Origin of the sequence: Sorangium sp. So ce381 (assembly GCF_051473845.1) — a bacterium.
GTDB lineage: Bacteria > Myxococcota_A > Polyangia > Polyangiales > Polyangiaceae > Sorangium > Sorangium atrum.
In genome coordinates, this window is record NZ_CP150336.1 from 12,567,287 (window position 1) to 12,624,575 (window position 57,289).

The 57,289-nt window shown below is 72.5% G+C and carries 44 protein-coding genes, 1 tRNA gene and 1 other RNA gene (2 of these 46 cut by a window edge); 22 read left to right on the forward strand and 24 right to left on the reverse strand.

Annotated elements, in window-relative coordinates; translation table 11 throughout:
* Positions 1-850 carry the 3' portion of a phosphatase PAP2 family protein gene (locus WMF29_RS47275; protein ID WP_437326598.1) on the forward strand. It extends 80 nt beyond the left edge of the window, so only the last 850 of its 930 coding nucleotides appear in the window; its start codon lies off the left edge, out of view; its stop codon occupies positions 848-850.
* A 428-nt stretch (positions 851-1,278) separates the two neighbouring features.
* Positions 1,279-5,169 (forward strand): DUF4215 domain-containing protein, encoded by a 3,891-nt coding sequence (locus tag WMF29_RS47280; RefSeq protein WP_437331251.1) that lies wholly within the window; start codon positions 1,279-1,281, stop codon positions 5,167-5,169.
* A gap of 226 nt (positions 5,170-5,395) precedes the next feature.
* Here the strand turns inward: WMF29_RS47280 and WMF29_RS47285 are convergent, their stop codons facing one another.
* Positions 5,396-7,171: a sensor histidine kinase gene (locus WMF29_RS47285; RefSeq protein WP_437326599.1), complete on the reverse strand. Its 1,776-nt coding sequence runs from the start codon at positions 7,169-7,171 to the stop codon at positions 5,396-5,398.
* 417 nt (positions 7,172-7,588) lie between these two features.
* Here WMF29_RS47285 and WMF29_RS47290 point away from each other — a divergent pair, with 417 nt between their 5' ends.
* The 5 genes from WMF29_RS47290 to WMF29_RS47310 all read left to right on the forward strand — a co-directional run bounded on the left by WMF29_RS47290 (position 7,589) and on the right by WMF29_RS47310 (position 12,817).
* Complete coding sequence (locus WMF29_RS47290) at positions 7,589-9,577, forward strand: methyl-accepting chemotaxis protein (RefSeq protein WP_437326600.1); 1,989 nt, start codon at positions 7,589-7,591, stop codon at positions 9,575-9,577.
* A gap of 34 nt (positions 9,578-9,611) precedes the next feature.
* The gene (locus WMF29_RS47295; RefSeq protein ID WP_437326601.1) at positions 9,612-10,610 is read left to right on the forward strand and encodes an FHA domain-containing protein; all 999 of its coding nucleotides are present in this window, start codon (positions 9,612-9,614) and stop codon (positions 10,608-10,610) included.
* Between the two features lie 56 nt (positions 10,611-10,666).
* Positions 10,667-11,131 (forward strand): 1,2-dihydroxy-3-keto-5-methylthiopentene dioxygenase, encoded by a 465-nt coding sequence (locus WMF29_RS47300; RefSeq protein ID WP_272096727.1) that lies wholly within the window; start codon positions 10,667-10,669, stop codon positions 11,129-11,131.
* 14 nt (positions 11,132-11,145) lie between these two features.
* The gene (locus WMF29_RS47305; RefSeq protein WP_437326602.1) at positions 11,146-11,514 is read left to right on the forward strand and encodes a cupin domain-containing protein; all 369 of its coding nucleotides are present in this window, start codon (positions 11,146-11,148) and stop codon (positions 11,512-11,514) included.
* A 139-nt stretch (positions 11,515-11,653) separates the two neighbouring features.
* Positions 11,654-12,817, forward strand: a complete 1,164-nt coding sequence (locus tag WMF29_RS47310) for a flavin reductase (protein WP_437326603.1) — start codon at positions 11,654-11,656, stop codon at positions 12,815-12,817.
* 77 nt (positions 12,818-12,894) lie between these two features.
* Here WMF29_RS47310 and WMF29_RS47315 read toward each other — a convergent pair whose 3' ends face one another.
* From WMF29_RS47315 to rnr, 9 genes are all read right to left on the reverse strand, one after another.
* A complete protein-coding gene (locus tag WMF29_RS47315) occupies positions 12,895-13,806 on the reverse strand; it encodes a methylenetetrahydrofolate reductase (RefSeq protein ID WP_437326604.1) in 912 nt (303 codons plus the stop codon).
* Between the two features lie 40 nt (positions 13,807-13,846).
* Positions 13,847-14,134, reverse strand: a complete 288-nt coding sequence (locus WMF29_RS47320) for an MSMEG_0570 family nitrogen starvation response protein (RefSeq protein WP_012241608.1) — start codon at positions 14,132-14,134, stop codon at positions 13,847-13,849.
* Between the two features lie 20 nt (positions 14,135-14,154).
* Entirely contained in the window at positions 14,155-15,351 is a 1,197-nt protein-coding gene (locus WMF29_RS47325; RefSeq protein WP_437326605.1) for an MSMEG_0565 family glycosyltransferase, read from the reverse strand.
* Complete coding sequence (locus WMF29_RS47330; RefSeq protein ID WP_437326606.1) at positions 15,348-16,373, reverse strand: sll0787 family AIR synthase-like protein; 1,026 nt, start codon at positions 16,371-16,373, stop codon at positions 15,348-15,350. The genes WMF29_RS47325 and WMF29_RS47330 overlap by 4 nt, the downstream gene beginning before the upstream one ends.
* The gene (locus WMF29_RS47335; protein WP_373372214.1) at positions 16,373-16,879 is read right to left on the reverse strand and encodes an MSMEG_0567/Sll0786 family nitrogen starvation N-acetyltransferase; all 507 of its coding nucleotides are present in this window, start codon (positions 16,877-16,879) and stop codon (positions 16,373-16,375) included. The genes WMF29_RS47330 and WMF29_RS47335 overlap by 1 nt, the downstream gene beginning before the upstream one ends.
* Positions 16,776-18,107 carry an MSMEG_0568 family radical SAM protein gene (locus tag WMF29_RS47340; protein ID WP_437326607.1) on the reverse strand — a complete coding sequence of 444 codons (1,332 nt, stop codon included), beginning with the start codon at positions 18,105-18,107 and terminating at the stop codon, positions 16,776-16,778. The genes WMF29_RS47335 and WMF29_RS47340 overlap by 104 nt, the downstream gene beginning before the upstream one ends.
* Positions 18,052-19,080 carry a Nit6803 family nitrilase gene (locus tag WMF29_RS47345; protein ID WP_012241613.1) on the reverse strand — a complete coding sequence of 343 codons (1,029 nt, stop codon included), beginning with the start codon at positions 19,078-19,080 and terminating at the stop codon, positions 18,052-18,054. Before WMF29_RS47345 ends, WMF29_RS47340 begins: the two co-directional genes overlap by 56 nt.
* Positions 19,081-19,094: 14 nt before the next feature.
* Complete coding sequence (locus WMF29_RS47350) at positions 19,095-19,577, reverse strand: MSMEG_0572/Sll0783 family nitrogen starvation response protein (protein ID WP_012241614.1); 483 nt, start codon at positions 19,575-19,577, stop codon at positions 19,095-19,097.
* Positions 19,578-19,977: 400 nt separating this feature from the next.
* Positions 19,978-22,350: a ribonuclease R gene (gene rnr, locus WMF29_RS47355; protein WP_437326608.1), complete on the reverse strand. Its 2,373-nt coding sequence runs from the start codon at positions 22,348-22,350 to the stop codon at positions 19,978-19,980.
* A gap of 103 nt (positions 22,351-22,453) precedes the next feature.
* Here rnr and WMF29_RS47360 point away from each other — a divergent pair, with 103 nt between their 5' ends.
* On the forward strand, positions 22,454-23,842 hold the full coding sequence (locus WMF29_RS47360) for a vitamin K epoxide reductase family protein (protein ID WP_437326609.1): 1,389 nt from the start codon (positions 22,454-22,456) through the stop codon (positions 23,840-23,842).
* A gap of 57 nt (positions 23,843-23,899) precedes the next feature.
* Positions 23,900-25,093, forward strand: a complete 1,194-nt coding sequence (add, locus tag WMF29_RS47365) for an adenosine deaminase (RefSeq protein WP_437326610.1) — start codon at positions 23,900-23,902, stop codon at positions 25,091-25,093.
* 99 nt (positions 25,094-25,192) lie between these two features.
* On the opposite strand, the gene nadE is transcribed toward add, so the two are convergent.
* The gene (nadE, locus tag WMF29_RS47370; RefSeq protein ID WP_437326611.1) at positions 25,193-27,112 is read right to left on the reverse strand and encodes an NAD(+) synthase; all 1,920 of its coding nucleotides are present in this window, start codon (positions 27,110-27,112) and stop codon (positions 25,193-25,195) included.
* 11 nt (positions 27,113-27,123) lie between these two features.
* Positions 27,124-28,110, reverse strand: a complete 987-nt coding sequence (locus WMF29_RS47375; RefSeq protein ID WP_437326612.1) for a hypothetical protein — start codon at positions 28,108-28,110, stop codon at positions 27,124-27,126.
* A gap of 378 nt (positions 28,111-28,488) precedes the next feature.
* Between WMF29_RS47375 and WMF29_RS47380 the strand changes: the two genes are divergently transcribed.
* The 3 genes from WMF29_RS47380 (at position 28,489) to WMF29_RS47390 (ending at position 30,616) form a co-directional block, all read left to right on the forward strand.
* On the forward strand, positions 28,489-29,352 hold the full coding sequence (locus WMF29_RS47380) for a Crp/Fnr family transcriptional regulator (protein WP_272096745.1): 864 nt from the start codon (positions 28,489-28,491) through the stop codon (positions 29,350-29,352).
* 186 nt (positions 29,353-29,538) lie between these two features.
* Positions 29,539-29,621, forward strand: a tRNA-Leu gene (locus tag WMF29_RS47385).
* 275 nt (positions 29,622-29,896) lie between these two features.
* Positions 29,897-30,616, forward strand: a complete 720-nt coding sequence (locus WMF29_RS47390) for a DUF721 domain-containing protein (RefSeq protein WP_437331252.1) — start codon at positions 29,897-29,899, stop codon at positions 30,614-30,616.
* Here WMF29_RS47390 and WMF29_RS47395 read toward each other — a convergent pair.
* The 4 genes from WMF29_RS47395 to purD form a co-directional block, all read right to left on the reverse strand.
* Positions 30,507-31,355 carry an FHA domain-containing protein gene (locus tag WMF29_RS47395; RefSeq protein WP_437326613.1) on the reverse strand — a complete coding sequence of 283 codons (849 nt, stop codon included), beginning with the start codon at positions 31,353-31,355 and terminating at the stop codon, positions 30,507-30,509. The genes WMF29_RS47390 and WMF29_RS47395 overlap by 110 nt on opposite strands.
* Positions 31,356-31,358: 3 nt before the next feature.
* A complete protein-coding gene (locus WMF29_RS47400) occupies positions 31,359-32,237 on the reverse strand; it encodes an FHA domain-containing protein (protein WP_437326614.1) in 879 nt (292 codons plus the stop codon).
* A gap of 202 nt (positions 32,238-32,439) precedes the next feature.
* Positions 32,440-32,889: a hypothetical protein gene (locus WMF29_RS47405; protein WP_437326615.1), complete on the reverse strand. Its 450-nt coding sequence runs from the start codon at positions 32,887-32,889 to the stop codon at positions 32,440-32,442.
* A 9-nt stretch (positions 32,890-32,898) separates the two neighbouring features.
* On the reverse strand, positions 32,899-34,233 hold the full coding sequence (purD, locus tag WMF29_RS47410; protein ID WP_437326616.1) for a phosphoribosylamine--glycine ligase: 1,335 nt from the start codon (positions 34,231-34,233) through the stop codon (positions 32,899-32,901).
* A 281-nt stretch (positions 34,234-34,514) separates the two neighbouring features.
* Here purD and WMF29_RS47415 point away from each other — a divergent pair, with 281 nt between their 5' ends.
* Positions 34,515-34,955 carry a deoxycytidylate deaminase gene (locus tag WMF29_RS47415; RefSeq protein WP_272096750.1) on the forward strand — a complete coding sequence of 147 codons (441 nt, stop codon included), beginning with the start codon at positions 34,515-34,517 and terminating at the stop codon, positions 34,953-34,955.
* 78 nt (positions 34,956-35,033) lie between these two features.
* On the opposite strand, the gene WMF29_RS47420 is transcribed toward WMF29_RS47415, so the two are convergent.
* A complete protein-coding gene (locus WMF29_RS47420) occupies positions 35,034-36,545 on the reverse strand; it encodes a sigma 54-interacting transcriptional regulator (RefSeq protein ID WP_437326617.1) in 1,512 nt (503 codons plus the stop codon).
* Positions 36,546-36,845: 300 nt separating this feature from the next.
* Here WMF29_RS47420 and WMF29_RS47425 point away from each other — a divergent pair, with 300 nt between their 5' ends.
* Together WMF29_RS47425 and WMF29_RS47430 are read left to right on the forward strand one after the other, a co-directional pair.
* Positions 36,846-41,201, forward strand: coding sequence for a serine/threonine-protein kinase (locus tag WMF29_RS47425; RefSeq protein WP_437326618.1), 4,356 nt, complete (start codon positions 36,846-36,848; stop codon positions 41,199-41,201).
* 55 nt (positions 41,202-41,256) lie between these two features.
* Positions 41,257-42,726 (forward strand): hypothetical protein, encoded by a 1,470-nt coding sequence (locus tag WMF29_RS47430; protein ID WP_437326619.1) that lies wholly within the window; start codon positions 41,257-41,259, stop codon positions 42,724-42,726.
* Between the two features lie 91 nt (positions 42,727-42,817).
* Here WMF29_RS47430 and ffs read toward each other — a convergent pair.
* Positions 42,818-42,907: signal recognition particle sRNA small type (ffs, locus tag WMF29_RS47435), an RNA gene on the reverse strand.
* Positions 42,908-43,240: 333 nt separating this feature from the next.
* On the opposite strand from ffs, the gene WMF29_RS47440 reads away from it, so the two are divergent.
* Positions 43,241-44,029 carry a hypothetical protein gene (locus WMF29_RS47440; RefSeq protein ID WP_272096757.1) on the forward strand — a complete coding sequence of 263 codons (789 nt, stop codon included), beginning with the start codon at positions 43,241-43,243 and terminating at the stop codon, positions 44,027-44,029.
* Positions 44,030-44,120: 91 nt separating this feature from the next.
* On the opposite strand, the gene WMF29_RS47445 is transcribed toward WMF29_RS47440, so the two are convergent.
* Complete coding sequence (locus WMF29_RS47445; protein ID WP_437326620.1) at positions 44,121-45,044, reverse strand: hypothetical protein; 924 nt, start codon at positions 45,042-45,044, stop codon at positions 44,121-44,123.
* A gap of 104 nt (positions 45,045-45,148) precedes the next feature.
* On the opposite strand from WMF29_RS47445, the gene def reads away from it, so the two are divergent.
* Entirely contained in the window at positions 45,149-45,724 is a 576-nt protein-coding gene (gene def, locus WMF29_RS47450) for a peptide deformylase (protein ID WP_437326621.1), read from the forward strand.
* A gap of 174 nt (positions 45,725-45,898) precedes the next feature.
* Here def and WMF29_RS47455 read toward each other — a convergent pair whose 3' ends face one another.
* From WMF29_RS47455 to dnaK, 3 genes are all read right to left on the reverse strand, one after another.
* On the reverse strand, positions 45,899-46,324 hold the full coding sequence (locus tag WMF29_RS47455; protein WP_437326622.1) for a TraR/DksA family transcriptional regulator: 426 nt from the start codon (positions 46,322-46,324) through the stop codon (positions 45,899-45,901).
* Positions 46,325-46,551: 227 nt separating this feature from the next.
* On the reverse strand, positions 46,552-48,579 hold the full coding sequence (locus tag WMF29_RS47460) for a hypothetical protein (RefSeq protein ID WP_437326623.1): 2,028 nt from the start codon (positions 48,577-48,579) through the stop codon (positions 46,552-46,554).
* Between the two features lie 215 nt (positions 48,580-48,794).
* Positions 48,795-50,714, reverse strand: a complete 1,920-nt coding sequence (gene dnaK / locus WMF29_RS47465; RefSeq protein ID WP_437326624.1) for a molecular chaperone DnaK — start codon at positions 50,712-50,714, stop codon at positions 48,795-48,797.
* 567 nt (positions 50,715-51,281) lie between these two features.
* Between dnaK and rpmE the strand changes: the two genes are divergently transcribed.
* The 5 genes from rpmE (at position 51,282) to WMF29_RS47490 (ending at position 55,042) form a co-directional block, all read left to right on the forward strand.
* Positions 51,282-51,488: a 50S ribosomal protein L31 gene (rpmE, locus tag WMF29_RS47470; protein ID WP_012241637.1), complete on the forward strand. Its 207-nt coding sequence runs from the start codon at positions 51,282-51,284 to the stop codon at positions 51,486-51,488.
* Positions 51,489-51,762: 274 nt separating this feature from the next.
* A complete protein-coding gene (locus WMF29_RS47475) occupies positions 51,763-52,938 on the forward strand; it encodes a DUF1385 domain-containing protein (RefSeq protein ID WP_437326625.1) in 1,176 nt (391 codons plus the stop codon).
* Positions 52,939-53,000: 62 nt separating this feature from the next.
* Positions 53,001-54,098, forward strand: a complete 1,098-nt coding sequence (prfA, locus tag WMF29_RS47480; protein ID WP_437326626.1) for a peptide chain release factor 1 — start codon at positions 53,001-53,003, stop codon at positions 54,096-54,098.
* The gene (locus tag WMF29_RS47485; RefSeq protein WP_437326627.1) at positions 54,098-54,688 is read left to right on the forward strand and encodes a hypothetical protein; all 591 of its coding nucleotides are present in this window, start codon (positions 54,098-54,100) and stop codon (positions 54,686-54,688) included. Before prfA ends, WMF29_RS47485 begins: the two co-directional genes overlap by 1 nt.
* A gap of 15 nt (positions 54,689-54,703) precedes the next feature.
* Positions 54,704-55,042: a histidine triad nucleotide-binding protein gene (locus WMF29_RS47490; protein ID WP_437326628.1), complete on the forward strand. Its 339-nt coding sequence runs from the start codon at positions 54,704-54,706 to the stop codon at positions 55,040-55,042.
* Between the two features lie 49 nt (positions 55,043-55,091).
* Here the strand turns inward: WMF29_RS47490 and WMF29_RS47495 are convergent, their stop codons facing one another.
* Entirely contained in the window at positions 55,092-57,155 is a 2,064-nt protein-coding gene (locus tag WMF29_RS47495; RefSeq protein ID WP_437326629.1) for an FAD-binding protein, read from the reverse strand.
* Positions 57,156-57,175: 20 nt separating this feature from the next.
* On the reverse strand, positions 57,176-57,289 hold the 3' portion of the coding sequence (locus tag WMF29_RS47500) for a methyltransferase domain-containing protein (protein ID WP_437326630.1). 2,274 nt of this gene lie beyond the right edge of the window; the window shows 114 of its 2,388 coding nt (coding positions 2,275-2,388); its start codon lies beyond the right edge, outside the window; its stop codon occupies positions 57,176-57,178.

Consider the following 57,289-nt stretch of genomic DNA (forward strand, 5'->3'; position numbering starts at 1 on the left):
GACCGGAACGGTGGGGGTGCTCCTTGGGCTCGTCGCGGTCGCGCGCCTCTCCGGCCGCCACGCGCGGGCGCTGTGGGCGCTGGCCGTCCGGGCCTACGCCGCGGCGGCCGCGCACCCGGTCACGCGGCGCCTCTCGGCCCGGTTCCCCGCGATCGCGAGGGTGCTGCGCGAGCTCTCCGCGGCCGAGTACCTCGTGATCCACCTCGGCCTCGGGCTGGCGCTCAGCATGGCCGCGCTCGTGTTCGTCTGGCTCGCGGAGGGGGTGCGCGACGGCGAGCCGATCGTGGGCGTCGATCTCGCGCTCGCGCGCGCGCTCCACGCGTCGTCGAGCAGCGCCGGCGTGGCGGCGCTCCGCGCCTTCACGCTCCTCGGCACCTTCTGGGCGCTCGCCCTGCTCGCGGTCGTCGTGGCCGCGGCGCTGCTGAGGCGGGGCCGGCGCGTCCTCGCGGTCGGGTGGCTCTTCGCGCTCGCCGGCGGCGGGCTCCTCAACACCGCGCTCAAGGCGCTGTTCACCCGGCCGCGGCCGACGTTCGCCGATCCGCTCGCGGTGGCCGCGGGGTGGAGCTTCCCGAGCGGACACTCGATGGGCACGTTCGTCGCCTTTGGCATGCTCTCGTACCTGGGCCTCCTGTTCCTCCGGACGCTGCGCGCTCGCCTCGCGCTCGTCGCGCTCGCGCTCGGCTGGACCGTGGCGATGGGCTTCAGCCGCATGTACCTCGGCGTGCACTACCTGAGCGACGTGCTCGCGGGGTTCGCCGCAGGCACCGTGTGGCTGGCCGTCTGCATCTCCGGGATCGAGGTCGCGCGGCGCAGGCCGGCTCGGATCGACGGCCAGTCGCTGCCCGCCTGAGACGGCCAGTCGCGTCCGGCCCGAGGTGCGTGCACCTCGCCGCCGCTGCGCTGATCCGCAGCGAGCCCGGCGATGTCAAGATCGAACTCCGGCCGTGCTCGATTCGACATCACGCCGCGAGCTCCTCGGCAGAAGCCGAGTTGAGTCACGGTGGAAATAGACATTATTATCGAAATTTGCGCCGAGACCCAAGGTGCAGAGCCGAGGTGGAAGCCGAGGCGCAGAACCGAGGCGGCTACCGGCGGCGAGCGCGATGGCGAGCGCGATGAAGACTGCGCCGAGCACAGCAGCGCCGCCGATTTCGCCTGGAGCCGGGGTGCACTTTTACGATAAAGTGTGTCTAGCGCCGTTTGCTCGGGCGGAGCGCAACGTGCGTTATCGAGGTGGCCGTGGGTTTAAGGACTTCTTATCTGGCTTTGGCGGTGGGATTGCTTCAGATCACGGTCGCTTGCGGCGGGGGCGGCGCGACCACGAGCGAGGCGACCGGCTCCGGGAGCGGCGCGAACTCCGGCGGAGGCGGGCCTGGCGTCGGCGGCGCCGGCGGCACCGGCGGTGAGCCCGATTTCACGGTGGGCAGCGGCATCGGGCTCGGCGGCAACGGCGGCGGTGCGCCGGACCCGTGCGCGGTCGATGATCCGCCCCCCGAGTGCTTCCTGCCTCCCGGGCCCGCCTGCGGAGACGCGGCGCTGAACCAGGCGTCCGAGGCCTGCGACGACGGCAATACGCTGCCGGGCGACGGCTGTTCCGGGCAGTGCCAGATCGAGCCTTACTGGGCGTGTCCGACGCCGGGCCAGCCTTGCGAGCTGACCATCGCGTGCGGCGACGGCGTCGTCGACCCCGGCGAGTTCTGCGACGACGGCAACAACGTCGACGGCGACGGCTGCAGCGCCGACTGTTACTACGTCGACCCCTCGTACGTGTGCCCGAAGCCGGGCGAGCCGTGCATCCTGCTCTACGACTGCGGAGACGGCCGCGTGAACGGCTCGGAGGAGTGCGAGGACGGCGACGACCCGCCCGCGTCCGGCGACGGTTGCAGCGCGGACTGCAAGCGCGAGGCGGGGTTCCAGTGCAGCCGGCCCGGTCAGCCGTGTACGCGGCTGCCCGTCTGCGGCAACGGCGCCAAGGAGACCGGCGAGGGGTGCGACGACGGCAACACCGCGAGCGGCGACGGCTGCTCGAGCCTGTGCCGGCAGGAGCCCTATTACAACTGCCCGACCCCCGGATCGCCCTGCGTGCGGCTGATCGCGTGCGGCGACGGCAAGGTGCAGCCGGGTGAGCTCTGCGACGACGGCAACGCCGCGGACGGCGACGGCTGCAGCGCCGACTGCCAGGTGAAGGACCCGGCGTACGTGTGCCCCGAGCCGGGCAAGCCCTGCCTCCCCCTCTACGAGTGCGGCGACGGCCGCGTGAGCGGCAACGAGCAGTGCGACGACGGCGATGACCCGCCGGAGAGCGGCGACGGCTGCAGCGCGGACTGCCGGCTCGAGGAGGGCTGGGTCTGCAGGCCGGGCCAGCCCTGCACCGTGAGGACCTATTGCGGCGACGGCGTCGTGCAGCTCGGCGAGCAGTGCGACGACGGCGGGGGGGCGTCCCCCGCGGGCGGCGACGGCTGCACCGCGCAGTGCAAGATCGAGGTCGGCTGGACGTGCCCGCCGGCCGGCGGGCGCTGCACCCCGCCGCCGCCGCCCGTGTGCGGCGACGGCAAGATCGGCGGCACCGAGGTGTGCGACGACGGGCAGAAGCCGCCGGCCAGCGGCGACGGCTGCAGCGCCGATTGCCAGACGATCGAGACGGGCTGGGACTGCTCGCGCGTCGGGTTCCCCTGCAAGACCATCTGCGGCGACGGGCTCAAGCGCGGCGCCGAGCAGTGCGACGACGGCGATCTCCTCTCCGGCGACGGCTGCGACGATACGTGCCGCATCGAGCCCGGGCGGGTGTGCAATAGCGCCGCGCCCCAGGACTGCACGGGCTACTCCGTCTGCGGCAACGGCGTCCGCGAGGGCACCGAGGCCTGCGACGACGGCAACGGCAACTGGCGCGACGGCTGCACGCCGGACTGCAAGGGCGAGCCGAACTGCAGCGGCGGCGCGTGCATCTCGAGGTGCGGCGACGGCATCCTCCTGCCCGGCGACCCCACCGAGGCGTGCGACGACGGCAACACCGCGAGCGGCGACGGCTGCTCCGCCACGTGCACGATCGAGCCGGGCTACGCCTGCACCGTTCAGCCCACCGAGATGCGGCTGCCGATGGTCATCCGCGACTTCATCGGCTGGTGCCCGACCTCGTACGATCGCACCGTCAGCAACAGCGCGTGCGACAACAACCTGAACGACACCCTCGTCGGGCACTTCGATTTCGAGATCGATCCCAGCGGCAATCAGATCGACCAAATGGTCCAGCCGACGCTCGACGCCGCCGGCAAGCCCGTCAGCAGGTTCGGCCCCGGCTTCGTCACGCCGAGCGACGCGAACGGCTGGACCACGGGGCAGAACAACTTCCAGTGGTGGTACCGGGACAACCCGACGTACAACAGGACGCTCGTCACCTCCATCGAGCTGACCCCGCAGGCCGGAAGGTACGTGTACCAGCGGAGCCCGTTCTGGCCCGTGGACCCCACCCCGCCGAACGGCGATCCCGTGCTCAGCAACAACCTGGTCTCCGCCGGGCTGGAGAAGGCGCAGCAGAGCAACCCCTCGCACAACTACTACTTCACGAGCGAGGTCCGGTACTGGTTCCAGTTCACGCCGAACGGCGCCGCGGCCGATCCGGTGCTCACCTTCTTCGGCGATGACGACGTCTGGGTGTTCATCAAGAACACGCTGACCGCGGACATCGGCGGCATCCACGGGCAGCTCCAGGAGAGCGTGACCATCCTGGACAACGGCGACGCCCGCGTGACCCCCTGCACCCAGAACACCTGCCCTGCGGGCGCCCGCACGCCCTACGACGTCGACCTGAACCTCGAGCCGGGCAAGGTCTACGAGATCGCGGTGTTCCAGGCCGAGCGCCACGTCACCGGGTCGAACTACCAGCTCACGCTGTCGGGCTTCAGCGCCGGCACGTCGGTGTGCACGCCGCAGTGCGGGGTCGACCCGCCGGTCGTGACGCCGGGCGAGGAGTGCGACGACGGCACCAAGAACGGGACGGGCTACGGCCAGTGCAACAACTGCCAGCTCGGTCCGTACTGCGGCGACGGCGTCAGGAACGGCATGGAGACCTGCGACAACGGGGTCAACAACAGCACGTACGCCAACGCCTCGAACGCCTGCGCGCCGGGGTGCGTGGCTCCGCCCCGGTGCGGCGACGGCGCGGTCAACACGCCGTACGAGGCGTGCGACCTCGGCTCCGGCAACACGGCGAACGGCTACGGCGGCTGCACGCGCCAGTGCGAGATCGGGCCGTACTGCGGCGACGGCGCGACGAACGGCCCCGAGCAGTGCGACGACGGCCGGAACGACGGCTTCTACGGCACGTGCAACCCGAACTGCACGCCCGCCCCGCGCTGCGGCGACGGCAACGTCGACGACGAGTGGGGTGAGGAGTGCGACGACCCGGCCGACCCGAACTGCGTGGGCTGCCAGCTCGGGGCGCTCTGCGGCGACGCCGTGGTGCAAGCGAGCTACGGCGAGGAGTGCGACGACGGCGTTAACGACGGCGGCTACGGCGAGTGCGCGCCGATGTGCCTCTACGGCCCGCGCTGCGGCGACGGCGTCGTCCAGCCCGACGAGGAGGACTGCGACCTCGGCGAGGCCGACAACAACGGCGCTTACAACGGGTGCACTCAGCACTGCGCGTACGGGCCGTACTGCGGCGACGCGGCCGTCAACGGCACGGAGACCTGCGACGACGGCGTCAACGACGGCTTCTACGGCAGCTGCTTCCCCGACTGCACGCCGGCGGCCAAGTGCGGCGACAGCCGCGTCGACGAGGACTGGGGTGAGCAGTGCGATCCCCCGAACGCGGCGACCGGCTGCAGCGAGAACTGCCGCCTCGGCGCCCAGTGCGGCGACTCGGTGGTGCAGACCAACCTCGGCGAGCAGTGCGACGACGGCGTGAACGACGGCGGCTACGGCGAGTGCGGCCCCAGCTGCCTGTACGGCCCGCGCTGCGGCGACGGCGTGGTCAACGGCCCCGAGCAGTGCGACGACGGGGACGGCAAGAACACCGGCGGCTACGGCAAGTGCGCGCCGGGGTGCGTCTACGGCCCGTACTGCGGCGACGGCGTGCGGCAGAGCCTGTACGAGGAGTGCGACGACGGGAACAACAAGAGCGGCGACGGCTGCAGCTCGGCCTGCAAGCACGACGGCCAACCTCAGTAGAAGAGACGGCCACCCGCGTCGGATCCGGGCCCACCTCGGCGTTTTCGGTGCTCAGCGTACAGGAGTACGCTTCCGCGCCGAAAACGCCGATCTGGGCCCGTCTCCTTTGCGGGTGGCCGTCGCCGTCGCTTGGGAGAGGGCGCACGAGCGTCGCCGTCGCTTGGGAGAGGGGGCGCGAGGGGCGGGAGAGCAGCCTGGGGGGCTGCTCAGGTGAGAGCGCGAGCGCTCACGAGCGCGGCGCGTCGGGCGGGCGCGGGCGCACGGTGGTGTCGCCCAGGGGCTTCTCGAGGAGGGGAGGGCCCGCGACGGGTAGCCAGATCTCGAAGACAGCGCCCCCCTTCTTGGCCTTGCGGTAGGTGATCTCCCCTCCGTGCTCGAACACGATCCGCTGCGCGATCGCGAGGCCTAGCCCCGTCCCCTTGTCCTTGCTGGTCGCGTAGGGCTCGAACAGGCGCGGCACCATCTCCTCCGCTACGCCCGGGCCGTTGTCGCGCACCACGATGCGCACGCGGTCGTTCGGTAACGGGCCGATCGTCACCGAGACGCGCGGGTCGCGGCGGACGGCGCTCGCCGCGTCCAGGCCGTTCTGGACCAGGTTCGTGAGCACCTGGATCAGCTGATCGCGATCGGCCGAGACCTCCGGGATCGGATCCGCAACGAGCTCCACGCGCGGCGACGGCGCGCCGGCGCCGGAGGTCGACCCCGCGCCGGAGGTCGCCTCGCCCGACGCCGGCGCGGCGTGCAGCGTGACCACCCCGCGCGCGACCGCGACGAGATCGATGGGCGTGAGGTTCGGCGGCGGCAGGCGCGCGAACTGGGTGAACTCGGTCACGATGTTCGCGATCCGGTGCACCTCGTTCAGGACCGTCGACGTCGCCTCCGCGAAGTAGTCGTCGAACGCCGGGTCGTCGCGCTGCCGGAGCCGGCGCAGCGTCTCCACCGCCGCCCGGATGGGCGCCAGCGGGTTCTTGATCTCGTGGGCGATCTGGCGCGCGACCTCGCGCCGCGCCGCGATGCGCTCGGTCGCGGCCAGGCGCTTGCGCATCGCCGCGAGCTCGTCGATGGTCGCGTTGAACGCCGCCGCGAGATCCGCGATCTCCCGCCCGCCGCGCCCCTCCACACGCCGCGGCGCCCCGCTCATCACCTCGCGCGTCTCGCGGGCCAGCGCCACGAGCGGCCGCGACAGGCTGCGCGCCAGCACGACCGCCATCGCGACGGCGATCGCCAGCACCGTGGCGCCCGTCAGCGCGATCGCGCGATCGAGCCGGGCGAGCGCCTGCCTCAGCGGATCGCGCGGCACCGAGGCGACGACGTCGAGGCCCGGGATCTCCGCGAAATGGAGGACGCGCACGACCTCCGACTCGCTGCTCCGGGGGGCGAGCTCCCCCTGGCGCGCCGCCGTGAGGCGCACATGGTACGCCTCGCCGATCCGCGCGAGGACCGGGCCGATCCGCCGCGACCCGACGAGGCCGATGGTCACCCCGTGGTTCGACAGGGCGCAGTGGACCTCCAGCGACGGCTCGCCGCCCGCCTTCGCCGGCCGGAGCCGCGGCGCGCCCCCGGGGGCCTGGATCAGCTCCGCCAGCCGCGGGTCGCGCGCGCCGATGCGCGCGGGGTCCTCGGCCGCGAGGACGCTCCCGTCGCCCGCCACGAGCGACAGCTCGTCGAGGCGCAGCGCCTTGGCCTGGCTCGGGACCAGCCGCTGGAGGGCGATGCGGCTCCCCGGATCCATCGCGTCCGGGTCGCCCTTGGCGCGCTCGAGCTCGACGTGGGCCTTGTCGACGAACGTGTCGTGCCGGCAGAGCGGCGGCAGGAGATCGCGCAGCGCGTCGGCCTCCCACGCGAGCTGCTGCCGGACGCCCGCGTGCGCCGCGTCGATCCGCTCGGCGAAGTCGCCCTCGATGATCTCGCGCGACGCCTCGCGGAGGGTCAGCCCGACGAACGCCGTCGCGATGATCGCGACGAGCCCGAAGGCGAGCAGGAGGCGAGCGGCGAGGGACATGGCAGGACGGCCACGCCCGCCCGGCCGCGCGGCAGCCGGTACGGCCGGGCGGCCGCCGCGGTCCGCGGCGGTGTTCAGGGTCGGTGCGGTCGAACCTAGAGGAAACGGCGCCCGTGCCGAGCCCCCGCGGCGGGCTCCTTCTCCGCCGCAACCTCCGTGCATACGCCATCGGGTCGAGATCGTCCAAGTTCATCGCGTTTCCCCCAGCCGCGCGGGCCCGCCCCCTGCGCCTCTGCCCAGGAGATCTCGGTTCGCGGCTCGCCTGCCCTCGGCAGCTTGCCGCAGCTTGCCGCGCCTCTGCCGCGCGCTCTCCTTGCACCGGGGGGCACTCGCCTCTTACGCTCGGTCGTCCTTCGGGGTCGTCGAGGGCGCGCCGACCAACGCGCGCCGCAGCTCGACCGCGCTGGAACGCACGAAATGAACTCCAAGCAGCTCTCCATCCCCATCGCCGCAATCCTGGCGCTCATCGGCTTCGGGCTGAGCTTCGCGTCGAAGTCGCTGGCGGAGTTCTCGGGCCAGCTGTTCATGTTCTTCGGCTTCTCCGCGGCGGTGGCGGTGCTGTACGCGAGCCTCGGGGCCAAGGGCGGCGTCCCGCTCGGAGGCCTGCGCGACGCGCTCCGCGGCGCCGCCCGGGGCAAGCGGCCCAAGCTCCCCGAGGGCGCCCCCGCCGACGTCGCCGAGACCTACGAGCAGATCGCCGAGATCGCCGGCCGTCAGCTCGAGCTCGCGGAGGAGCGCCACGCGCTCGCCGAGGAGCGCGACAAGCTCGCGAGGGAGCGCGACGGCTTGAGCCGGGAGCGCGACGGCATCGCGAAGGAGCGCGACACGCTCGAGCGGGAGCGGGACAACCTGAGCCGGGAGCGCGACGGGCTCGCGAAGGAGCGCGACACGCTCGAGCGGGAGTGCACGACGCTCACCCGCAAGGTGAACGATCTCGCGCAGCGCGGCCCCGACATCGACGTCGACTCGCTCGTGGACGCCGTGCTCCGCGCCACCGCCGGCGAGCGGGTGCGCGTCCCGCCGGGCTCGCCGCAGGAGCTCTCGCGCCTCTACTCCGAGCTCAGCGGCATCGCGGAGCGGATCACCCAGGCGGAGCTGCGCGACAAGCAGCGCCGCTCGGAGCTGGCGCAGGCCACGGTGCTCCTCGACGAGCTGCTGCCCAAGCTCAGCGACGGCGTGAGCAGCGTGATGCACGCGAGCGAGCAGGCGACCGTGTACATCCGCGAGATGACGACCGCCCTCGCCAACATCGCGCAGTCGGTCGAGTCGCTCGCGTCGAGCGCCGAGGAGTCGAGCTCGAGCATCCTCGAGATGACGGCCACGAACGAGGAGGTCGCCGAGAACGTCGGCGAGCTCGGGTCGAGCGTGCGCGAGACGGTCTCCTCGATCGAGGAGATGGCCTACTCCATCCGCGAGGTCGCGAAGAACGTCGACGCCCTGGCGCTGACCGCCGAGGAGACGAGCTCCTCGATGAACCAGATGGACGTCTCGATCGACCAGGTCCAGTCGAACGCGAACGAGACGGCGCGGCTCTCGGAGGAGGTGGCGACGGACGCCGAGAAGGGCGCCGAGGCGATCCTGAAGACGATCGGCGAGATCTACCGCATCAAGGAGTCGAGCCAGGAGGCCGTGGCGGTCATCTCGAACCTCGGCTTCCGCATCGAGGCGATCGGGCAGATCCTGGCCGTCATCGACGACGTCGCCGAGCAGACGAACCTCCTCGCGCTGAACGCCGCGATCATCGCCGCCCAGGCCGGCGAGCACGGCAAGGGCTTCGCCGTCGTCGCCGACGAGATCAAGGACCTCGCCGAGCGCGCCGGCGGCAGCACGAAGGAGATCGCCGAGCTCATCAAGACCATCCAGTCCGAGTCGAAGAACGCGATCGCCGCCGTCGAGCGCGGCGCCCACAACGTCGACCGCGGCGTCGAGGTCTCGAACGAGGCCGAGCGGGCCCTCAAGAAGATCCTGGAGAGCTCGCAGAAGTCGACCAACATGGTGCGCGCCATCGCCCGCGCCACGGTCGAGCAGGCCAAGGGGTCGAAGCAGGTCACGGACGCGATCGGGCGCATCGCCGAGACGGTGCAGCAGATCGCCGCCGCCACGGCGGAGCAGGCGCGCGGCTCGGAGCTCATCATGAAGAGCGCCGAGAAGATGCGGACCATCACGCAGCACGTGGAGCGGTCGAGCCAGGAGCAGGCGCGCGGCGGGCGCCAGATCACGAGCGCGATCGAGCAGATCTCGAACATGGTCCACAGCCTCAACGCCTCGCACCGCAGCCAGACGCGCGGCGGCGAGCAGCTCGTCGAGGCCGGCAAGCGCATCGAGGAGGCGGCGCGGCAGCAGGACCAGGCGGTGCGCCAGCTCCTCAGCGCCTCCGAGCGGATGCGCCGTACGGCGGCGATTTGAGGCCGAGCCGCCCCCTCGCGCGCAGGCAGCATCGATGGCGTTGACGATCGTGGTGCTCGCGCCCGACGGGGCGGGGAAGGTGGACGGGGGCGGGCTCTCCCTGACGCTGGACGCGCCCCGCATCATCCTCGGCCGCGCGGAGAGCTGCGAGGTGCGCCTCCCCGACACGAGCGTGAGCCCCCGGCACGCGTCGATCCGGCAGCGGGGCGCCACGTACCTGCTCCTCGACGAGGGCAGCGACAACGGCACGTTCCTCGGCAAGACGCGCATCGCCCCGCGCACGGCGATGCCGCTGAAGACCGGCGACCGCATCCGCATCGGGCGCGTGTGGCTCCTGCTCCGGATCGAGCCGGCGGTCGCGAAGGCCGCGCCGGCGGCGGCCGCCAAGGAGCTCGCCCTCGAGCTCGTCGCGCGCGGCCTCGCGGCGCAAGGGGAGGATCCGGCGCCGCGCGTGGTCGTTGTCGAGGGCCCCGACAGCGGCCGCGCGTTGCGGATCGAGGAGGCGGCGCGGCCCTACATCCTCGGGCGCGCCAAGGACACCGATCTCGTCCTCGACGACCCGGACGTCTCGCGCCGTCATCTGGCCATTACCCGCAGGGGCGATCAATTCTCGGTTCAGGACCTCGGATCGCGCTCAGGCGCTTCGCTCGACGGCGTTCCAGTGCCTCAGTTCGATACGATCTGGCGTCCTGGACAGGTGCTCGCGATCTCGGGCGATCGGCTCGTCTTCGAGCACCCGGCCGCCGAGGCGCTCGCGGAGATCGAGCGCAGCCCGTGTGAGCCGCTCCGTCCAGATGCGGTGTTCGAGCCGCCTTCGCTCGAGGAGCCGAAGGCCGCGCATTCCACGCCGACGCCTCCGCCTGCCTCGGTGAGCACGAGTTCGCCGCTCGCACAGCCCGTTGAAGCGGCTCCGGTGTCTCGCGCCGCGCAGGGGAGTGGATGGGGCTTCACAGAGGCGCTCATTGCCCTGCTCGCGCTTGGTGTGCTGGCGCTCAGCATTGCTGGCCTGTTGTGGCTGCTGGGGCGCTCTTAGTGTCTTGACGTCGCGCGCGCGCAGGGTTCGAAGAGCGCAGTCCCGGAGGGGTGCGCATGCGTGCGATCCGAATGAGAGCTGACGGCGAGGGCGAGGCCACCGAGGCGGAGCTTCAGGCGGAAGGGATCCAGTGCGGCGCGTTCGACCCGGGCGCAGCGGCGCTCGCCTTGCAGCGCGTGATCGCGGACCGCGGATGGACGGAGCACGAGGACGTCCGCCGCGACGGGAGCAAGCCGCGCGACGAGGCGGAGAGCGCGAGAGAGGCGGACGAGCACTGCCACCTCGGCGACGAGGTGCGGCTCTTCGTGGAGGGACACGGCTGTTACGACGTCCGTTGCATGAACGACGAGTGGCTGCGGATCTGGGTCGGCGCGGGCGATCTCATCGCCGTGCCGGCGCGGCGCTACCATCGCTTCATGGCGAGCAAGGCCGGCGCGATCCGTTACCTGCAGCCGTACGGCGGCCGTCACCTGCTCATGCAGCTCTACCGCGTGTCCGACGATCGGACGCGCGCGATGTGAACTCGAGGTACCCGATGGCGCATCCCTACCGTCTCGTCACTTCCAGGGCCCGGATCCCCGTCCCTGGCGGCAAGCTGATCGAGGAGCTCTTCGGCCGCGTGAACACCGGCACGGACGGGTTCAGCCTGGCGCACATGGTGGCCCCGCCGGGCTGGAGCGAGCCGGCGCAGACGCCTTCGTTCGGCGAGCTGACGCTCGTGATCCGCGGCCGTGTGCGCGCCGAGATCGCGGGCGAGACGGTCGACGTCTCGGCCGGCCAGGCCCTCTGGACGGAGCCCGATCAGCGCGTCCGCTACAGCAACCCGTTCGACGAGGAGAGCGAGTACTTCGCGCTCTGCATACCGGCCTTCGCGCCGGACCTGGCGCGGCGCGACGCCGAGTGAGCTCCGCAGTGCGCGCGCGGCACCGGCGCGTGATCTGCGCGGCGCCGCCGCAGGATCCGCGCATCGCGGTGCGCGGTGACAGCGCGCGCGCTGCGCAGATCCTGGATCCCGGCTGGGCGCCGAGCGCGTACTATGCCCCATGCTCTTCGATCCCGCGGAGTTCCGGAAGGTGCTGGGCCAGTTCGCGACCGGGGTCACCCTCGTGACCACGGTGCAGGACGGCGCGCCGCACGCGATGACCGTGAACTCGTTCAGCGCCGTCTCGCTCGACCCGCCGCTCGTGCTGTTCTGCGCGGACAAGCGGTCGCGCACGAGCGCGGCCATCGCGGCGTCCGGGGTCTTCGCGGTGAACATCCTGCGGGAGCAGCAGCGGGAGATCTCGGATCTGTTCGCCGGCAAGGGCACGGACATCGATCGGCAGGCGGTGCTCACGGAGGCTCATGTGGCCGAGTCGGGCAGCCCGATCCTCAAGGACGTGCTGGCCTTCCTCGACTGCAAGGTCGAGCACGCGTACGACGGGGGTGATCACATCATCTATGTCGGTCGCGTGCTCTCGTCGGGCCGAGGGGAGGCGGGCGCGCCGCTCCTGTACTACCGGGGCACGTACCAGGCCCTCGACGACGTCTGGCGATGGCGCGATCGCTATGCGGCGCGGGAGCAGGCGACCCCGTTCCACGAGCTCGTCGACTTCTTCGATCGCATGCAGGCGGAGGGCCCCTATGCGACGCTCGTCGACGAGCTCGTCACGCTCGTCGATCCGGGCGTCGAGGACCGGTGCCTCGACCTCGGCTGCGGCACGGGCCGCCTGACGCGCGAGATGGGTCGCCGCTGCCACGAGTCGATCGGGATCGACGCGACGGCGGCGATGGTGGAGCGCGCCGCGCAGCGGGCGAAGGCGCTCGGCCTGGACAACGTGACGTTCCGGGAGGCGCTGGCGACGCGGCTCCCGTTCCCCGACGCCTCGTTCGACGTGGTGACCGCGTCGAACCTGCTCCTGCACCTGCCCGAGCCGGGCCCGGTGCTGGCCGAGGCGGCGCGCGTCCTCCGCCCGGGCGGCCGCCTGGCGCTGCTCGAGCCCACGGCCACGATGAGCCGCGCCGCGATGGCCGGCTACCTGCGCGGCCACCGGTACAACCCGTCGACGGCCCACGCGATGCTGGCGTGGGCCGACGCGGCGGAGGTCACTTACCGTCACACCGAGGACAAGCTCAGCGGCGAGCTGGTCGGCGCAGGGCTCCAGGTCGACCGCCGCGAGCGCCGGATGAACGGCCTCGCGTTGCTCTGGATCGCCAGCAAGGCCTGAGCGCGCCCCTCGAAGCGTCCCTTCGCCACGCACCGGCGCTCGGTCTCGTCCGGAGCGCGGAGCCCCGCGCTAGGTGCTCACGCCGCCCGCCGTAGCCCTGCCTCGTCGACGAGACGGGGCACCCAGTCCTCCGCGCCGATGGACCGCATGTGGATGCCCGAGAGCCCGGGGATGTCGCGGAGCCCCCGGATGAGCTCCAGCGTGATCCGGTAGCTCTCCCCCTCCGCGTCGCCGCTCTGGCGGACGCGCTCGATCAGGTGCTCGGGGACCACGAGGCCCGGCACCTTCTGCAGGAAGCTCAGCCGATCCACGCCCGCGAACGGGAAGATCGCCGCGATGAAGTGCGCCCGCTCGTGCAGCCGGCGCTCGACCACCGCGGCCATCCAGCGGCGCATCGGCGCGAGCTCGAACACCGCCTGCACCTGGATGAAGCTCGCGCCCGCGTCGATCTTCGCGGCGAGCCGGTCCATCGCCCCGGGGATCGCCTGCTCCGCGCACGGGAAATCGATGGTCCCGACGTGGAAGTAGGGCGCCGGTGAGACGACGTCGCCGTTGAAGAGCTTCCCCTCGCGCGTCAGCCGGCGGGTCAGCTCGATCGCCGCGTAGCTGTCGACGTCGCTCACCTCCTTCGCGTCGGGATCGGAGCCGATGGCGCACGGGTAGCCGCCGAGGACGATGATGTTCGAGAGCCCCAGCGCCGCCATGCCGAGGAGGTCGCCCTGGAGGGCGATCTTGTTCTTGTGGCGGAGCGAGAACTGGAGAACCGGCTCGAGCCCCTCCTGCTTCACGAAATGGCCGACTGCCATGTTGGCGCAGCGCGCCTGCGAGAGCAGGTGATCGTTGATCTGCACCACATCCACACAGCCCGCCATATTTCGGGCGTGTTTCAGCAGCTTCTCCAGATCGTAGTGACGCGGGGGCGTCAGCTCGGCGGAAACGAGGAACTGGCGCTCGCTGAGGAGGCGCTCCATCTTCGACTTCGTCACCATCTCCTGCTCCTTCCGTCACTCGACGAACCTGAGGACTCCGTCACTCGACGAACCTGAGGACCCGGACCTTGGCCCCGCTCCGGCCGTGGAACCGCGCGGCCGCGCTCGCGATGCGCGCCGCCTCGGCCCGCGCCAGGCTGCATGGGAACCCATACTTCTTGAAGACCCGCTCGCTCGCGATATCGAGCGCCGTCCGGCAACGCGACACGAAGTCGTCGAGATCGTAGCTCTCCCCGACGTCGAGGTGCTCCTTCACGACGAGCGACGGAGAGTAACAGACCTGCTGCTCGCCGCTCGGCCACTCGATAACGAATCGCATCTCCGGCATATGTCGCTCGCTCGCTCGCCCTACGTTCGGCGGGATCCAAGGAACTCGCGGTACACGCCGGCCGCGATGCGGGCCGATCGATCCCACGTGTACCGGGCCGCGGTCTCGAGCCCCGCGGCGCGGAGGCGCCGCCTCACGCCCTCGTCCAGGATAGCCTCCATTGCGCCGGCGAGATCGTCTGTTCTCGAGGGATCGACGAGCAGCGCGCTCTCGCCGTCCGCGAGGAACTCGGTGAAGGGAGGTTGCGCAGAGCTCACCACCGGCGCCCCGGAGGCCATCGCCTCCAGCAGGACGAGCCCGAACCCCTCGCGGACGGACGGAAAGACGAACGCGTCGGCCAGCCGGTAGAGCGGCGGGATCAGCGCGTCGGGCAGCACGCCCGCGAGGACGAGCGGCGGCGGCGACGCGCCCGCAGGCGGGGGCCATACACCGCCTTCGCGCGCGATCGCCTCGAACTCGCGCTGGTAAGGCGCGTAGTCGAACAGCGTCTCTCCACCGGCGATGACGAGCTGGGCTCCGGGCAATCGCCTCCGCACCGACAGGAACGCCTTGAGCAGGCCGATCGAGTTCTTGCGCGGCTCGACGCCGCCCACGGTCACGTAGAGCGGCGATCCTGTGGCGTCGAGGCGCGCGCGCAGCGCCGCGTCCCGCTCGTCGGGCGTGGACGTGTAGCGGCGCAGGCTCACGCCGTTCGGGACGATCGCCGCGCCGACGCCGTGCTCGGCCCGGAGCGCCTCCCTCCAGGCCTCGCTGACCACGAGGCACGCGTCGGCCTCGCGCACGGAGCGATCCTGGCAGGCGCGCAGGTACGGGCTGTCGTAGTCGTCGAGGTGGTGCACCGTCCGGATGAAATGCGGGACGCGCCCCTCGGCGCGCAGGGCCGCGAGCGCGTTCGCGCTGATGCAATCCTGGGAGTGCCAGACGTCGTGCCGCGCCCCGAGGCGGCGCAGCCCGTCCTCGAACTCCGCGATGCGCTGCTTCACGACCGCGTCGATCCCCGCCTGCGGGGGCGCGGCGGGCACGAGGACCGAGGGGCAGCGCGGCGCGCGGTAGAAGCCGCCCTGGTCCTTGTTCAGCGCGTAGATGCAGACCGAGACGCCGAGGTCGTGGAGCGCCTCGGCGAGCTCGACCGTGTGCACGACGCCGCCGCGCGGCTTGGTCGAGTAGGTGAGGAGCGCGACCGAGAGCGGCGCGCCGGAGGCAGCGCGGGCGCTCATCGCGCGCCCTCGCGCGCGAGCCCGGTGAGCGGCTCCGCGGAGAGGTCCCAGAGCGTCTGCCGCTCGCCGGCGGCCTGGAGGGTGAGCCGCCGCGAGCCGTCGACGGCGCCGACCGCCGCGCTCGCGATGCCCCGCCGCGCGAACGCCGAGAGCACGTCGCCGGTGACCCCGGGGCGCACGCTGAGCAGGAAGCCGTAGCTCGGGAACGCGAGCAGCCAGCGCGCGAGCGGGACGTCGCGCGGCCTCGGGACGGCCTCCAGATCGAGCACCGCGCCGGCGCCGGACGTCTCCAGGAGCATGAGCAGCGTCCCCGCGACGCCGCCCATGCTGATGTCCTTGCCCGCGTCGCACAGGCCCGCCTCGGCGAGGGCGGGCAGGACCTCGAGGTCGCCGCGCAGCCGCGCCGGGTCCGCGCCCGTCGAGGCGTTCCAGAACGGGTGCTCCGCGTGCATCCCGCCGCGCAGATCGATCGCCGCGACGAGCACGTCGCCGGGGCGCGCCGCGAAGCTCGTGATGAGCCGCCGCGCCCGGCCCGCGATGGCGACGGCGAGGGCGTTGTAGGGGCTGCGCGCGCTCGTATGCCCTCCAACGATCGGCACGCCGTAGGCGCGCGACGCGGCGACCATGCCCTCCCAGACCGGCTCCAGCGCGCCGGCCGAGGTCCCCCAGACGACGTCGACCACGGCGATGGGGCGGCCGCCCATCGCGTAGACGTCGCTGACGTTGACCATCACGGCGCTGTAGCCCGCGAACCGCGGATCCCCTTCGAGGAACGCCGGCCAGATCCCCTCGGCGGCGAGCAGCAGGTAGCCGTCTCCGTCGGGGATGGCCGCGCAGTCGTCGCCGAGCGCCGCGGGCAGCTCGACGGGGCCGGCCGCGGCCGCCTTATCGCCCGCGCTGGCCGCGAGCGCTGCGCCGGCCGCGCCCGGCTCGCCGGACAGGTACCGCGCCGGGAGCTGCACGTCCCGCTTCGCGAGGATCCCGATCGCGCCGCGCAGTTCGGCCGCGATGCCGCCCAGCATCAGCGGAACCTCTGCCCGGGCGGCGGGCGGGGCTCGTCGCTCGGCGGGTAGCTGTCGAGGTCGGCCTCCATCAGGTGGTGCGGCCTCTCGCGGTGCGATCGCTCCTCGAGGGAGCGCCAGTGGATGCCCTCGAAGAACGGGACGTTGGCCGCCTGAACGAGCGCGAGGAACCGGCGGCACCCCCAGCCGTGGGCGGTGGTGACCGCCTTGTGGACGAGGCCGCGGCCGACCACGCCTTGCTTGCGGTGGGCGCGCTCGACGCCGAGCCGGCCGCCGTACCAGAGGCCGGGCTCCGCCTCGTAGATGCGCACGGTGCCGACGAGCCGCGGGCCCCCTGGCGCCCCGTGCTCCAGGGCGGCGATCGGGAACGCGGAGCCGTCCCAGTCGTCCTCGTCGGTGGTCTTAAACAGCCCTTGCTCGTCGCAGAAGATGGCCCGGCGCAAGCGGAGGTACTCGAGGTACGTGTCCCTGCTCTGCACAAGCTCGAAGCTGTAACGTGGCGTCATCGGAGCTCTCCGAGGTTGGTGTCCATGCCGCGCCGGGTCCCGGCCGCGCCGCGGGCCGGCCTTCCGCCTCGAAGCCCGAGAGCCCCGAGCAGGCGCCGCAGCGGGCGCAGCCCGCCTTCACGTCGGTCGAGCGCAGCCCCGCCCGCGCGAGCAGCGGGCCGATGTGCTCGTAGAGCGCCCGCATGAAGTCCCCCGAGGGCGGCGCGCGATCGGCCCCGGGCGTCCCAGGGATGGGCACGAGCGGGACGAGGAACGGATAGACCCCCAGCGCGATGAGCCGCTCGCTCGCGTCGAGCAGCGAGGCCAGCGAGTCGCCGAGCCCCGCGATGAGGTACGTCGACACCTGGCCGCGCCCGAACACGCGCACGGCCGCCTCGAACGCCTCGAAGTAGCGGGCCACGCTCACCTCGGCCTTGCCCGGCATCGCGGCCGCGCGCACCTCGTCCTCGACCGCCTCGAGGTGCATGCCCAGGCTGTCGACGCCGGCCGCGCGCATCCGCTCGAACCAGGCGAAATCGTCGGGCGGCTCGCACTGCGCCTGCACCGGCAGATCGACGCGCGCCTTGATGCCGCGCGCGCAGTCGGCGAGGTGCGCCGCGCCGCGATCCGCCGACCGCGGCGTGCCCGTCGTCAGCGTCACGTGCCGCACCCCGTCGAGCCGCGCCGCCGCCTCGGCGACCTCGCCGAGCTGCTCCGGCGTCTTCTTCGCGGTGGTGCGCCCCGCCGCGAGCGACTGCCCGATCGCGCAGAACGTGCAGGCCTTCTCGCGCTCCGTGTACCGGATGCACGTCTGGAGCACCGTCGAGGCGAGGACGTCCGCGCCGTGCAGCAGCGCGATCTTGGGGTAGGGGATGCCGTCCTTCGTCGAGAGGGCATAGAAGCGCGGCGTCTTCACGAGGGCGATGGGCGCGAGCTCCTGGCCGTCCCGCTCCACGGTCCCCGCGCCGTCGCGCCCGAGCCGCGCGACGAACGGCGACGCCGCCGCCTGGTCGGTGTGGATCGGGATCATCACCGTGGCCCCGCGCAGCGTCGCCGCGACGTGCTGGGTCGGCCCCGCGCCGCCGCGCCGCGAGGTCCACGCCGCGCGGCGGCCTTCTCCCTCGTCGGAGGCCTCGCCGGAGGCGGGCTCCGGCGGTGGCGCGGCGCCCGCCTCGGGGGCGCCCTCGGGGGCTTCAGCCAGCCTCAGGCCGAACGACTGGAGCTCGGTGATCAGCGTCTGGGTATCCATGGTCCACCGCCGCAGGGGCAAGGGAGGAGGCCTTGGGGCTGCCCGCGCCGAGCGTTATGGAGCGCTCCGCCGTATCCATCCAAAGCCGCAGCAAGTCGGGCCGGGCGTAGTGCCCCGCCGCATCCATCATCCGCTTTCGCTTCGTGATCAGCGCGAAATCGAGCTCTGCGACGGCCATCCCCTCGCCGTCGGTCACGGGCGGGCACGCGTGCACGCCCTCGGGCGTCACGATCGCCGTCATGCACCCGCCGCGCAGCACGCCCTGGATCTGCTCGTTCGGAGCGACCTCCCGGACCTGCTCCGGCGTCAGGAAGGCCGTGGCGTTCACCACGAAGCAGCCCGACTCCAGCGCGTGGTGCCGGATCGTCACCTCCATCTGCTCGGCGAAGATGGGCCCGACCAGGGAGCCGGGGAACTGGCTGCAATGGATCTGCTCGTGTTGCGCGATGAGCGCGAACCGCGCGAGCGGGTTGTAGTGCTCCCAGCAGGCGAGCGCGCCGAGCCTCCCGGCCGCGGTGTCCACGGTCCTGAGCCCCGAGCCGTCGCCCTGCCCCCAGATCATGCGCTCATGGTAGGTGGGCGTGATCTTGCGCCGGTGGAGCACCAGGGAGCCGTCGCTGTCGAAGACGAGCTGCGCGTTGTAGAGCGTCCCGTGATCGCGCTCGTTCACGCCGAGCACCACGACCACCCCGTGCGCGCGCGCGGCGGCCGCCACGGCCCGCGTCACCGGGCCGGGGACGGTGACCGCCTCGTCGTAAAGGCGCATGTGCTCCTTCCCCATGGCGGGCGGCGGGAGCACGAAGGAGAAGTACGGGTAATACGGGACGAACGCCTCGGGGAAGACGCACAGCTCGGCGCCTTCCTTCGCGGCCCTGGCGATCGCGGCGACGACTCGCTCGGTCGTCCCGTCCCGGCTCCCCAGGACGGGACTGGCCTGCACCGCGGCCGCCCGGACTTTGCGGTTGAACTCCATGGACGGCGCTCGGATCAGAGCGTCCAGGAGTGGACCATGAAGGCGTTGTCCCTGCGGTGGATCAGCTGGATGTCGAGCACGTCGAGCGGGCTGATGGGCTTGATGCCCGGGATCAGCGCGTGCTCGCCGTGGCCGTAGAGCGCCTGCAGCGCGAACCGGCAGGCGTACACCTTGCCGCCCTCCTCCATGAACCGGCCGATCTGCTGGTTCACCGCGAGGTGCCCGGAGAACGCCTCGCTGCCGAGCTTGGGGAAGCCGCGCTGGAGCCCCAGCGTGACGCCCGGCCCATAGAGCAGGATGGATGTCTCAAACCCCTTACGTTGCAGGCGGATCGCCGTCAGCACGTTGACGAGGCCGATCGATCCTTCGAAGGCCACCGTGTGAAAGGTAACCAGCGCCTTCTCTCCCGGCTTCGCCTTGACGTCTTCGAAGACCTTCTCCTCGTAATCGACCAGGAAGTCACCAGCGTTGTAAGCGGGATACGTCGGCTTGGGCATTGGTTACCTCTCTCCTAGAATGAGTTAGTTGAGACCATAGTGGTTTTCTGGACGCAAGGAAAATGCAGGAGCCATCCCTCTTTTGAGCGGGTGTCAGTCGCAGCGGGGCGCGGAGGGGGTGCGACTTTGGATCTGGCGCCGACGTCCGCAGCGCCCCGGTCGGCTGTTTGCCTGGGTCGTCGCGTGTGTCTAGAGCGCCTCGTCGGCCTCGTGCGCTTCGTGCGCTTCGTGCGCTTCGACGTTTTCGACGGGTTCGACTCGTTCTGTTTCGCCGGGTCGTCTCGGCGATTTCGACGAGGTTTCGTGCTTGTCCGCGAGAGCGAGCGTGGCTGGGAAGGAGCTGCGCGCTCGTGCGTTCGGGCGGCAAAGCCTGCAGGGAATCGAGCCCTCGGGCGGGCTGCTACCGCTGCTTCTTTCGCGCCTTGGCGCTCTTGCCGCCCTTGGTGCGCTTGGTGGTCTTAATGCCCTTCAGGGGCTTGGTGCTCTTGCTGATCTTGACACGACGGGGGGGCCGTGCGTCCGCCGCGTCGCGCCGCTGCCTGCGCGGCTTCGGCTCGTCCGACGCCGGCTCGCCGGCGAGGCGCCGGCCATAGACGGCGCGCCGGAGGATGGCCACGTCCTCGATCTGCACGAGCATCGCGTCGCCGATCGCGATCCGGTCCCCCGACCGGCGGCCGATGACGCGCAGCCCCTCGTCGTCGATCTCGTATTGATCCGGGCCGAGCGACTCCATGCGGACGAGCACGTCGACGAAGGGATCCTCGATGTTGACGTAGACGCCCCCTCCGACGATGCCCGTGACGGTGCCCTCGAAGGTGTCGCCGAGCCGGGAGCGCATGAGGAGCGCGCGGTGCAGGTCGACCACCTCGCGCTCCACCTCCATCGCCTTTCGCTCGCGCTCCGACGCCGTGATGGCCGCCTCGCGCAGCCGCTCGGTGGCCGCCTCGCTCCTGTCGACGCGCTCGCCGCGCAGCACGGCGCGGATGGCCCGGTGCGCGGTGATGTCCGGGTACCGCCGGATGGGCGAGGTGAAATGCAGGTACGCGCTCGAGGCCAGCCCGAAGTGGCCCACGTTGGCGACGTCGTACACCGCCTGCTTCATCGCGCGGAGCAGCAGCATGTGCAGCACCTGCTTCTGCGGGTGCGCGTCGAGCTTCTTCAGGAACACCGACAGCCGCTTGGGGTCGGCCGCGTCCTCCGGGTCGAACGCGAGCCCGAGCTCTCCGCACATCGTCGCGAAGCGCTCGAGCTTCGCCTGGTCCGGGGGCGCGTGGTACCGGAAGACCGTGGGGATGCCCTGGTCGACGACGAACTGCGCGCACGTCTCGTTCGCGAGGAGCATCATCTCCTCGATGAGCTGGTAGGCCTTCGCGACGCCGGGGTCGTGGCTTCGCTTCTGCACGTCGACGGGCGCGCCCGTCTTCGGGTCGAGCACCACCTTCGCCTCGGGCAGGTCGAGGTCGAGCGCGCCCCGCCGCATCCGCCTGCCGCGGAGCAGCCGGGCGAGGTCCCACATCACCTGAAGGTCGTTCCTGAGCGCCTCGGCCTCGGGGCTGCGCGGCGGCTCGGGGGTGAACCCGAGCGCGCGCGCCACGCCGGGGTAGGTGAGCTTCGCGATCGAGCGGATGTACCCCTCGATGACGCGGGCCCTCCGCACCGTCGCCGTCGCGTCGAGCTCGACCTCGACGCACAGGCAGAGGCGGATCACCCCCGGCAGCAGCGAGCACAGGTTCGACGACAGCGCCCGCGGCAGCATGGGGATCGCGCGATCGGGCAGGTAGACCGAGTTGCCCCGCCCGAGCGCCGCCTGGTCGAGCGCGCTGCCCGGCCGCACGTAGTGCGAGACGTCGGCGATCGCGATCCAGGCGCGGTACGAGCCGTCCTCCTCGCGGATCACCCACACCGCGTCGTCGTGGTCGCGCGCGTCCTCCGGGTCGATCGTCGGCATGGGCAGGTGGGTGAGGTCCGTGCGCCCCTCGAGCGCCTCGGCCGGCACCTCGCCCCCGAACGCCTCGGCCTCGGCGATCGCCTCCGGCGAGTGCTCCTCCTCGATGCCCTCGCGCACCAGGATCTTGGCGACCTCCACGTTCGGGTCGCCGGGCGTCCCGAGCACGGCCTCGAGCACGCCCTCCGGGTTCTCGTCGGCCAGGTCCGGGAAGCGGGCGATCGACACGACCGCCGCGGCGCCGTCCTCCGCGTCGGGCGGCACGAGCGGTCCGCCCGGCTCGCGCGGCACGATCACGATCGGCCCGCGGACGCGCCCGTCGTCCGGCTCGAGCCACGCGCTCCTGCCACGCCGCCGCAGCACGCCCGCCACGCGCGCGTTGCGCCGCTTGACGACCCGGACGATCTCGCCCTCCACGCCGCGCCGCGAGCGGGTCGAGACGCGCACGACGACGGTGTCGCCGTGGAGCGCGCCGCCCATCGCCTCGGGCGAGATGTAGACGTCCTCGGCCGCCCCTCCGAGCGCCACGAAGCCGAAGCCGCGCGGGTGCACCGTCAGCGTCCCCTCGCGCTCGGCGCCGCGCGCCTCGACCTGCTTCTGGCTCGTGCGGAAGCGCTGCCCGGGGAGCGCGACGATGCTGCCCTCCAGCGACAGCTCCTCGAGCAGCCGCTGCAGCTTCGCGTAGCGGCTCGGCTCGACCCCGAGGCGCTCGGCGATCTCGTTCGCGTGCAGGGCGCGCTTGAACGAGGACAGCAGGTCGACCACGGCCTCCCGGCGGCGCGCGCCGGAGGCGGCCGTCGGGGGATCTCCACGGGATGAAGAACGCATGAAACTCGACTAGCACGAGTCTCCTCGCGCTGGCTGTCTCCGCCCGGGTCCGGTATGCCTCGAACCCACCCCTCCTCCACCTGCAACGCACCCGCAACGACCGATGCTGCTGAACTCGATCGCCCTGCTCCTCGCGCTGGTGCTCCTCGTCGCCCTCGCCGGCAGGGGCAACGTCTTCGCGGTGCGTCCGGCCGGTGACCGGCGTGAAGGACGTGAAGGACGCGACGGACGGCCTGGGCGCGTGGAGGCGTCTCAGGCGAGCCCTGAGGCGCCTGCGTCGCTGCCCTCGATCGGCGAGCGGCAGGCTGGGCGCGTCCGGTTCTTCGTCACGCTCTTCCGGCTCGCGCTCTTCGTCGCCATCGCGGCGAGCGCGGCGCTCGTCGTCGAGTACCAGAACGCGGGCGATCCCGCGTTCTGCGGCGTCACGTCGGGGTGCTTCGCCGTCAGGATCTCGCCGTACAGCCGCTTCCTCGGCGTCCCGCTGCCGAACCTCGGCCTCGCCGCCTTCACGGCGCTCCTCACCGCCTCGCTGCTCGCGCGGGCGCGCTGGCACCACGCCGCGATCGCGGCCGCCTCGGCCGTCGGCGGCCTCGCCGCCGCGGCGCTCCTCGCGCTCCAGAGCCTCGTGATCGGCGCGTTCTGCGCGTGGTGCGTCGCGGTCGATCTCGCGGCCTTCGCCGCCGCGATCACGTCTGCCCTCGTCGCGCGGCAGGCGTGGCGCATGCCGGCCGGGGCGTTCGAGCGCGCTGCCCAAGGCGGGTCGCTGGGCGTCACTGTGTGGGGCGCGGCCGCCGCGGCCGCGGTCGGCCTGCCGTTCCTCTGGGGCAGCCACCCGGTCGTTCCGCCGCTCCCGCCGGAGCTCGCGGCGCTGCAGGAGCCGGGCAAGATCACGATCGTGGCCTTCACCGACTTCGAGTGTCCCTTCTGTCGCAGGCTGCACCCCGAGCTGAGCAAGATCGAGGAACCCTACGGCGACAGGGTGCGCCACGTGCGCAAGATGGTGCCGCTCCCGATCCACCCCGGCGCGCTCCCCGCCGCGAAGGCCTACGTCTGCACGCCCGAGGACAAGCGCGAGCAGGCCGCGGCGCTGCTCTACAGCGCGCCGCCGAGCAAGCTCACGGACGAGCGCGTCGCGTCCGTCCTCTCGCCGCTCGGCCTCTCCGCCGCGGAGCTCGCGGCTTGCCTCGCCGCGCCCGAGACCCAGGCCGCCATCGACGCGGACGTCGCGCTGTATGGGCGGATGGAGGCGCGCGGGCTCCCCACGACCTACGTCGGCCGGCGGCTCGTGGTGGCGTACAACCCCGAGCGGATCCGCGATGCGCTGCGCCGTGAGGCCGCCGGGGACGACATGAGCTTGCCGCTCCCGTGGCTCTTCGTCGCCCTCTTCGGCGCGGCCGCCGTCGCCGTGCTCGTGGGCAGAAGGGATCGCTCGCGCGGCGCGGCGGACGAGGGCGGCGCCGCCCCCTCGTCGTCCTCGCCAGAGCGATCGTGAGCGACGTCGCGCCCCGCGCTGCCTTTCGCGGCTGGTCGCCGGGTGACAGAATAGCTCATGAGTGATCACCCCGAGCTAGCCGGCAAGCTCCCCCTGGAGTTCTTCCGGCAACTACCCAAGACCGATCTGCACGTCCACCTCGACGGCTCGTTGCGCCTCGAGACGATCATCGACCTCGCCCGCAGCCACCACGTCAACCTCCCGACGTACGAGCCGGCGGAGCTGCGCCGGGTGATGAACCTGGGCCAGAACTGCGGCTCGCTCGTCGAGTACCTCAAGGCGTTCGACATCACGCTGCGCGTCCTGCAGACCGAGGAGGCCCTCCACCGCGTCGCCTACGAGCTCGCGGAGGACGCCGCGCGCGAGAACGTCCGCTACATGGAGGTCCGCTACTCGCCGATGCTGCACACCCGCCTCGGCCTGCGGCTCACGAGCGTGGTCGAGGCCGTGCTCTCCGGGCTCAGGACGGCGCGCGACGCGCTGGGCATCGAGAGCAACGTCATCGTCTGCGGCATCCGCAACATCTCGCCGGAGTCGTCGCTGGAGATGGCGGAGCTCGCGGTGGCGTACAAGGGCCGCGGCGTCGTCGGGTTCGACCTGGCCGGCGCCGAGTACGACCACCCGGCGAAGCACCACAAGGCCGCGTTCCAGCTCGTGCGGCAGAACAACATCAACTGCACCATCCACGCCGGCGAGGCGTACGGCCCCGAGTCGATCGCGCAGGCGCTCCACGTCTGCGGCGCGCACCGGATCGGCCACGGCTGTCGCCTGCGCGAGGACGGCGACCTCCTCCACTACATCAACGATCACCGCATCCCGCTCGAGTGCTGCCCGTCGTCGAACGTGCAGACCGGCGCCGTCCGCGACCTCGCCTCGCACCCGCTCAAGCTCTACCAGAGCCTCGGCCTGCGCGTGACCGTCAACACCGACAACCGGCTCGTCACCGACACGACGGTGTCGCACGAGCTCTGGCACTGCCACACGAAGATGGGGTTCGGGCTGAAGGAGATCAAGGCGACCATCGTGGCCGGCTTCAAGAGCGCCTTCCTGCCGTTCCACATCAAGCAGGCCTATCTCCGCCGCGTCACCGAGGATCTCGAGCGCTTCTCTGCCGACGGCTCGATCCGCCCCGCGGTGGCGCCCATGGCTCCCGGCGCGGCTGCTTGCCACGACGGGATCGAGCTCGCCTCGAAGGACGGGAAGGACGGCAGGCAGGGGGCCCCGGCCTCCGTCGAGAAGGCCGCCAACTGACGCGCTGCCAGTCGATTCGCCGCGTGCGATGCGCCGCGCGCCGCGGAGCGATGCGCCGATCGCGCGGCGCACGGCGGCGGCCGCGCCGTCGTGGCGGGCTCAGCCGCCCTTCCACTCCGTCCGCTGCACCACGGGCAGCTGCAGCGCGCGCTCGCGATCGAGATCGAGCGAGCCGAGGTGGATCGCGATGGGCGACTGCACCCACTTGAAGATCGACCTCGAGAACAGCGTCGCGAACTTCTCGGCCCAGGCCCGCAGCGCGGCGGGGTCCTTGTCGGGGAACAGGCTCGGGAGCGCCCTGGCGACCTCGTCGGCGGCGAGCTTCTCGGCGCCGTAGAGGTGGAGGCACGCGTCGAGGACCTCGAAGGGCATGAGCTCGGCCTCGCCCGACTGGTTCTCGGCGAGCTCCGGCCCGGCGGTGGTGGCGAGCGTCTGCTGGATGCCCTCGAAGCGGAAGCGCTGCGAGAGGCGCTCGAGCAGCGCGATGACCACCGTCTTCGGCAGGTTGGCGATGACGCTGAACGCCCCCTCGAGGTCGCCGCCGACCGTGGTGTAGCCGAGCGCCTTCTCGCTCATGTTCCCCGTCTGCAGGAACAGCGCGCCGCTCGTGTTCGCCCAGTTCCACATGCGCCCGCCGCGGATGCGCGCCTGCACGTTCTGCTTCGTGAGCTCGGTGAGCTGCCCGCCCTCGCCGACCATCGCCTGGGCGGCCTCGAGCTCCCGGGGGAACGCGTCCTCGATCGGGATCACCGCGAACGACACCCCGAGATCGTCGGCGATCTGCGCGGCGGCGCGGTGCGTGGCGTCGCTGGAGTAGCGGGAGGGCATGAAGAACGCGTGGAGCGACGACCTCATCCGCTCGCGCAGCGCCGCGCCCTCGAGGCCCGGGTGGATGAGCTGCACAGCGCGCCAGGCGACGAGCAGCGTGAGGAGCGAGTCGCGGCCGCCCGAGAGCGCGAGGCCGATGCTCTTGAAGGCGCCGATCTTGCGGTAGTAGTCGGCGACGCCGAGCGCGAGCGCCTCGTAGAAATCGTCGAGCAGCTCGTCGCGCGCGGAGATCGCGGGCAGCGCCGCCGAGGGCAGGAACGGCGTCGTGCCGGCCGGCGGGGCGGGGTAGGCGAGGCGCGCGCGGTCCGCGGTCTCCCCGCCGACGCGGAGGACCTGCACCATGCGGGCGGAGGCGCGGCGGAACTCCTCGAGATCGCTGCGCCAGGTGCTCGCCTCGCGGCGGCAGCGGGTGGTCCGGTCGAGGTCGACGACGGCCGCGGAGAACCCCTCGCGGAACCGCGGCGCCTCCAGCATCGGCCGGCCGTTCTGGTTGATGAAACCGCCGCCGTCGAAGACGAGCCCGTCGTTGCCGCCGACCAGGTTCGCGTACGCGATCGTGCACTGGTTGTCCGAGGCGCGGGTCGCGAGCATCTCGCGGCGGGTGCTCGTCACCCCGGCGCGGAACGGCGACGCCGAGATGTTGCAGACGATCTCGGCGCCGGCGTAGCAGCGGCGCCGCATCGGGCCGTCGGGCGACCAGATGTCCTCGCACACCTCGACGGCGATCGTCCCGAAATCGAAGGCGTAGACGCGATCGCCGCAGAGCACGCCGTCGGCGTCGAGCTCCATGAACGGCATGCCGCGCGAGAACGTCCGCGCCTCGTAGAAGATGTTGTAGGTCGGCAGCTTCTCCTTGGGGGAGAAGGCGAGCACCCGGCCGGCGTGGACGACGGCGCCGGCGTTGAAGAGGTCGCCTCCCACGCCGACGGTCACGCCGATGACGAACACGGTGCGGAGCTGCGCTGTCTCCTCGGCGAACCGGCGGAGCTCGCGCTGCTGGCTCGCGACGAACGCCGGCCACTGCACGAGGTCCTCGGCCGCGTAGCCGCCGATCACCTGCTCCGGGAAGACCGCCAGGGTGACGTCGTCGCGCGCCATCGCGCGGGCGAGCGAGAGGCACCGGTCGGTGTTCGAGCGGACGGCGCCGACGGTCGCGTTGACGTTGGCGATTCCGATCTTGACGAGTCGCATCGGGCGGCAGCCTACCGCGGCAGCACGGCGCTGAGCAGGCCGAAGAGCTTGTCGAGCTCCCCGGGGGTCACGCGCCGGTTCGACTTCACGCGGTCCCCCTCGGCGAAGAAGACGATCGGGTCGACGACGCGGACCGTCACGATGGCGATGCGGAACGAGGTCGCGCGCTCGATCTCCTCGTTGAGGAAGGCCGCGTCGCGGGCGGCGAGCTCCGGGCTCTCGCTCGCGCCGTCGAGCGCGACCGTGGCGCCGCCGTCCTTGGTCAGCGTCACGGTGGCCTCGAGCGATCTCAGGGTGGGCGGCACCCGTGGCGCCTCCCGCGGTCCCTTCAGCGTCCGCGCCGGGTCGATCGCCGCGGCGATCGCGGCCTCGTCGCCCGTCGGATCGGGGAAGCCGCCCGTGCCCAGGAAGCGCCGCGCCTCGCGCGCCCGCGCGACCGGCAACACAACGAGGAAGTCGGGCTCCACGGTCGCCACGACGCGCGTGTGGCCCTTGATGGTCACGCGCACCGCCGGCACGCCGAGCTCGGTCTCCCGGGTCCCTGGCGGCTGGCTGCGCGAGAGGAGCGCGTCGAGGCCGGACGCCAGCTTGTCCGGCGGCACGCTGTGCTGGACGACGACCACCGCCTCGTGGGCCGCGTCCGCGCGCGGCGCGGTGACGAAGGCGCGCTCGACGTCCCGCTCCGGATCGAGCCCCGTGCCGGCGAGCACGGGGCCCCACAGATCGAGCGCCGCGAGCCGCGCCATGATGGGGTGTCCCCGGGTCCTGTCGCCGTAGACGAGCACAGAGACCTTCCCCCCGGCGATCGACTGCGCGATCGCGGCCGCGTTGCGCGGCTTCGGCGGCGGCGGCGCCTCCGCGCTGACCGGCGCTCCGGACGACGCGGAGCCGCACGAGGCGGCGAGGAGGGCGAGGCCGATGACGACGAGCCGCAGCAGCGAGCGGCGCAGCGGCGAGACGCGCATCGCGGCGGGGAGCCCTTGGCGAACGGACGACATCACCCAGGCGACGTTACCGGCACCTACCCGATCCTGCCAGCGGGGCAAACCTCCTCGGCGCCCAGGCGTGGCGTCGGCGCCCGTCGACCGACCGGCTGTCGACCGGCTGTCCACCGACCGATTGCTCGATCGTCGTTCGCCGCTCGTCGACGCGCGACGCGACGACGCGCTGCACGGCGACGATGCGAGAAGGTGCGCGGGCTCGCGGTCCTGCGCACGCACCTCGCTGCGGCGAGGCCATCCCTCTTCCTCGGCTCGGGACCTGGAGTAGGATGCCGCTCCCGCGGTCCACGCAGAGCTCATGCGCGCCGCAAGGCTCCGTGCCGCGCGACGCCGCGGACGCCGAGCCCGACCCATGTTGAAGAGGAGTGTCATCCCATGGCGGTCCGCCCATCCGACCTGCACGCGATCCCCCTGTTCGAGAGAATCACGGAGGATCACCTCGATGACCTGATGAAGGCGTTCCAGCGCCAGGAGGTCCCGTCCGGCCACGTGCTCTTCGAGGCCCGGAGCGCCCCGGCGCACCTGTTCCTCCTGGTCCGGGGCGAGGTCGCGCTGCTCGACGCGGGCGAGACGCGCTTCCGCCTGAGCCCCATCTCGCCCATCGGCGAGCTCGGCGCGCTGACCGGCTTCCGGCGGACGACGACGGCGGTGACGACGCAGCCTTCGGAGATCTGGCGCATCGGCGTCGCCGAGCTCCAGAACTTCTTCGAGGACCACGGGGACGTCGCGTACCCCTTCTACAACAACCTGCTCAACGTCGTGGCCGGCAAGATCCGGCGCGACGCGCGCCGCCTCGAGGAGACCCGCGCGAACCTGATCCGCACGCAGAAGGCGATGAAGCGGCTCCTCGATCTCGTGCTCGACAGCGAGGAGACGCCGCTGAGCAAGGTCATCTGCGCGACCCTGGAGGAGCTCATCGAGAAGAACCGGCGCTCCCACTACATGGTCGAGCCGGCGCACACGCTGAAGAGCTCGGTCCGTCTGGACAGCGGCGCCCTCGTCACCGTCGTCGAGCTCTCGGACGGCTGGCTGCGCCTCGCCGGTCTGCGCGACGTCGCGAAGGACGCGCACTGGAGCGGCGTGCTCGTCCTGCCCGGGCGCGAGATCCCGGTGAGCGGGACCATCGACGCGGTCGACGATCACGGCGCGCTGGTGAAGCTCGATCTCCTGATCGACGAGTACGCCGCCGCGCTCCAGGACTACCTGACACGCCTCCAGATGCTGGATTTCGTGGTGTGACCTCTCGCCGCGCTCGCGGGCCGCGCATCGATGCGCGGCGGCCGCGGCGCGGCGGCGCTGCTCCTCTCAGGCTTTCAGGCGCTCAGGCTTTCAGGCTTCAGCCTTCAGGCTTCAGGCTTCAGACGGTTGCCAGGATCGTGCCCGGTGATCTACGGTTCCAGGAGCTCGCTGACATCACAGCGCTGAGCCGAAGTGGCGGAATGGCAAACGCGGCGGATTCAAAATCCGCTGTCCGCAAGGGCTTGTGGGTTCGAGTCCCACCTTCGGTACCGAGAGCGCCTCTCACGATCGTTCGTCGCCAGGCAGCCGAGGACGGATGGTTCGCGCTGGCGGGCCACCGTCTTGTCACCAGGCGGCGCCTAGAGGCTGACCGTCCGTGACGCTGGGCGAGCCTGGACGGCGCGCTCTGTCGGAGCACGGCGCTGTCAGGCTGCTACGCTCGGCGCGCATGTCGCGTCGGAGCGGAGGTGGGATCGAACGGCTGGGCGGGCTGATCCAGCGCGCGTCTTCGTTCTCGGCGCCGGCGGAGGTCGACACCTCGCCAATGCCGTTCCGCGACTGGGAAGCGGCCGTGGGGTCCCGGATCGCCGCGCGCGCGCGGCCGCTCAAGCTGGAGCGCGGCGTGCTCCACGTCCGCGCGGCGAGCTCGATGTGGGCGCAGGAGCTCTCGCTGCTCGGCGATGCCATCACCGCGCAGCTCCGGTCGCGCGGCCTCCCGGTGCAGTCGCTCCGGTTCCGCGTCGGCAAGGTGGAGCCGGTCGCGCGGCCGCCGTGGCGCGAGGAGGTCCGCCCGACCCCGAAGGAGGCGCCGCTCCCGGTCGAGGTGCGGCGAGAGCTCGGGAAGGTCGCCGATACCGAGCTGCGCGATGCGATCGCGAAGGCCGCCGCGAGGAACCTCGGCTGGCAGGAAGCCGAGGCGGGCGCGCGCCCCCGCAACGCGCCGCCGCCGCTCCAGCCCTCCGCCGCGCCGGCCCCACCTGTGCCGCCGCCTGCTCCACGCGCGGCGCAGCCGCCTGCCTCGCACGGGGCCGCCCGCGCGGCGCAGCCGCCTGCCCCACACGGGGCCGCCCGCGCGGCGCAGCCGCCGGCTCCGCGCGCGTCGCGCGTGTCGCCAGAGGCCGCCGCTCCCGCGACGCCCGGCGGCGACGCGGCGGCTACTTCGCCGCGACGAGGCGCTCGAGACCCTCGATCCGCTGCATCAAGAACCGCTCGGTCGGACCGAACGACGGAGCCATCCGGCGCAGGTCGTCGAGGTAGATCCTGAGCGGCTGGATATCGAGCGTCTTGACGCGCCGGACGACGGTGTAGAGCTCATCGACGACGGGGCCGGGAAGCGGGCGGCGCGCGATCGTGAAGAGCTCGAACGCGTAGTTGACCCACGTCCCCTTGGTCGTGGCGCCCGCGAGGCGAGCCGCGTAGCGCGCGGCGAGCTCCGCGGCCGGCATCTCGAGCGGCACGTTCGTCCGCGCGCGGCTCAGGATGTCGATCAGCACCGTCTGCAGGATGCGCTCGGCCTCCTCGCTGCGGCCCATCGCCAGCGCCTTGTCGGCGAGGCTCGCGAGCAGGCGCAGCGACTGGAAGCCCTTGGACCCGCCGTCTCCCGTCGGGCTCGTGAGCTCCGTCGGGTCGTCCGACATCTTGCGCATCTCGGTCAGCGCCATCGCGCCGAGCGTCGCCGTCGCGCGCCGGAACTCGACCCCGTAGGCGTCGTGGGGGCGCGACTCCTCCCCGCCGTAGAGCAGCATCTCCTGGCTGCCGATGATGATGCGATCGCCGTCGGTCAGCTCGCGCTGGCCGGAGATGCGCGTGCCGTTGACGTACACGCCGTTCCTGCTCTCGAGATCGTGCACGGCCACGCCGTCGCTGCGCACCTGCAGCGTCGCGTGGCGCCGCGACACCAGCGGGTCGTCGAGCGAGAGCTGGCAATCGCCGCTCCGGCCGATCACGAAGGGCCCTTCGGGGAGCTCGAAATCGTGCGCCAAGTACCGGAGGCGGAAAGGCATGGTCTATTTCAGTGCGCCGAGGCGCTCGAGCCCTTCGATACGCTGGAGGATGAACCGCTCCGCCGGCGTACGCTCGCCTGCGCGCTCGCGGAGCCGCTTCGCATAGCCACGGAGAATGGACATGTCGACGGCCTTCACCTTGCGCAGGACACTATACAGCTCATCGACGAGGTAAGCGGGGAGGAGGAGCTCGAGCCGGGTATTCAGCTCGAAAATGTAGTTGATCCACGAGCCGCGACCCGTCGCCGCGGCGAGGCGGGCCGCATACATGCTTGCCTTCTCGACCAGCTCGGGCTGCACGGCGCCGACGCCCCCGTCCCGCGCCTTCGTGAGGATGTCGGTGAGCGAGCGCTGGAGGATGCGCTCGGCTTCATCCACGCGCCCCAGGGCGAGCGCCTTGTCGGCGACGCTGCCGATGAGGCTGAGCGCGTGCACGCGCTTGTCGGGGTGCTGGGGGACGAGCCCGGGGAGCGACCTCCGGGAGGCGATGGCCGTCGCGCCGTCGTCCTCGCCCCCGGGCATCTCGCTCATGTCGACCGTGCGCGCGTTCTGCTGCCTCGTCCAGAGCGGCGCGCTCCGGGGCGAGTGCGCCGAGTTCGGCTCGATGGCCCCGAGCAGGAACATCTCCTGCCCCCCGATCGCGATCTTGTCGCCGTCCGACAGGATCTGGCGCCCCGCGATCCGAGCCCCGTTGATGAGCACGCCGTTGCGGCTGCCGAGATCCTCGATCGCGACGCCGCCCTCACCGACGGTCAGCAGCGCGTGCCTGCGCGACACCAGCGGGTCGTCCAGCGACAGCTGGCAGTCCGCGCTCCGTCCGATGAAGAACTCGCCGAGCGGCACCTCGAGATCGTGGGCGAGGTAGCGCAATCGGATGCCCATGATCGAGCCATACCAACAGCCCAACAGGCCGTCAAAAGACAGCTTTCGGGCCGCGTAGCATTGGTTTGCAAGCCCACAAGAAGGGCCGTGCAATACGGACGGGACGTCTGTTACCGTCTTACAGTATCACACCAGTCGTCCTCGTCGCTGTCGTCGTCGCGTGGCGTGTCGTCGCGCGCCCTTACGACCGGCTCGGGGAGGCTCAGGGGAGGCGAGAGAGGACCCGGAGCAGCCTAAGGAGGAGCCTTGGGTGCGCGACGAGGCCGTAGATCTTGAGCTCCCCTCTGGCCACGAGGCGCGCGAGGTCGCGCAGGGGGCCGCTCTGGCGGCGGTGCAGCACCCCCAGCTTCGGGAGGCGCAGCCAGCGGTGGAACGCGACGTCGGGGAGCCGGCGGAGCGCCGACTCGTCGCCGCAGAACGTGACGGACGGGATGCCGATGGCGCCGTCGTGGATGGTGAGGCGCCCGTGGTCGAAGCGCATCGTCATGGACGTGTCGGCGTCCTGCGCGACGACGAGCACCGACCCGCGCAGCGCCCGGAAATCGGCGGCGCGCTTCGGGTCGCGCGCGAGGTGCTCGCGGATGAGCTGGCCGAGGTAGGCGGCGAGCGGGTTCTCCTCAGCGCCTGGGGCGAGATCGACGATGGGCTCCATGGTGCCCCCTCACCCGGCCGCGCGCGCTCCGTCCACCCCGATGTCGCGGCGGAGCACCTTGCCGTCGAAGTCGATGGCGCCCGCGGCGCGGAAGGCGCGCTCCCGCGCCTCGGCGAGCGAATCGCCCGCGGCGGTGACGGCGAGCACGCGGCCCCCCGCGGTCACGACCGCGCCGTCCCGCTCGGCCGTGCCCGCGTGGTTCACGAAGGCGCCCTCGACCGCGGCCGCGGCGTCGAGGCCGCGGATGACGTCGCCGGTCACCGGCGCCGTGGGGTAGCCGCGCGCCGCGAGGACGACGGTGAGCGCGTGGCGGCCGGGGGCGACGCGCGCCGCCCCGGGAGCGAGCGCGCCCGACGCGGCAGACGCGCAGAGCTCGGCGACGTCGCCCTCGATCAGCTCCATCAGCGCCTCGCACTCGGGATCGCCGAAGCGGACGTTGTGCTCGAGCAGCATGGGGTCCCCGGCGGGCGTGATCATCAGGCCCGCGAACAGCACCCCGCGGAAGGGCCTCCCCTCCGCCCGCATGCCGTCGATCGTCGGCCGGAGGATCTCGCGCTCGACGCGCGCGGTCAGGGCCGGGGTGACGCGGGCGCTCGGCGCGAACGCGCCCATGCCGCCCGTGTTCGGCCCGGTGTCGCCCTCGCCGACGCGCTTGTGATCGCGCGCCGCCGGCAGGACGAAGATCGCCTCACCGTCGCTGATGGCGTGCACGCTGGCCTCCTCGCCCAGGATCGCGTCCTCGAGGATCACGGTCGCGCCGGCGTCGCCGAAGCGGCGATCCACGAGCATGTCCTTCGCGGCCGCGAGGGCCTCGTCGACGGTCGTCGCGACGACGACGCCCTTGCCGGCGCAGAGGCCGTCGGCCTTCACGACGATGGGCGCGCCGCGCTCGCGGATGACGCGGGCCGCCTCGTCGAAGGAGCGCACGATCCGGAACGGCGCGGTCGGGATCCCGTGGCGGGCGGCGAACTCCTTGAGGAACGCCTTCGACCCCTCGAGGCGGGCCGCCTCGCGGCTCGGCCCGAAGACGGCGACGCCCTCGGCGGCGAGCGCGTCGGCGACGCCGGCGCAGAGCGGCGCCTCGGGGCCGACGACGACCAGGTCGGCGCGCTCGCGGACGGCGAGCCGGGTCGCCTCGGCGGGCGACAGGGACGGGAGGTCGACGCGGCGGATCGGGGCGCGGCCGGCGCCTGCTCGCGCGTGGGTCCCGGCGTTCCCGGGCGCCACGATCACCTCGGCGACCGAGGGCGATCGGGCGAACGCACGCGCGAGGGCGTGCTCGCGCCCCCCGGAGCCGAGCACGAGGATGCGGCGGTCTGACCTTCGGGGGGCGGCGGAGCTCACCCCCGCGCGCTACCACGCGCCGGGCCTTGCTGTCGAGGCGCCTCGCGCGGTCCCGTGCCCGCGGGGGGGCTCCGCGGCGCCCGGCGTCGTGATAGAAGCGCCCGCGGGGCGCGCGGCGCGGCTCAGCCGGGGCTGCGGACGCGCGCCGCCGGGCCCTTCGCGAGGGGGACCGGAGGGCGGATCCCTGAACATTCTGGAGGGATCGGCGAGCGCGGGTCGCTCGACGTCGAGGGGACGTCGAGGGGGCGGCGGGCGCGGATCCCCCGTCGTGGAGGTGAGCGATGACGCATCGGGCTTCGTGGGATGAATACTTCATGCGCATCGCCGAGGTCGTCGCGTCGCGGGCGACCTGCGATCGGAAGCACGTCGGCGCGGTGATCGTGCGCGACAAGAGCATCCTCGCGACCGGGTACAACGGCTCGATCCGGGGGCTGCCTCACTGCGACGAGGAGGGGCACCTGATCGAGGACGGCCACTGCGTGCGCACGATCCACGCGGAGGCCAACGCCATCATCCAGGCCGCGCGGAACGGGGTGCGGATCGACGGCGCGACGGTCTACGTCACGGCCTCGCCTTGCTGGGGGTGCTTCAAGATGATCGCGAACGCGGGGCTCTCGCGCGTCGTCTTCGGCGAGTTCTACCGCGACGAGCGCATCTTCCGGTTCGCCACGGAGCTCGGGATCGAGCTCGCCCCGCTGGAGCGGCGCGAGACGCCCGCCTGAGGCGTTGCGCGGGCGGGCGCTCGGTTGAGCGAGCCCTCGCGCAGTCGACGCCAGGTTGCGCGGCGACCTGCGCAACGCTCAGGCCTTGCGCGGCCGCGGCAGCCCGTACACGCGGATCCGCTCGACCAGCGTGCGCCGTGAGATCCCGAGCAGCGCCGCGGCGCGCGTCTGGTTCCCCATGCACTGCTCGAGCGCCTGGACGATGCGCTCGCGCTCGTGGGCCTCCATGGCGTCGCGCAGCCGCGTGGGGCCCGGGTCCACGCCGTCCGGCGCGCTCTTCGCGACGTCGGGCACGCTCCTCGCAGACGCAGACGCAGACGCAGACGCAGACGCAGACGCAGACGCCGCCGCACTCGCGTCCGAGGGCGCCGAGACGGGCGCCTGCGGCGGGCGCACCGGAAGGGGCACGGCATGCGATGGACGGGTGGGATCGGCCAGCGGGGAGAGGAGCAGGTGCTCCGGTTCGATGGGCGCCCCGTTGGCGAGGATCACCGCGCGCTCGATCACGTTGCGCAGCTCCCGGATGTTGCCTGGCCAGCTGTGGCGCTGGAGCCCGGCCAGGGCCGCGGGCGAGATCGGAACGGCCAAGGCGCTCGCCTCGCCGGGGAAGAGCTCCTTCGCCGTGCGCTCCGCGAAGAGCTGCGCCAGCGCCGCGACCTCCCCGGGCCGCTCGCGCAGCGGCGGGATGACGAGGGTCACGCCGTTCAGCCGGAAATACAGGTCCTGCCGGAACGCGCCGCGGCTCACCTCGGCCTCGAGGTCGCGGTGCGTCGCCGCGACGAAGCGGACGTCGATCTTGATGGGGGTCAGCCCGCCGACCCGCATCACCTTCCGCTCCTCGATGACCCGGAGGAGCTTGGCCTGGATCGAGGGCGGCAGCTCGCCGATCTCATCGAGGAACACGGTGCCCCCTTCGGCCGTCTCGAGCAGCCCCGGCTTCGCCCGGACGGCGCCGGTGAAGGCGCCGCGCTCGTGGCCGAACAGCTCGCTCTCGAGCAGCGACTCGGACAGCGCGACGCAGCTCAGGCGCAGGAGCGGGCGGCTCGCGCGCGGCGAGGCCCTGTGGATCGACTCGGCCAGCACCTCCTTGCCGGCGCCCGTCTCGCCGAGGAGGAGGATGTTGATCGGGCCCTTCGCGACGCGCTCGGCCAGCTCGTAGACGGCGCGCATCGCGTCGTCCTTGACGATGACGTCCTTGCCCGCGTCCCGCTCGCCGCCCTTCTGGCGGAGGACGACGCGCGCGGCGCCCAGGTAGATGACGTCGCCGGGCGCGAGCTCGACCGCAGCGCCCCGCGCGGACGCGCCCTTGCCGACGTCGATCAGGCGCTCGGTCGCCGCGCTGCAGTGCCGGGCGCGCACGCGGGTCCCGTTGCTGCTGCCGAGGTCCTCGATCCGGAGCGGCGGGCCCAGGTGCAGCACCGCGTGGCGGCGCGACACCGAGGAGTCGGGGACGCAGATGTCGGCGTCCTCGTCCCTGCCCAGGACGACGCTGCCCGAACCCGGCAGCTGCCGGGTGCTCATCGAGCTCTGGGTGATGATCAGGAGCTCGAGCGAGCCACCGTCGCGGGAAAGAATCTCCGGATCAGCCACATCGCACCCCAGAGTCGCGCCGGACGACGAGCGGCGCCCCGCCGCTGCGCGTGTGCGATCCGCTCCGGGGACCGTTGCGGCAGCGTTCGCAGGACGGTCGCCAGGACCGAGGGCGCGCCCAGCAGCCGGCGGCGTAGCACGGACGCGCGCGCAGGGCGACTTCCGTCGCGCTCACCTTCCGCTCGCGGGGCTCCCCCGCCGTGGCGGTCGAGGTGGTCCAGCGCGCGCGGGGCGGCGATCGTCATCGCGGCGAGGCGGCGCGCTCCCGGCGCCGCGGCGCGGGCAGTAGAGTTTCCGCGGATGATCGCGCGGGACCCGTTCGGCTGGGTGGGCAGCTCCATCGGCGGCAAGCTGATGGTGGACGCCGTGGCCGGCGAGGGGACGTTCGGCGTGGTCTACCGGGCGACCCACCTGGGATTCCAGGAGCAGGTGGCGGTCAAGTGCCTGAAAATCCCCGCAGATCTCCTGCCGGAAGAGCGGCAGTCGCTGCTCGACACGTTCGAGCGCGAGGCCCGGCTGCTGCACCGGCTCTCGCGCCGGACGACGGGCATCGTCCAGGCGCTCGACGTCTCTGCCGCGACCTCGCCGGAGGGCTGCTGGACGCCGTACATCGTCATGGAGTGGCTCGAGGGCGAGACGCTCGCGCAGCACATCGAGGCGCGGCGCGCGTCCGGGCGCGCGCCGTACTCGGTCGACGAGGCGATCGAGCTCCTGGCGCCGGCGGTGGGGGCGCTCGCGATGGCGCACGACGAGCGGGTCTCTCACCGCGACGTCAAGCCGGCGAACCTGTTCCTCGTCGAGACGCCCGGCGCGACGACGATCAAGGTCGTCGATTTCGGCATCGCCAAGGTGATCGACGCGTCGATGCCGCTGTCGAAGGCGCTCGCGGAGACGAGGCGAGCCGTGGCCGCGCCGCAGCGCGTGAGCGCCAGCGACACGACGCAGGTGCTCGTGACGTCGCCGACGTTGCACGTGTTCACGCCGCTCTACGGCGCTCCGGAGCAGTTCGAGCCGAAGCTCGGCGCGACGGGGCCCTGGACGGACGTGTTCGCGCTCGGGCTCGTCCTGCTGCAGCTGGCCTCGGGGAAGCCGCCGATCGACGGGCGTGATTGGGCCGAGCTCTACCTCGCCGCCGTGGACCCGCGCAGGCGGCCGTCGTTCGCGGGGCTGGGCGTCGAGGCGAGCCCCGCGCTCGAGGCGGTCGTCGCGCGAGCCGTCGCGGTCGATCCGGCAGCGCGCTTCCGGGACGCGCGCGAGCTCGGAGAAGCGCTCGCGTCCGCGCGCGCCGGCTCCTCGCACAGGCCGCCGGCTGCCCCGCTCTCCACGATCTCGCCGAGGGCCGACCAGGCGTCTCCGCGGGGTCCGAGCGCGGCGCTCCCGGCCGCTCCGGCGCCCGCCGACGCCACGAAGGTCACGGCGCCCGCGGGCGCGGCGCAGGTCGCGGCGCCCGCGGGGGAGTACCGTGTCTGCACCGTGCTCTCCGCGGAGATCGTCGCCGGCGACGAGGGGCAGGAGCCGCTCGATCCCGAGCAGGAGCTCGAGCTACGCGAGGCGTGCCGCGAGCTCGTCCGCGAGCGCGTCGAGGCGCTCGGGGGCGTCGTGAAGGGCAGGAGCGACGGCGTCGTCACCGCGCTGTTCGGCGCGCCGCGCGCGAGCGACAACGACGCCGAGCGCGCCGTCCGCGCCGGGCTGGAGCTCGCGTCGCTCGACGCCGCGTCGCTCCCCGTCCAGCTGCCGCGGCGCTCCCGGCCGATGTTGCGCGTGGGCATCAGCACGGGAAGGCTGTTCGTGAGCGGCGCGACCGGGCGGGGCGCCCCGGTCGACGCCTCCGGCGAGGCCTTGAAGGCGGCCGCCCAGCTCCAGCAGGCCGCCGCGCCCGGCGCGGTGCTGATCGCTCAGCCGACGTTCCGGCAGGTGGCCGGGCTCTTCCAGGTCGAGCCGCAGGGCGACGGCGCGACGGGCTTCCGTGTGCTGAAGCTCGCGAGCGGATCGGGCGCGGGATCCGATTTCCTCGGCCTCGACACCCGCTTCGTCGGGCGGGCGGGGGAGGTGCAGCGGCTCTCGGAGGCGCTGGAGACGGTCATCGCGGAGCGGCGCGCGATGTTCGTCTCGGTGATCGGCGCAGGCGGCATCGGCCGCAGCCGCCTCCTCGCCGAGGTCCGGACGAGGGCGCTGTCGCAGGCGGAGCCGTGCATCGTGCTCGGCGCGGCGTGCTCGTCGCTGTCGATGGATGCGAGCTACCACCTCGCCGCGTCGCTCCTTCGCGCTCATTTCCACATCCAGGACGGCGACCCGCGCGAGGTCGTGCTGCGCAAGCTCGCGAGCGGCGTCGCGGGCGCAGACGCCGGAGGCGAGGCAGGCGGCGCGCCGCACCCGATCGCCCTGGAGGACGCGCTGGCGGAGGTCGCGGCCGTGCTCTGCCCGTCCCCGGCGGCGCGAGCCGCGCCCGCGACGGCGATCGTCCCCGACGAGGGCGGCGTCGAGGTGGCGAAGCGGGTGGCCGCGGCCGTCGCGATGCTGCTGCGGGCGATGGCCGCGCGCGGAGCCGTCGTCGTGCTGCTCGACGACATCCACTGGGCGGACGAGGCCAGCCTCGACCTCTTCGACGACCTCGCCGTGCGCCTGTCGGACGCGCCCCTGCTCCTCATCGGCGCGGCGCGGCCCGAGCTCTACGAGCGGCGGCCGCACTGGGGCGAAGGGAAAGCGAGCCACGCGCGCCTCGATCTCGGCCCGCTGCCGCGGCGGCACATCGAGGACATGGCGCGCGAGCGCCTCCGCCTCGTCGCGGGCTGCTCCGCCGAGGCGCTCCGCGCGCTCGCGGAGCGCGCCGAGGGCAACCCGCTCACGCTGACCGAGACGCTGTACCTGCTCATCGACGCCGGCGCGCTCGAGCGGCGCCTCGGCGAGCCCTGGATCCTGCACGAGGAGCAGCTCGCCCGGCTCTCGTTGCCGGCGACGATCCAGGGCATCGTCCAGGCGCGGCTCGATCGGCTCGACGGCGAGGCGCGGGCGGTCCTGGCGCAGGCGGCCGTGGTCGGCAGGACGTTCTGGAAGGGCGCGATCGACCACCTCCGCGGCGCCGCGCCGCTCCACGGCGGCGGATCGAGCACCGCGGACGTGCTGCGGCGGCTCCGGGATCAGCAGCTCATCCAGGCGCGCGACGCGTCCACCTTCCCCGGGGACTGCGAGTACGTCTTCGCCGAGGCGGCGACCCAGGAGATCGCCTACGAGACGCTCAGCCTCAAGGTGCGCCGGGCCATGCACCGCGCGGTCGCTGCCTGGGTCGACGGCGTCTCGGCGGGGCGCTCGCCTGCGCGCGCGCCGCGGGGGCTCGGGGAGGCGCTCGCGGCGCTCCACCATGATCGCGGCGGCGACGCGCTCGCCGCCGCGCGCGCCTACACGCGCGCGGCGGCGAGCGCGTCGTCGCTCGGGCAGAACGCCGAGGCGCTGCGGCACTTCGAGCGGGCCCGGGAGATCCACGCGAGCGCGGCGGACGGCGCCCCGGCGAGGGGCTCCGCGGCGCGCGCCCCGTCGGCCGCCGCGCCGGGGGGCGACGAGCGCCGGCTGTTCGCCTGGCACGAGCGCGCGGCGCTGTTGCTCGACGTCGGCGACGCCCTCCGCAGGGCGGGCCGCCTCGACGAGGCGGAGCGCGCGTACATCGAGGCGCGGACGCGGATCCTCCGCGTCGAGCGGCGCGCCTCCGCGCCGCCCGCGGAAGGCCCGGAGGCCGCGCTGTTCTGGGATGCGCGCGTGGATTTCCGCCTCGCCCTCGTGCTCAAGGTGCGCGGCGCGACGGCCGACGCGCGCGCGCTGGTCGAGCGCGCGATCGCGCTCGCGGAGCGCGGCGGCGCCGCCCCGGAGACGCTCCCCATGTACGGGCTGCTCGCGGCGCTCCACCGGCGCGCGGGCGATCTCGACGCCTGTCGCGCGGTCGCGCTCCGGAGCCTGCGCATCTGCCGGACGCTGCCTCGAGGCGACGACCGCCGCCGCGCGGCGGCGTCGCAGCTGCTCCTCGCGCTCGGGACCGTGTTCTACTCGCGCGGTCGGCTGGTGCAGGCCGAGCGCTGCTACCGCCAGGCTGCGCGGGCCGTCGACGAGCGCGCGTACCCCGAGGCGCTGAGCTTCGCGCTGAACGGCGTCGCGGCCGTGCTGTTCGCGAAGGGCGATCTCGGCGGCGCGCGGGAGGTGTTCGCCCGAGCGCTCGCGCTGAAGGAGCGGCTCGGCGATCTCCAGGCGATCGCGTCGGGGCACAACAACCTCGCGGAGGTCGAGCTCCGCCTCGCGCGCCCGCACGCCGCGCTGGAGCACGCGCGGCGCGCCGTGAGGCTGGGCGAGCAGGCCGGCGCCGGCGCCGATCTCCCGGACGCGCACCGCAACCTCGCCGCCGCGCTCCTCGCGGCCGGCCACGTCGGCGAGGCGCTCGATTCCGGCTGCGCGGCGCTGCGCCTCGCCGAGGTGGGCGGCGGGCGCGTGTACCTCGCGGACGTGGCGCTCGGCCTCGCGCGGATCTGCCGCGCGGCCCTCCGCGACGCCTCGACCCGCCCTCGCGCCGAGGCGGCCGTGGCGCAGCTCTCCGCCTCGCTGGGGGCGCATTTCCGGGACGGTGAGCTCGCGGCGCGGGCCGGCGAGTGCCGCGCGCTGCTCTCGGATCCCTGAGGGGCTGACCCTTTCTCGTCAGGTAGCGCGACGTGTCGCGCGGGAGACGTTCGTCATGACCAAGGCTTGGAATCAGGCAGCTCTCGTTCTGATCGCCGCGGCCGCGCTCGGCTCGGCGGCGCTCGGGTGCGCGTCGGATCCCGCGCCGCCGGGCGGATGCCCTGGCGCGCGCGCGGCGACTGGCGCGTGCATCGGCGTCCCCGCGGGGGCGCTCTGCGACAGCGACTTCTGCGCCGCTTCGGTCGATTGCGCCGAGGTCGTCGAGGTCTCGAGCGCCGCCGCGCTCTCGCAGGCCACCGAGGCCGCGCGACCTGGGGCGTGCATCGCGCTCGGCCCTGGCGCCTACGGCCCGATCGATCTGCCCCCCGGCGTGAGCCTCCTCGGCCGGGGCGCTGGCTCCGTGAGCGTCGCGGCGGTCTCGCTCGCGGCCGGCGAGGGCGCCGTCCTCCGGGGGCTGACGGTGGGCGAGGGCGGCGTGCGGATCGCGGCCGGCGCGCGGGCGCGGATCGAGGCGGTGCGCGTCGTCGGCAGCGCGTCCGACGGCGTGACGCTCGGCCTCGGCGCGTCGCTCGACCTCGTCGCGTCGGCGATCGAGGGCTCCGCGCGGTACGGCCTGAGCGCGTTCGACGCAGGTCGCGTCGCCGTCGTGCGGTCCGTCGTCTCGGGCTCGCAGGGGCCGGGGCTGTGGGCGCAGTGCACCGGCGGCTGTGACTGCGAGGCGCCGGTGGAGCTCCACGTCGAGGACGCTCTCGTCCGCGACAGCAAGGTGATCGGCGTGTCCCTCGTCGGAGCGCGCGCGACGATGTCTCGCGTCGAGGTCAGCGGCAATGGCCTGAGCGGGTTCGATCCGAGCGGCGGCATCTCCGCGTCCGGCTGCTCGACCCTCGACGCGGCGGCCCTCACGATCGCCGACAACACCGGGTTCGGTCTCCTGATCGATCGAGCGAACGCAGCCCTCGGCGAGAGCGGCGAGGGCTTCGAGGTGAGCGGCAACCAGCCCGGCATCTGGATCCAGAACACGACGCCGGAGCAGACGGTCCAGCTCACGGGAGGCCTCCTCGAGAAGAACCGGGCCATCGGCCTGGGGATGAGCGGCGACGCGCACGGCATCATCATCGACGGCATGCGCATCGCCGGGACCTTCGCCGACTCGGCGGTGGTGAGCGCGGACGGCGGGCTCGCCCAGGAGGTCGTGGGCGACGGCGTGAGCTGGCAGGAGCGCGCGCAGGCCGCGATCTTCGGGCTCGTCCTGAGCGGCAACGGGCTCGAGTCCCTCAACCCCTCCATCAGCCCGTCCCGCCGCGCGAGCGTGCTCATCGACGGCGGCGTCGGCCCGGACAGCCGCCTCTCCGCCGTGACGCTGGAGGGCGGCGACGAAGCGGCGGGCATCGTCCAGCAGCGTCTGCCGGCTGGCGGCGTCAGCCCGCTGCGCGGCGCGGATGTCCCGCGCATCGTGACGAGCCCGGAGGCGCTGTTCTCCGTGCCCGTCGCGCCCATCGCGCCCGCGGCGCTCGACGCCCCTTGAGGCCTGCATCACCGCGGCGACGGCCCGGTTCTGGGACCGCGCCCCGAGATGAGCGCAGGAGCGCGTCGGGTCCACAACTGCACCGACAAAAAGTAAGTGGGCCCGCCACACTCGCTTTCCGCTACCGTTGCTCCCTTCCGGGCCTGGCGGGGTTCACGGCGCGCTGTCGGCGGACCCATGAGGTCCCAGGCGCTTTCGCCTGATGCAGGGACTTCGTAGTCGAACCTCGTCCCCATGTCGAGCCCCACGACGCGTGCGGCGGCGATTCGTGGGCCATGGCGTTCCGGCTCCCTGGCGAACGCAGCGCCGCCTACGCCACCCACGTCTCACGGCTACGTCTCTGGTTCTCTCCTCGGAGCCATCGGGGGTGAGCGCGGTGCGAGTGAGGTGTGAGCGTGAGATGCGATCGAGGTGTGCAAAGGGCGGAGGTGTGAGCGCGGCGCGATGGATCGACCCGGTGTGGCATCGGCCGGGACTTGCCTCGTTCAGGAAGCCCCGTACGCTTGGAGGTGTCGTGGATCCGTTCGATTCCGAGGACGAGGGACGGGGCAGCCGGCTGACTCCGGTGCTTCTCTTCATCGGCTCCGCAGCGCTGGCAGCGGCCGCGCTCCGGTTCGCCTGGCAGCAGCCGGTGATCATGGGGGCGGTGCTCAGCGTCGTTCTCGCGTTCGGCGCGGCCCGCTGGCTCGCTCGCCGCAAGCTGCGCCGGCTGCTGCGCTCGGGCGATGTGGGCTCTGTGCTGCGGCGCTGGTCGTCGTCGCTTCACCGCGTCCCGCACCCCGCCACGATGGCTCCGCTCATGACGGCGACCGCGTTCGCGGCCTATGGTTGGGTCGAGAAGGCGCGCGCGGCGATGGCCGCCGCCGAGCGGGGGCCCGCGTGGGAAGCGGCCCTCGAGCACCGCCTCTTCCTCGACACGCTCCTCTGCACCTTCGAGGGCGATCGCGACACGGCGCTCGCGCAGGCGGGTCGCCTGGCGCGCCTCCCTCTCCCGGACATCAGCTCGCCTTTCCGCAGCCGGGTGGTCACCTTGCGGTCGGCGGCCGGCGCGCTCGCCCGCGCCTTCGCCCACACGAGCGTGCCGGGCGACCGCGCGCTGCTGGAGCGCGCGAGCGAGGCCAGCCCGCTCGTCTTCTGGGCCATGCGCTACGCCGCGGCCGTCGTCGCCATCGACGAGGGCGAGCTCACCCGCGTCGAGGAGCTCCTCGCCGACGCGCCCTCCTGGCCCCAGGAGTCGACGTTCCGCGCCTTCCACGACGAGATCGCCGATCGCGCCGGCCTTCCCCGCCCGGCGAGCGCGTAGCGGGCTGGTCATCGCGCGCGCCGCTTCGCGCGGCGCCGACCGGGAACGCCGGTCCTTCCAGAGGCCGCGCCGGCTTCTCGTTCGCGCAGGCTCAGCCCTGGAACAGCGTGCGGATGTAGCAGTACGCGCGCGCGCCGGGGGCTGCGCTGGCGGGGTCTTCCGGCGAGTCCGGCACGAACGCGCCGAGCGCGCCGAGCGCGCCGCCGAGGGTGAACGTGCGCAGCAGGATCCTCGCCTGCGTGCCCGCGAAGCACGGCTTGCGGTAGGCGATCTCCACCCTCCGGGCGAGCACCGCCGTGCTGTGGCCTTGCGCCGAGAGACGCCGCAGCGCGGCCTCCGCGAAGAGCCGCGGGTACACGAGCGAGTTCACGTGCTGGTTCCCGTCCGTGTGATCCAGGCCGAACGCCACGGGGATCGGATCCAGGGTCGGCTTCGCGTCGAGCGGCTCCGCGCCCTCGGGCAGGCCCATCAACGCCTCCGGCGAGCGAAAGTCGTAGCGCTCGGGCGGCACCGCCGGCAGATCCGGGGACTCGAAGCGCAGCACCTTGCGCGCCTCGGGAGCCGCGAAGGGCCGCGTGAAGACGTGCTCCGCGAACACGCGACCGACCTGGATCGGCTCGCCCGCGCCGGGCGGCGGCGGGCCGTAGGTCCGGCTGCGGCGCCCGCTGGCCGAGAGCCACATGGCGAGGATCAGCCGGTTCACCTGGGAGGTGGCGTCCTCCGTGTGCGCCAGCTGGTAGCGGCCCTGCAGCTGCAGCGCCTCCCGCGTCGCGAGCGGCCCCTCTCCGCCCTCGATGATGAGGCGCGTGAGGATCGGGACGATCCCTTGCGTGCGGATGAGCGCCTCGACGGGGCTCGCCTGCAGCAGCTTCACCCAGACCGCGGGCCCGAGGCCGTGCGGCAGCGCGTCCAGCATCACCCGTCCGTTCTGGCTGACGTCCTCGAAGCGGAGGTGCATGACGGCGGTCGCCTGTTGCTGTTCGGGGACGCAAGGCTCGTCAGGGAAGTAATGCATGCCCCGTCTCCATAGCTGACGCCGCCGCGCGCCGCATGGGCCAGCGCCCTGGCGCCGCCATCGCCGGCCAGGCCGACGGCGCGCGTGCATGGTACGATCGCCGCGTGACGCTCCTGAAAATCGCCCACATCGGCAACCCCGTCCTCAGGCAGCGAGCGCGTGAGGTCACGCCAGGAGAGCTCTCCTCCCCTGCGATGCAGGCGTTCATCGACGACCTGGTGGAGACGATGCGCGACGCGAACGGCGCGGGCATCGCCGCCACTCAGGTCCATGCGCCGGTGCGCATCTTCGCGGTCGAGGTGCAGAACAACCCTCGTTACCCGTACAAGCCGAACATCCCGCTCACCGTCGTGGTCAATCCGGTGATCGAGCCGCTCACGCAGGAGACGTTCGAGAACTACGAAGGGTGCCTGAGCGTCCCCAACCTGAGGGGTGTTGTCGACCGCTATACGGAGATCCGGCTCACCGGCCTCGATCGCGACGGGAGGCCGATCGACCGCATCGTGCGCGGGCTATCGGCGGGCACCTTCCAGCACGAGAAGGATCACGTCGACGGCGTGCTCTTCGTCGATCGCGTGAAGGATCCGCGGACGCTCTGCACCTGGGCGGAGTTCGACCGCTATCACAAGCAGCCCTTCGTCGAGCGCATCGTCCCGTTCATCCAGCGGATGGGCGGCTGATGTGCCTCGTCGCGCGCGCCCTGCGCGGCGCGCGTGATCGCGTGAGCGCGTGGACCAGAGCGCTCGGCACGAGCTCGAGCGCCCTCGCGGACATGCGCTTCCGCTAGCGCCGGCCGCACGTCTCTCGCCCGCGCTGGCGGGGAGGGACGTGCGGCGTCTGCCGGCGGGGAGCGATCAGGAGCCGCCGCCGGTTCTTTCTTCGCGCTCGATCTGCTCCTGGTACGCGACGCTGTAGCGCGCCCATGGACGCAGCTTGAGGCGGCGGTAACCGATGGGCTCGCCGGTGCCCTCGCACATCCCGTAGCTCCCCTCCTTCATCTTGGCGAGAGCGCGATCGATCTCGGCGAGCACGCGGACATCGCGCTCCAGGAGCTTCGACGTCAGCGACGTCGCGCCCTCGGCGTTGGCCTCGTCCATCTCGTCGCCCACCTCGCGCGAGATGTCGCGCTCTGCGTGCTGCCGCTCATCGATGTTGGCGACGAGGCTCGCCCGGCGCTCCTCGAGGGCCTGCCTGAGCTCGTCGAGCTGCTCCTGCGTGAGATCGGGCAGATCGGAGTCGTCCGTTTCGGGCGCCGCGCGGCGCACAGGCGGCCTCGGCATGGCGGCTGCCGTCGTGGCGGACGTCTCCGGCCGCGCCGGGTTCATTCCGTCGCGACTCGCACCTTCACGGTTGTTCATTGTTTCCTCTCATCTTTTCGGTGGCAATTCGCGTACCGATCTTGAACGTGGGCGGACGAAGCACGCGCGTGGCGCGGTGACCAGGGAACACGACCGAGCAGAAGCAGCCGCGCCAGGTTACTGGTTGTGGTGATAGCGCATCCACGAGCCTATGGCTTCGTGATGCCGGCCATTCGAAGCCCTGCCGCGACGAGCGCGCCGATGTCCTCGAGCACGGGCTTCGACACGTTGATCGAGATCTCGGCCCGCGGCGCGGCGCCGCCCTGCTGCTGGGTCGTGACGAACATTAGCCCTTCCCCTTTGTGGGGGAGCTTTGCCAGCGCTTCGCCGAAGATTCGAGCTTCCTGAGGCAGCGCCACCGGCGCCGCGCCGGGCTGATCCAGCGTCGAGAGCACGCTCTGAAACGTGCGGGTGATCGGGGCGAGCGTCGAGAATCCACCCCAGGCGAACTTCCCGGTCTTCAGCTTCTCGAGCCCCGGACGTGACGCGAGCGTCGCTGCGGTGGGCGCGCCCGCTTTCACCGTGGCGAGCCGCCTCAGCAGGTCGCCCTTGTCGTGTCCGAAGGCGATCCACGTCGCTTTCTCCTCACCCATGACGAGGAGGTGGAGCGTCATCGTCAGCTTGGGCCTCTGCTTGCCCTTGGCGGCGGGGGTCGAGCCCGCGTCGCCGTCGAGCGGCGGGAGATCGCGGACGATCTGGATCTCGACGGCGAGCGACGTCTTCCCGAGCTCCTTCGGCGCCTGAACCGTCTTGACCGTCGGCAGCTCCTTCGGATCGACGTCGATCTCCGGGAGCCGCTTGCGCAGCCCGGGCGTGTTGTAGGCGGTGACGGCGTTCTTCACGTACTTGATGAGCGCGTCGGGGGCCTCCTCGAACCCGAACAGGTTCCAGCCGACGAAGCCCCCCATCATCTTGTCGAGCGCCTCGTTCGGCGCCGGCTTCCCGGCCTGGGCAGCGGCGGGAGGCGCGTCGGGGTACCCGTGGGCGGACACGCTCGGCCCCTGGTTGATCGGCAGCGAGAGGAGGTCGGCGAGCGCCTTGCGATCGGCGGGCTTGCCGATCTTCTCCTTCTCCAGCCACCCTTCGAGCATCTCGCGCAGCGTCTTCAGGATGCCGCCGTAGTGCGCCGGGTCGTAGCCGTGGTCGAAGAACGCGCCGGCGCTGTCCTTCGGCGCGCGCCAGTAGAGCTCCGGCGCGGCCCCGGCGCGCTTCGCCCTGTCGGCCATCGTCTTGGCGAGCCACGACGACTGGCCCCGGAGCTCCAGGGCCGCCGTGAGGTTCACGCAGGACTGGTTGTCGACCTGGAGATCGACGACCGCCTTGCTCGCGTCGTTGATGAGCGCCTCGAGCTCCTGCTGGACGCCGGTCGCCGCGTCGGTGAGCGCCCGGTCGAACTGGGGCTGCCCGATCGAGAGCTGGCTCTGCGCGAGGATCGGGAGCCCGCCGAGCTGCTGCTTCGCCATGCCGCCGAACTTCGTGCTGAGCGGGACGAAGCGGACCTCGCCGTGGAGATCGCGCGCCTCGGGCGCGAGCGTCGGCAGCGTGCGCGCGAGGTACGGCCCGAGCGTCGTCACGTCCCGGTCCCGATCGCCGCAGAGGAGCCGCGCGGGCGCCGAGCCGGCGGACGCGGCGAGGAAGCAGCTCGACGACGAGGGCTCCTTGCCGCCGATCTTCCACATGCCCGGCTTCACCTCGGTGAGGGACGCGCCCGCCTCGAGCGCGCCCTTCGCCCGCTCGAGCGACGTGAGCCCGAGCGACACGGCCGCCACGGGCTTGCCCCGCTTCGAGCTGTCATCGAGCGCGACGATCAGGTGCACCGGCGCGTCGAGCGCGAGCACCGCGGCGAGCTGGTCCGTATTGATGGAAGGGCTCACGAGCTCGCTCAGCACACCCGAGGAGAACGCCTGCGCTCCCGTCTCCGCGAGCGCCGGAGGCAGCCCGGCGCACGTCGCGATGCTCGACAGCGTCGCCGCGGGGTTGCTCCAGCGGAGCACGCCCACGATGTCGGCCGGCTCGGCGACGGGGGATAGATCGAACGCCGGGCTGGCGGCGACCTGCGCAGGCCCGGCCTTGACCTCGCCTTGTCCTGCTGTCGGCGCGACAGGCGCGGGGGACGGCCCGCAGGCGAGGGAACCGGCCATCAGGACCAGGGGGGCGATCGGCAGGAGAGTTCGCATGAGCGCCCGTTATACGGCTCCCGGACATCCGAGTCGACGCCCAAGGAGCGCGCTGCGCAGGCGACGGCTGCATGCGCCGCCTACCGCGCGGCGGTCGCCGCAAATGCGAACGAGCGCGGACGAATCCGCGCTCGTTGCGTTTGGCGCTTGGCGAACGAGCGCGGAGGGATCCGCGCTCGTTCGCCCACCGTCGAGGAGCGGGCTCCTCGCGTCGATCAGTTCGACTCTTCGAACTCCGCGTCGATGACCGAGTCCTTCCCCTTGCTGCCGGCGGGGGGCGGCTGCTGGCCTCCCGGCGCGCCGCCGGGCGCGGCGCCGCCGCCGTCCTGGGGCGGGCCGGCCTTCTCGTACATGACGCTCGCGATGCGGTGCGCTTCCTTCTCGAGCTTCTCCAGCGCCGCGCTCACGGCCGCGTCGTCCTGCTTCTCGATGGCCGACCGCCCCTCGGCGATGATCCCGTTCAGCGCCGAGACGTCGCCCTCCGGCAGCTTGTCCTTGTTCTCGCTGATCGTCTTCTCCAGCGTGTAGCAGAGGTTATCGAGCTTGTTGCGCCGCTCGATCTCCTCGCGCCGGCGCTTGTCCTCGGCCTCGTGCGCCGCCGCCTCGTTGACCATCCGGTTGATCTCGTCCTCCTTCAGGCCGCCCGACGCGGTGATCGTGATGCGCTGGTCCTTGCCGGTGGCCGTGTCCTTGGCGTGCACCGAGAGGATGCCGTTCGCGTCGATGTCGAACGTCACCTCGATCTTCGGCACGCCGCGGGGCGCCGGCATGATCCCTTCCAGGTGGAAGCGGCCCAGGGTCCGGTTGTAGCGGGCCTCGGTGCGCTCGCCCTGGAGCACGTGGACCTCGACGCTGGGCTGGCTGTCGGTCGCGGTCGAGAAGATCTCCTTCTTCTGCGTCGGGATCGTGGTGTTCCTCGAGATCATCACGGTCATCACGCCGCCGAGCGTCTCGACGCCGAGCGAGAGCGGCGTGACGTCGAGCAGCACGAGATCCTTCACGTCGCCCGAGAGCACGCCCGCCTGGACCGCGGCGCCGACGGCCACGACCTCGTCCGGGTTCACGCCCTTGTGGGGCTCCTTGCCGAAGAACTTCTTGACCGTCTCCTGGACGAGCGGGATGCGGGTCGAGCCGCCGACGAGGACGATCTCGTCGATCTGCTGCGGCGACTTCTTCGCGTCGGCGAGCGCCTTGCGGGTCGGCTCGAGCGTGCGGTCGATGAGCGGCCGGATCATCTGCTCGAGCTTCGCCCGGGTGAGCTGCTTCTGGAGGTGCTTCGGCCCCGAGGCGTCCGCGGTCAAGAACGGCAGGTTGATCGTCGTCTCCTGCACGTTCGAGAGCTCGATCTTCGCCTGCTCCGCGGCGTCCTTGAGCCGCTGCACGACCATCTTGTCGTTCGAGACGTCGATGCCGGTGTCCTTCTTGAACTCGGCCGCGAGCCAGTCCATCACGAGGTGGTCGACGTCGTCGCCGCCGAGGTGGGTGTCGCCGTTGGTCGAGATGACCTGCACGACGTTGTCGCCGACCTCGAGGATCGAGATGTCGAACGTGCCGCCGCCGAAGTCGTAGACGGCGATGACCTGCTCGTTCTTCTTGTCGAGCCCGTACGCGAGCGCGGCGGCCGTGGGCTCGTTGACGATGCGCTTCACGTCGAGCCCGGCGATGCGGCCCGCGTCCTTGGTCGCCTGGCGCTGCGAGTCGTTGAAGTACGCCGGCACGGTGATGACGGCCTCGGTCACCTTCTCGCCGAGGTAGTCCTCCGCGGCCTTCTTCAGCTTCTGAAGGACCTTCGCGGAGACCTCGGGGGGCGACATCTGCTTGCCGCGCACGGCGATCGAGGCGTCGCTGTTCTTGCCCTTGCTGACCGTGTACGGGACGCGCTTCGCCTCTTCCTGCACCTCCTCGAAGCGGCGCCCCATGAAGCGCTTGGCGGAGTAGATCGTGTTGGTGGGGTTCGTGACTGCCTGGCGCTTGGCGATCTGTCCGACGAGCACCTCGCCCTTGTCGTCCCAGGCCACGACGGACGGCGTGAGGCGCGAGCCCTCCTCATTCACGATGACCTTGGGCTCCTTGCCCTCCATCACCGCGACGACGCTGTTGGTCGTGCCGAGATCGATGCCGATGATCTTGCCCATGACGTTGAACCCTCCGAGAACTGTTTGCGCGACGGCCTGATGACCACGGGGGGCGAGAAGACCCGACCGGCCAGCAGGGCTCAGCTGACAGCTGCCGCGAGCCACCGCTCCAGAGCCGTCAAAAACCGCTGGGAATCCGGATACTTTCGCCGAGTTTTCGCGAGCTCGCTGGCTCGCGACCGCGAAGCTAACCATGTGCGCCCGAGCGTCAACGCCGCCCCTAGCAATTGCCGTGCGCGCGGGCTGGGGCTGCCCGGACCTTGACCGGAGCCAGGTCACGCCGCACCTAAGGTGTCCGCGCTTCGCTCCGCCAGCGTCTCGATCCGGGGGCCTCGCTCCTGGAGGAAGCGCGGCGGGCTCGGCCGGCAGCGCCAGGGCCGCCTCGCTGCGCGGCCTCGCGAAAATCAGCGAAAACTCGCGCAACGTCGTGAACGCGAAAACGACGGCGAGCGGGCCGGACGAGAACCGGACGAGAGACAGAAGAGCGGGCGCGTCTGAGGGGCTTCTTGCGGTCCAAGACGCGCTGAGCTATAGGCGCCCTCCCTCGCAACACCCGAAGGACTCACCATGAAGCCCGGCATCCACCCCGAGTACAAGGCCTCCACGATCACCTGCGCGTGCGGCGCCGTCGTCGAGACCCGCTCCACCCGCGGCAGCTTCACCACCGACGTCTGCTCCGCCTGCCACCCGTTCTACACGGGCAAGCACAAGATCATGGACGTCGCCGGCCGCGTCGACCGCTTCCGCAAGAAGTACGCGACCGCAGGCAAGTAGCCGCGCCGATCGTCCCTCTCGCCCCGATATCCCTTCTTTTGCCGGATTCGCCCGTCACGCCACGCCCGCCCGGGGCGTGGCGGATGGATGGGCTCGCCCCGAGCTCGCTCCCTGCGGAGCGTGAGCGGCCGAGACGTCGCGCGCCGCGGACGCGGGCGGACACGGATCGGACGCAGATCGAACGCGGATCGAACGACGTCGGCACGTTCATCTGTGCGGCGCTGGTCGGTCGGGCCGATGCGCTGGCCGTGTTATGCGCTAGATTGGAACGCGTATGAGCGATCAGCCTGCACGTCCGTATATCGGCGGCCAAGCGGTCATCGAAGGGGTCATGATGCGGTCGCCGAGCTCGGTCGCGATCGTCTGCCGGCGCCGCTCGGGAGAGCTGGTCGTGCGCGAGCAGCCGATGACCGCCGTCTCGAAGGGGGCGCGCACCTGGCCGTTCGTGCGGGGGATCGCGACCCTCGTCGAGTCGCTCCGCCTGGGATCCCAGGCGCTCCGCTGGTCCGCGGACCTCTACGAGCAAGATCTCTCGGACGAGGAGGCGGGCTCGGCCAAGGGGCCGGAGGCCAAGCGCTCGAGCACAGGGCAGGCGGGCGGGGTGAACCTCACCTCCCTGGCGCTCAGCATGGCGGCGATCGCGGCGCAGGACGTGGAGCCCGCGCAGATCACGGGCAGCCCCGCGCCGGGCGGCCAGGGCGAGGGGAAGAAGCGGGGGGGAGGGATGGGCATGATCCCGATCCTCTTCGCGGTCCTGCTCTTCGTGGCGGCGCCCCAGGCCGGCGCCGAGCTGGTCAACAAGCTCCTGGGCCTCGGGCTCGAGGTCACGTCGCCGGCGTTCCAGGCGATCACCGGCGTGGCGAAGCTCGCCATCGTCGTCGGCTACCTCCTCCTGATCCGCCAGATCCCCGAGGTTCGACGCGTTTTCCAGTACCACGGCGCCGAGCACAAGGCGATCTCCACCTACGAGGCGCGCGAGGTCCTCGAGGTCGAGAACGCGCGCCGGAAGACGGCCATGCACCCCCGCTGCGGGACGACGTTCCTCGTCATGGTGGCGCTCGTGTCGATCGTGGTGTTCTCGGTGGCCGGGGCGTCCCTCGGGGCGCTCCTGCCCAAGCTGCCCGGCGGCCGGCTCGTCGAGAGCGTCACCTTCTTTCTGATGAAGCTGCCGTTCCTCCCGCTGATCGCCGCGGTCACCTTCGAGATCCAGCGGATCTTCGCGCGTTATTGCACCACCGGCCCGCTCCGCGTGCTGCTCTGGCCGGGGTTCCTGGTCCAGAAGATCACCACGGCGGAGCCCGACGATGCGCAGCTGGAGATCGCCCTCGCGTCGCTCCGTGCGACGCTCTGGCGCGAGGCCTCGGTGGCCGCTCCAGTCCAGCCCGATCGGGTGTTCGCCGACTACTCCAAGCTGCTGGCCGACCCCGGCTACGCAGGCGCCCACGGCTAGCGCGCGCCGGCTCCGCCGGGCCCCTCGCCGCCGTCCAACCCCGCGTCGTCTTCGGATTGCAGATGCTACCTATCGCGAAACTCGAGGCGGTTCAGCGCCGCTTTCAGGAACTCGAGCACCTCATGTGCAGCCCGGCGGTGCTCTCCGCGCCGGCCGAGCTCCAGCGGCTCAACCGCGAGCGGACCGAGATCGAGCCCGTGGTCGTCGCCTTCGCCCGGCTGCGGGACGTCGAGCGGCGCATCGCCGAGGATCGCGAGGCGCTGAGCGATCCCGACCTGTCCGAGCTCGCCCAGGCGGAGCTGCCCGAGCTCGAGCTCGAGCGAGAGCGGCTCGCCGCCGAGCTCGAGGTGCTCCTCCTGCCGAAGGACCCCAACGACACGCGAAACACCGTGATCGAGATCCGCAGCGGCGAGGGCGGCGAGGAGGCGGCGCTCTTCGCGGCCGATCTCTTCCGCATGCTCTGCCGCTACGCAGAGACGAAGCGGTGGAAGGTCGAGGTGCTCAACCTGAGCGAGGCTTCCGCCGGCGGCTACAAGGAGGTCGCGGCGCTGATCACGGGGCAGGACGTCTACTCCCACCTCCGGTACGAGGGCGGCGTCCACCGCGTTCAGCGGGTCCCCTCGACCGAGACGCAGGGGCGGATCCACACCTCGACCGCGACGGTCGCCGTGCTGCCCGAGGCCGACGAGGTCGACGTGCACATCGACGAGAAGGACCTGGAGATCTCGATCGCCGCGTCGGGCGGCCCCGGCGGCCAGGGCGTCAACACGACGAACAGCGCCGTGCAGCTCAAGCACCTGCCGACGGGCATGATCGTGAAGTGCCAGGACGAGCGCTCCCAGCTGAAGAACAAGGCGAAGGCGATGAAGGTGCTCCGGAGCCGGCTGCTCGAGCTCGAGCAGCGCCGGCAGGAGGAGGCCCAGAGCGCCGAGCGAAGGACGATGGTCGGCACGGGGGAGCGGGCGCAGAAGGTGCGGACCTACAACTTCCCGCAGAACCGCGTGACGGATCACCGGATCGGCCTGACGCTGCACAAGCTCGACAAGATCATCGAAGGGGATCTCGACGAGCTCATCGGCGCGCTGCGCACGCACCGCCAGGCGGAGCTCCTGCGGCGCGGCGGGCTCTCGGGGCCCGGCGCGCTGGAGCCCGCCACGTGATGGGGGCGCCGCCCATCGGCGCGCCGCCCATCGACGCGCCGGCCGTCGATCCGGAGGCGCTGCTCGTCGCGCTCGTGCTGGCGCCGTCGACCTTCTCGCGAAACCGCTTCTTCTCGCTGTACGCCGACCCGGAGGCGCGCCGTGTGCGGCGGCGGGCGGCGCTGCTCAGGAGCATCGTGCGGCAGCTGGTCGCGGGCGCGGACCGCGCCGGGCTCGCGCCCGCCGCGAGCGGCGGCGCGCTGCTCACCTACGACGTGCCGTCGCTCGGGTTGAAGCGCACCGCCGCGCTCGACGCCCTGGAGCTCGCGGTGCTCCGCATCGCGGTCGCGCGCGGAGCGGTCCCTCGGGCCGAGCAGCCAGCAGGCGGGGACGCCGCGCCGAGCTCGGCGACAGGCGCCGCCTTGCCGCGCGATCTCCTCCCCGAGCCGGCAGATTCGTCGCGGATCGAGCGCGTGCTCGCCCGGCTGCTGCCCGAGGGGAAGCGCGGCGGAACGCTGGAGCCTCCCGGCGAGGGGGCGCCGGGAGAGCCGGACCCCGGGACCAGGGCGCTGCCGCGTGACCGGGCGCGGCGTGACTCGCAAGCACCCTAGGAGTAGGAGGCGGCCATGTGCATCTTCTGCAAGATCGCGAACAAGGAGATCCCGTCGAAGGTCGTGTTCGAGGACGAGCACGTCATCGCCTTCCACGACGTGAACCCGCAGGCGCCCACGCACGCGCTCGTCATCCCGAAGCGCCACATCGCGGGCATCGCCCAGGCCACGCCCGAGGACGAGGCCATCCTCGGCCGGCTGCTCCTCGCAGCGCGGCGGGTGGCAGAGCTGACCGGCATCGCGGAGAGCGGCTTCAGGACCGTGGTGAACAGCGGCGCGAACGCCGGCCAGACGGTCTTCCACATCCACGTCCACGTGATGGGTGGAAGGCCGATGGCCTGGCCTCCGGGCTGAACGCCGCCCGCGCCGGCCGCGCTCCGAGCGAGCGCCGCGCCGACCGCGCTCAGCGGACGTCGCGGGCGGCGCTCACCACCGCGTCGAGCCACGCCGCCTCGTCGTCGCGGAGCGACGGCTGCCGCGGCAACGCGGTCGGCAGGGCGCGGGGCCGCGACGCGCCGTGGGCACGGAGGTGCGCGGACGTGATGGCGCCGACGCGCCCACCCACGCCGAGGAACAGCGCGAAGAGATCCGGGCCCACCGCGCGCCGCGGGGCGGGCCGCACCGCGAGCTCGGCGCCGGACGCGAGCCGCGCGGTGAACCCGGCGACGAGGTGATCGACCGGATCGCTCCACGGATCCGGGGCGCCGGGGGCGCCCGCCGCGATCCACGCGTCGACCGTCAGCTCGGGCGAGGTCGCGCCGAAATCGATCGCCAGCGTGAGGCCGCGCTGCTCGAGGGCGCGCTCGATCTCGCCGAGGCGAGCGGCGCCGGCGGCGTGCACGAGCATGGAGTCGCCGTCGAGCACCGGCGCAGCGGGCGGCGGCGGCAGCGGGCGGCGCGCGGCGGAAGAGCCCTCGCGCGGGAGCAGGTTGCCAGGGTTCATGACGCCGGCGGGGTCGAAGACGCCGCGGAGCGCATGGATGACGTCGGCGCCGAGGCCGAGCTCGGCGCCGAGCCGCGGCGCCTTGCTCCGGCCGACCCCGTGGTGATGCGAGAGCGTCCCGCCGGCGTCGATCGCGGCGTCGAGGGCCGCCCGCCAGGCCGCGTCGTACTTCGCCTCGGCCGCCGCGACGCTCGGCGCGCTGCCAGCGAAGGTGAAGTAGATGCTGCAGCCGTCCGGGTACGCGTGGGACAGGTGAGCCATCACGAACACGTGGCGCCCGAGCGCGCCGCGCACCGCGCGGTAGAGCCCGTCCAGGCGCGACCAGGGCGCGGCGACCTCCATGGTGTCGCTGAAGGCGCCGGCCATGAACACGGGCGCCTGGCGGTAGCTCACGCTGTAGCGGTGCGCGAGCCAGTGGCGCGCGGGCTCCTCGCCGAGCGGCCTGGCCCCGCCGCGCTCCGCGATCGCCGCGGCGCGGGCGAGGTCGTCCGCGCTCGCGCGCGCCGTGCCCTCGAAGATGAGGATGAGCGTCGCGCCGCGGAGCACGCGCGACCCGACGCCGTCGACGATCTGGTTGAGGAGCCCCGGCGCGCGCAGCAGGCCGCGAAGCACCGCGGCGCCGGCGCCAGGGCCGCGCGCGCCGCGCGCGCCGCGCCCCCGCGCGGCCGCCCCCTCGGAGGATTCATCGGCTGCGCCGGCGTGGGCGCGCTGCCGGCGCACGGCGCCGAGCCGGGCCATGAAGGAGTCGAACGGGTCGTAGAGCCGCGAGACCGCCGGGCGGAGGCCGGCCTGGAACATCGCCCGCATCGCGTCCCATCCGGCCTCGACGCTGGGGAACGAGAACGCGGCGAAGGCGCGCGCCGGCGGCGCCGGGTGCAGCCGGAGCGTCGCGGCGGTGACCACGCCGAGCACGCCCTCGCTGCCGATGAGGAGCGGCGTGAGATCCGGGCCTCGCGCGCGCCGATCGAAGCGGACGATCTCGCCGCGGCCGACGACGCACTCGAGCGACGCGACCATGTCCTCGATCTTGCCGTAGAGCCCGGAGCACTGGCCGGCGCTGCGCGCCGCGACCCAGCCCCCCACGGTCGAGCAGAGGATGGAGGACGGGAAATGGCCGAGCGTGAAGCCCTCGGCGTTGAGCTCCTCCTCGAAGCGGATGCCGAGCGCGCCGGCCTCGACCTCGACCGACGGGGCCTCACGATCGAGCGAGCGGCGGCGGGAGAGCCGCTTGAGGTCGAGCACGACCGTGCGCTCGTCCGGCAAGACGCCGCCGCACACGCCTGAGCCCGCCCCGAAGGGCACCAGCGGGAGCCCCTCGTCGGCGCAGAAGCGCACCACCTGGGCGACCTCCGCCGTGGAGGACGGCCAGACGATCATCCCGGGCCGGTGCTCGGCGATGCGGCCCTCCGTCACCGCGAGGTGGTGCCGCGGCCAGAGATCGCGGGCGTAGGCGATCTGATCGACGGGGGAGGCGCTGCGCGGGATCCCCGGCAACGCGCGCGCGATCGCGGCCTCGAAGCTCATTCGCGGGGAGCCCTAGCGCCTCAGCTCCGCTCGGCAAGGACGATGAGCCGCGGCGACTCGGAGCCGAAGAAGACGCCGGGGTGCGCAGGGTGCCCGGTCACCTCGGTGACCTTGAAGCCCGCTTCGTGGAGCAC

Excerpts from the sequence above, each read along its gene's own strand:
- WMF29_RS47285 (WP_437326599.1), bottom strand. The coding sequence starts at position 7,171 with ATGTCCCTCGCCGCTCGCCTCCTGCTCGCCTTCGGGCTCGTCGCGATC.
- WMF29_RS47290 (WP_437326600.1), top strand. The coding sequence starts at position 7,589 with ATGAACTCCAAGCAGCTCTCCATCCCCATCGCCGCAATCCTGGCGCTC.
- WMF29_RS47295 (WP_437326601.1), top strand. The coding sequence starts at position 9,612 with ATGGCGTTGACGATCGTGGTGCTCGCGCCCGACGGGGCGGGGAAGGTG.
- WMF29_RS47300 (WP_272096727.1), top strand. The coding sequence starts at position 10,667 with ATGCGTGCGATCCGAATGAGAGCTGACGGCGAGGGCGAGGCCACCGAG.
- WMF29_RS47305 (WP_437326602.1), top strand. The coding sequence starts at position 11,146 with ATGGCGCATCCCTACCGTCTCGTCACTTCCAGGGCCCGGATCCCCGTC.
- WMF29_RS47310 (WP_437326603.1), top strand. The coding sequence starts at position 11,654 with ATGCTCTTCGATCCCGCGGAGTTCCGGAAGGTGCTGGGCCAGTTCGCG.
- WMF29_RS47315 (WP_437326604.1), bottom strand. The coding sequence starts at position 13,806 with ATGGTGACGAAGTCGAAGATGGAGCGCCTCCTCAGCGAGCGCCAGTTC.
- WMF29_RS47320 (WP_012241608.1), bottom strand. The coding sequence starts at position 14,134 with ATGCCGGAGATGCGATTCGTTATCGAGTGGCCGAGCGGCGAGCAGCAG.
- WMF29_RS47325 (WP_437326605.1), bottom strand. The coding sequence starts at position 15,351 with ATGAGCGCCCGCGCTGCCTCCGGCGCGCCGCTCTCGGTCGCGCTCCTC.
- WMF29_RS47330 (WP_437326606.1), bottom strand. The coding sequence starts at position 16,373 with ATGCTGGGCGGCATCGCGGCCGAACTGCGCGGCGCGATCGGGATCCTC.
- WMF29_RS47335 (WP_373372214.1), bottom strand. The coding sequence starts at position 16,879 with ATGACGCCACGTTACAGCTTCGAGCTTGTGCAGAGCAGGGACACGTAC.
- WMF29_RS47340 (WP_437326607.1), bottom strand. The coding sequence starts at position 18,107 with ATGGATACCCAGACGCTGATCACCGAGCTCCAGTCGTTCGGCCTGAGG.
- WMF29_RS47345 (WP_012241613.1), bottom strand. The coding sequence starts at position 19,080 with ATGGAGTTCAACCGCAAAGTCCGGGCGGCCGCGGTGCAGGCCAGTCCC.
- WMF29_RS47350 (WP_012241614.1), bottom strand. The coding sequence starts at position 19,577 with ATGCCCAAGCCGACGTATCCCGCTTACAACGCTGGTGACTTCCTGGTC.
- rnr (WP_437326608.1), bottom strand. The coding sequence starts at position 22,350 with ATGCGTTCTTCATCCCGTGGAGATCCCCCGACGGCCGCCTCCGGCGCG.
- WMF29_RS47360 (WP_437326609.1), top strand. The coding sequence starts at position 22,454 with ATGCTGCTGAACTCGATCGCCCTGCTCCTCGCGCTGGTGCTCCTCGTC.
- add (WP_437326610.1), top strand. The coding sequence starts at position 23,900 with ATGAGTGATCACCCCGAGCTAGCCGGCAAGCTCCCCCTGGAGTTCTTC.
- nadE (WP_437326611.1), bottom strand. The coding sequence starts at position 27,112 with ATGCGACTCGTCAAGATCGGAATCGCCAACGTCAACGCGACCGTCGGC.
- WMF29_RS47375 (WP_437326612.1), bottom strand. The coding sequence starts at position 28,110 with ATGTCGTCCGTTCGCCAAGGGCTCCCCGCCGCGATGCGCGTCTCGCCG.
- WMF29_RS47380 (WP_272096745.1), top strand. The coding sequence starts at position 28,489 with ATGGCGGTCCGCCCATCCGACCTGCACGCGATCCCCCTGTTCGAGAGA.
- WMF29_RS47390 (WP_437331252.1), top strand. The coding sequence starts at position 29,897 with ATGCCGTTCCGCGACTGGGAAGCGGCCGTGGGGTCCCGGATCGCCGCG.
- WMF29_RS47395 (WP_437326613.1), bottom strand. The coding sequence starts at position 31,355 with ATGCCTTTCCGCCTCCGGTACTTGGCGCACGATTTCGAGCTCCCCGAA.
- WMF29_RS47400 (WP_437326614.1), bottom strand. The coding sequence starts at position 32,237 with ATGGGCATCCGATTGCGCTACCTCGCCCACGATCTCGAGGTGCCGCTC.
- WMF29_RS47405 (WP_437326615.1), bottom strand. The coding sequence starts at position 32,889 with ATGGAGCCCATCGTCGATCTCGCCCCAGGCGCTGAGGAGAACCCGCTC.
- WMF29_RS47415 (WP_272096750.1), top strand. The coding sequence starts at position 34,515 with ATGACGCATCGGGCTTCGTGGGATGAATACTTCATGCGCATCGCCGAG.
- WMF29_RS47425 (WP_437326618.1), top strand. The coding sequence starts at position 36,846 with ATGATCGCGCGGGACCCGTTCGGCTGGGTGGGCAGCTCCATCGGCGGC.
- WMF29_RS47430 (WP_437326619.1), top strand. The coding sequence starts at position 41,257 with ATGACCAAGGCTTGGAATCAGGCAGCTCTCGTTCTGATCGCCGCGGCC.
- WMF29_RS47445 (WP_437326620.1), bottom strand. The coding sequence starts at position 45,044 with ATGCATTACTTCCCTGACGAGCCTTGCGTCCCCGAACAGCAACAGGCG.
- WMF29_RS47455 (WP_437326622.1), bottom strand. The coding sequence starts at position 46,324 with ATGCCGAGGCCGCCTGTGCGCCGCGCGGCGCCCGAAACGGACGACTCC.
- WMF29_RS47460 (WP_437326623.1), bottom strand. The coding sequence starts at position 48,579 with ATGCGAACTCTCCTGCCGATCGCCCCCCTGGTCCTGATGGCCGGTTCC.
- dnaK (WP_437326624.1), bottom strand. The coding sequence starts at position 50,714 with ATGGGCAAGATCATCGGCATCGATCTCGGCACGACCAACAGCGTCGTC.
- rpmE (WP_012241637.1), top strand. The coding sequence starts at position 51,282 with ATGAAGCCCGGCATCCACCCCGAGTACAAGGCCTCCACGATCACCTGC.
- WMF29_RS47475 (WP_437326625.1), top strand. The coding sequence starts at position 51,763 with ATGAGCGATCAGCCTGCACGTCCGTATATCGGCGGCCAAGCGGTCATC.
- prfA (WP_437326626.1), top strand. The coding sequence starts at position 53,001 with ATGCTACCTATCGCGAAACTCGAGGCGGTTCAGCGCCGCTTTCAGGAA.
- WMF29_RS47485 (WP_437326627.1), top strand. The coding sequence starts at position 54,098 with ATGGGGGCGCCGCCCATCGGCGCGCCGCCCATCGACGCGCCGGCCGTC.
- WMF29_RS47490 (WP_437326628.1), top strand. The coding sequence starts at position 54,704 with ATGTGCATCTTCTGCAAGATCGCGAACAAGGAGATCCCGTCGAAGGTC.
- WMF29_RS47495 (WP_437326629.1), bottom strand. The coding sequence starts at position 57,155 with ATGAGCTTCGAGGCCGCGATCGCGCGCGCGTTGCCGGGGATCCCGCGC.